This window comes from Arenibaculum pallidiluteum (assembly GCF_017355985.1).
GTDB lineage: Bacteria > Pseudomonadota > Alphaproteobacteria > Azospirillales > Azospirillaceae > Arenibaculum > Arenibaculum pallidiluteum.
This window is the reverse complement of the sequence record NZ_JAFIQU010000023.1, coordinates 1-54,416: the sequence shown is the minus strand read 5'-3', so window position 1 is coordinate 54,416 and position 54,416 is coordinate 1. Positions and strand designations below refer to the sequence as shown.

General features: G+C 69.4%; 59 protein-coding genes and 1 pseudogene (1 of these 60 running past the window's edge). 28 read left to right on the top strand and 32 right to left on the bottom strand.

Annotation, left to right across the window (positions count from 1 at the left end):
* A protein-coding gene (locus JUB13_RS28435) for a toxin-activating lysine-acyltransferase (RefSeq protein ID WP_207485435.1) crosses the window boundary here: on the bottom strand, positions 1-284 show its 5' portion. 271 nt of this gene lie to the left of the window's left edge; 284 of the gene's 555 nt are visible here — the first part of the coding sequence; the start codon lies at positions 282-284; its stop codon lies beyond the left edge, outside the window.
* Positions 285-354: 70 nt separating this feature from the next.
* Entirely contained in the window at positions 355-1,662 is a 1,308-nt protein-coding gene (locus tag JUB13_RS28430) for a glycosyltransferase family 4 protein (protein ID WP_207485434.1), read from the bottom strand.
* A 381-nt stretch (positions 1,663-2,043) separates the two neighbouring features.
* On the opposite strand from JUB13_RS28430, the gene JUB13_RS28425 reads away from it, so the two are divergent.
* Entirely contained in the window at positions 2,044-2,955 is a 912-nt protein-coding gene (locus JUB13_RS28425) for an SOS response-associated peptidase (protein WP_207485433.1), read from the top strand.
* A gap of 616 nt (positions 2,956-3,571) precedes the next feature.
* On the opposite strand, the gene JUB13_RS28420 is transcribed toward JUB13_RS28425, so the two are convergent.
* Positions 3,572-4,462, bottom strand: a complete 891-nt coding sequence (locus tag JUB13_RS28420; RefSeq protein ID WP_207485431.1) for a 3'-5' exonuclease — start codon at positions 4,460-4,462, stop codon at positions 3,572-3,574.
* Positions 4,463-4,664: 202 nt separating this feature from the next.
* Here JUB13_RS28420 and JUB13_RS28415 point away from each other — a divergent pair, with 202 nt between their 5' ends.
* Complete coding sequence (locus JUB13_RS28415) at positions 4,665-5,303, top strand: hypothetical protein (protein WP_207485429.1); 639 nt, start codon at positions 4,665-4,667, stop codon at positions 5,301-5,303.
* 76 nt (positions 5,304-5,379) lie between these two features.
* Here the strand turns inward: JUB13_RS28415 and JUB13_RS28410 are convergent, their stop codons facing one another.
* The 6 genes from JUB13_RS28410 to JUB13_RS28385 form a co-directional block, all read right to left on the bottom strand.
* Positions 5,380-5,652 carry a hypothetical protein gene (locus JUB13_RS28410; protein ID WP_207485427.1) on the bottom strand — a complete coding sequence of 91 codons (273 nt, stop codon included), beginning with the start codon at positions 5,650-5,652 and terminating at the stop codon, positions 5,380-5,382.
* Between the two features lie 12 nt (positions 5,653-5,664).
* On the bottom strand, positions 5,665-6,510 hold the full coding sequence (locus tag JUB13_RS28405) for a DNA/RNA non-specific endonuclease (RefSeq protein ID WP_207485425.1): 846 nt from the start codon (positions 6,508-6,510) through the stop codon (positions 5,665-5,667).
* 277 nt (positions 6,511-6,787) lie between these two features.
* Positions 6,788-8,545, bottom strand: a complete 1,758-nt coding sequence (locus JUB13_RS32165) for a methyltransferase domain-containing protein (protein ID WP_207485423.1) — start codon at positions 8,543-8,545, stop codon at positions 6,788-6,790.
* Positions 8,542-9,468, bottom strand: coding sequence for an HNH endonuclease (locus tag JUB13_RS28395; RefSeq protein ID WP_207485421.1), 927 nt, complete (start codon positions 9,466-9,468; stop codon positions 8,542-8,544). Before JUB13_RS28395 ends, JUB13_RS32165 begins: the two co-directional genes overlap by 4 nt.
* 251 nt (positions 9,469-9,719) lie before the next feature.
* Positions 9,720-10,091: a cold-shock protein gene (locus JUB13_RS28390; protein WP_207485419.1), complete on the bottom strand. Its 372-nt coding sequence runs from the start codon at positions 10,089-10,091 to the stop codon at positions 9,720-9,722.
* A gap of 195 nt (positions 10,092-10,286) precedes the next feature.
* Positions 10,287-10,547: a helix-turn-helix domain-containing protein gene (locus JUB13_RS28385; protein ID WP_207485417.1), complete on the bottom strand. Its 261-nt coding sequence runs from the start codon at positions 10,545-10,547 to the stop codon at positions 10,287-10,289.
* A gap of 789 nt (positions 10,548-11,336) precedes the next feature.
* Between JUB13_RS28385 and JUB13_RS28380 the strand changes: the two genes are divergently transcribed.
* The 5 genes and pseudogenes from JUB13_RS28380 (at position 11,337) to JUB13_RS28360 (ending at position 15,620) form a co-directional block, all read left to right on the top strand.
* Positions 11,337-11,642, top strand: coding sequence for a cyclic-phosphate processing receiver domain-containing protein (locus JUB13_RS28380; protein ID WP_207485415.1), 306 nt, complete (start codon positions 11,337-11,339; stop codon positions 11,640-11,642).
* A gap of 50 nt (positions 11,643-11,692) precedes the next feature.
* Positions 11,693-13,178: pseudogene (locus JUB13_RS28375) on the top strand (YifB family Mg chelatase-like AAA ATPase).
* Between the two features lie 145 nt (positions 13,179-13,323).
* Complete coding sequence (locus JUB13_RS28370; RefSeq protein WP_207485410.1) at positions 13,324-14,622, top strand: Nramp family divalent metal transporter; 1,299 nt, start codon at positions 13,324-13,326, stop codon at positions 14,620-14,622.
* A gap of 88 nt (positions 14,623-14,710) precedes the next feature.
* A complete protein-coding gene (locus tag JUB13_RS28365) occupies positions 14,711-15,148 on the top strand; it encodes an EamA family transporter (RefSeq protein ID WP_207485408.1) in 438 nt (145 codons plus the stop codon).
* Positions 15,149-15,275: 127 nt separating this feature from the next.
* Entirely contained in the window at positions 15,276-15,620 is a 345-nt protein-coding gene (locus JUB13_RS28360) for a hypothetical protein (protein WP_207485406.1), read from the top strand.
* 40 nt (positions 15,621-15,660) lie between these two features.
* Here JUB13_RS28360 and JUB13_RS28355 read toward each other — a convergent pair whose 3' ends face one another.
* The 7 genes from JUB13_RS28355 to hisB are packed head-to-tail and all read right to left on the bottom strand — an operon-like array spanning position 15,661 to position 19,729.
* Positions 15,661-16,029 carry a histidine triad nucleotide-binding protein gene (locus JUB13_RS28355; RefSeq protein WP_456237121.1) on the bottom strand — a complete coding sequence of 123 codons (369 nt, stop codon included), beginning with the start codon at positions 16,027-16,029 and terminating at the stop codon, positions 15,661-15,663.
* Complete coding sequence (locus JUB13_RS28350) at positions 16,026-16,394, bottom strand: phosphoribosyl-ATP diphosphatase (protein ID WP_207485402.1); 369 nt, start codon at positions 16,392-16,394, stop codon at positions 16,026-16,028. The genes JUB13_RS28355 and JUB13_RS28350 overlap by 4 nt, the downstream gene beginning before the upstream one ends.
* Positions 16,387-17,157: an imidazole glycerol phosphate synthase subunit HisF gene (gene hisF, locus JUB13_RS28345; protein WP_207485400.1), complete on the bottom strand. Its 771-nt coding sequence runs from the start codon at positions 17,155-17,157 to the stop codon at positions 16,387-16,389. Before hisF ends, JUB13_RS28350 begins: the two co-directional genes overlap by 8 nt.
* Positions 17,154-17,888, bottom strand: coding sequence for a 1-(5-phosphoribosyl)-5-[(5-phosphoribosylamino)methylideneamino]imidazole-4-carboxamide isomerase (gene hisA, locus JUB13_RS28340; protein WP_207485398.1), 735 nt, complete (start codon positions 17,886-17,888; stop codon positions 17,154-17,156). Before hisA ends, hisF begins: the two co-directional genes overlap by 4 nt.
* Positions 17,885-18,457 (bottom strand): GNAT family N-acetyltransferase, encoded by a 573-nt coding sequence (locus JUB13_RS28335; RefSeq protein ID WP_207485396.1) that lies wholly within the window; start codon positions 18,455-18,457, stop codon positions 17,885-17,887. The genes hisA and JUB13_RS28335 overlap by 4 nt, the downstream gene beginning before the upstream one ends.
* Positions 18,454-19,098, bottom strand: a complete 645-nt coding sequence (gene hisH, locus JUB13_RS28330; protein ID WP_207485394.1) for an imidazole glycerol phosphate synthase subunit HisH — start codon at positions 19,096-19,098, stop codon at positions 18,454-18,456. Before hisH ends, JUB13_RS28335 begins: the two co-directional genes overlap by 4 nt.
* A 7-nt stretch (positions 19,099-19,105) precedes the next feature.
* The gene (gene hisB / locus JUB13_RS28325; RefSeq protein WP_207485392.1) at positions 19,106-19,729 is read right to left on the bottom strand and encodes an imidazoleglycerol-phosphate dehydratase HisB; all 624 of its coding nucleotides are present in this window, start codon (positions 19,727-19,729) and stop codon (positions 19,106-19,108) included.
* A gap of 154 nt (positions 19,730-19,883) precedes the next feature.
* On the opposite strand from hisB, the gene hslV reads away from it, so the two are divergent.
* From hslV to JUB13_RS28310, 3 genes are read left to right on the top strand one after another with little or no spacing between them, the layout of a single operon-like run.
* Entirely contained in the window at positions 19,884-20,438 is a 555-nt protein-coding gene (hslV, locus tag JUB13_RS28320) for an ATP-dependent protease subunit HslV (RefSeq protein WP_207485390.1), read from the top strand.
* A 26-nt stretch (positions 20,439-20,464) separates the two neighbouring features.
* Positions 20,465-21,787, top strand: a complete 1,323-nt coding sequence (hslU, locus tag JUB13_RS28315; protein ID WP_207485388.1) for an ATP-dependent protease ATPase subunit HslU — start codon at positions 20,465-20,467, stop codon at positions 21,785-21,787.
* 33 nt (positions 21,788-21,820) lie between these two features.
* Positions 21,821-22,315, top strand: coding sequence for a hypothetical protein (locus JUB13_RS28310; protein WP_207485386.1), 495 nt, complete (start codon positions 21,821-21,823; stop codon positions 22,313-22,315).
* 24 nt (positions 22,316-22,339) lie between these two features.
* Here the strand turns inward: JUB13_RS28310 and dnaQ are convergent, their stop codons facing one another.
* The 5 genes from dnaQ to JUB13_RS28285 are packed head-to-tail and all read right to left on the bottom strand — an operon-like array spanning position 22,340 to position 25,961.
* A complete protein-coding gene (dnaQ, locus tag JUB13_RS28305) occupies positions 22,340-23,032 on the bottom strand; it encodes a DNA polymerase III subunit epsilon (protein WP_207485384.1) in 693 nt (230 codons plus the stop codon).
* On the bottom strand, positions 23,025-23,681 hold the full coding sequence (gene coaE / locus JUB13_RS28300; protein ID WP_207485382.1) for a dephospho-CoA kinase: 657 nt from the start codon (positions 23,679-23,681) through the stop codon (positions 23,025-23,027). The genes dnaQ and coaE overlap by 8 nt, the downstream gene beginning before the upstream one ends.
* A complete protein-coding gene (locus JUB13_RS28295; RefSeq protein WP_207485380.1) occupies positions 23,678-24,520 on the bottom strand; it encodes a shikimate dehydrogenase in 843 nt (280 codons plus the stop codon). The genes coaE and JUB13_RS28295 overlap by 4 nt, the downstream gene beginning before the upstream one ends.
* Positions 24,521-24,531: 11 nt before the next feature.
* Positions 24,532-25,134: a Maf family protein gene (locus JUB13_RS28290; RefSeq protein ID WP_207485377.1), complete on the bottom strand. Its 603-nt coding sequence runs from the start codon at positions 25,132-25,134 to the stop codon at positions 24,532-24,534.
* Positions 25,128-25,961: a pyruvate, water dikinase regulatory protein gene (locus JUB13_RS28285; RefSeq protein ID WP_207485451.1), complete on the bottom strand. Its 834-nt coding sequence runs from the start codon at positions 25,959-25,961 to the stop codon at positions 25,128-25,130. The genes JUB13_RS28290 and JUB13_RS28285 overlap by 7 nt, the downstream gene beginning before the upstream one ends.
* 359 nt (positions 25,962-26,320) lie before the next feature.
* Here JUB13_RS28285 and hemE point away from each other — a divergent pair, with 359 nt between their 5' ends.
* The 4 genes from hemE (at position 26,321) to rho (ending at position 30,478) form a co-directional block, all read left to right on the top strand.
* Positions 26,321-27,409, top strand: a complete 1,089-nt coding sequence (hemE, locus tag JUB13_RS28280) for a uroporphyrinogen decarboxylase (RefSeq protein ID WP_207485375.1) — start codon at positions 26,321-26,323, stop codon at positions 27,407-27,409.
* Positions 27,410-27,450: 41 nt separating this feature from the next.
* Positions 27,451-28,488 (top strand): ferrochelatase, encoded by a 1,038-nt coding sequence (hemH, locus tag JUB13_RS28275; RefSeq protein ID WP_207485373.1) that lies wholly within the window; start codon positions 27,451-27,453, stop codon positions 28,486-28,488.
* Positions 28,489-28,502: 14 nt separating this feature from the next.
* A complete protein-coding gene (hemJ, locus tag JUB13_RS28270) occupies positions 28,503-28,946 on the top strand; it encodes a protoporphyrinogen oxidase HemJ (RefSeq protein ID WP_328703042.1) in 444 nt (147 codons plus the stop codon).
* A 275-nt stretch (positions 28,947-29,221) separates the two neighbouring features.
* Positions 29,222-30,478, top strand: a complete 1,257-nt coding sequence (rho, locus tag JUB13_RS28265) for a transcription termination factor Rho (RefSeq protein ID WP_207485371.1) — start codon at positions 29,222-29,224, stop codon at positions 30,476-30,478.
* Between the two features lie 49 nt (positions 30,479-30,527).
* On the opposite strand, the gene JUB13_RS28260 is transcribed toward rho, so the two are convergent.
* From JUB13_RS28260 to JUB13_RS28245, 4 genes are all read right to left on the bottom strand, one after another.
* Entirely contained in the window at positions 30,528-32,825 is a 2,298-nt protein-coding gene (locus tag JUB13_RS28260) for a PAS domain-containing sensor histidine kinase (protein ID WP_207485369.1), read from the bottom strand.
* Positions 32,826-32,895: 70 nt separating this feature from the next.
* Complete coding sequence (secB, locus tag JUB13_RS28255) at positions 32,896-33,405, bottom strand: protein-export chaperone SecB (RefSeq protein ID WP_207485367.1); 510 nt, start codon at positions 33,403-33,405, stop codon at positions 32,896-32,898.
* Between the two features lie 40 nt (positions 33,406-33,445).
* Positions 33,446-33,994 (bottom strand): histidine phosphatase family protein, encoded by a 549-nt coding sequence (locus tag JUB13_RS28250; RefSeq protein ID WP_207485365.1) that lies wholly within the window; start codon positions 33,992-33,994, stop codon positions 33,446-33,448.
* The gene (locus JUB13_RS28245; protein ID WP_207485363.1) at positions 33,991-34,485 is read right to left on the bottom strand and encodes an FxsA family protein; all 495 of its coding nucleotides are present in this window, start codon (positions 34,483-34,485) and stop codon (positions 33,991-33,993) included. Before JUB13_RS28245 ends, JUB13_RS28250 begins: the two co-directional genes overlap by 4 nt.
* 151 nt (positions 34,486-34,636) lie before the next feature.
* On the opposite strand from JUB13_RS28245, the gene JUB13_RS28240 reads away from it, so the two are divergent.
* Genes JUB13_RS28240 through JUB13_RS32160 form a run of 7 tightly spaced genes read left to right on the top strand, consistent with a single transcriptional unit; the run spans position 34,637 to position 40,814 of the window.
* The gene (locus JUB13_RS28240; RefSeq protein ID WP_207485361.1) at positions 34,637-35,326 is read left to right on the top strand and encodes a Tim44/TimA family putative adaptor protein; all 690 of its coding nucleotides are present in this window, start codon (positions 34,637-34,639) and stop codon (positions 35,324-35,326) included.
* Entirely contained in the window at positions 35,323-36,552 is a 1,230-nt protein-coding gene (gene mltA, locus JUB13_RS28235; RefSeq protein WP_207485359.1) for a murein transglycosylase A, read from the top strand. The genes JUB13_RS28240 and mltA overlap by 4 nt, the downstream gene beginning before the upstream one ends.
* Positions 36,553-36,596: 44 nt before the next feature.
* On the top strand, positions 36,597-37,367 hold the full coding sequence (locus JUB13_RS28230) for a (Fe-S)-binding protein (RefSeq protein WP_207485357.1): 771 nt from the start codon (positions 36,597-36,599) through the stop codon (positions 37,365-37,367).
* A 17-nt stretch (positions 37,368-37,384) separates the two neighbouring features.
* A complete protein-coding gene (locus tag JUB13_RS28225) occupies positions 37,385-38,815 on the top strand; it encodes a LutB/LldF family L-lactate oxidation iron-sulfur protein (protein WP_207485355.1) in 1,431 nt (476 codons plus the stop codon).
* A gap of 3 nt (positions 38,816-38,818) precedes the next feature.
* Positions 38,819-39,496 (top strand): LutC/YkgG family protein, encoded by a 678-nt coding sequence (locus tag JUB13_RS28220; RefSeq protein WP_207485353.1) that lies wholly within the window; start codon positions 38,819-38,821, stop codon positions 39,494-39,496.
* A 35-nt stretch (positions 39,497-39,531) separates the two neighbouring features.
* Positions 39,532-40,098 carry a Smr/MutS family protein gene (locus JUB13_RS28215; RefSeq protein WP_207485351.1) on the top strand — a complete coding sequence of 189 codons (567 nt, stop codon included), beginning with the start codon at positions 39,532-39,534 and terminating at the stop codon, positions 40,096-40,098.
* Positions 40,095-40,814: a glyoxalase superfamily protein gene (locus JUB13_RS32160; RefSeq protein WP_207485349.1), complete on the top strand. Its 720-nt coding sequence runs from the start codon at positions 40,095-40,097 to the stop codon at positions 40,812-40,814. Before JUB13_RS28215 ends, JUB13_RS32160 begins: the two co-directional genes overlap by 4 nt.
* A 113-nt stretch (positions 40,815-40,927) precedes the next feature.
* Here the strand turns inward: JUB13_RS32160 and JUB13_RS28205 are convergent, their stop codons facing one another.
* The 5 genes from JUB13_RS28205 to JUB13_RS28185 all read right to left on the bottom strand — a co-directional run bounded on the left by JUB13_RS28205 (position 40,928) and on the right by JUB13_RS28185 (position 45,671).
* Positions 40,928-41,554, bottom strand: a complete 627-nt coding sequence (locus JUB13_RS28205; protein WP_207485347.1) for a LysE/ArgO family amino acid transporter — start codon at positions 41,552-41,554, stop codon at positions 40,928-40,930.
* 4 nt (positions 41,555-41,558) lie between these two features.
* A complete protein-coding gene (locus tag JUB13_RS28200; protein ID WP_207485345.1) occupies positions 41,559-42,008 on the bottom strand; it encodes an Lrp/AsnC family transcriptional regulator in 450 nt (149 codons plus the stop codon).
* Positions 42,009-42,123: 115 nt separating this feature from the next.
* A complete protein-coding gene (locus tag JUB13_RS28195; protein WP_207485343.1) occupies positions 42,124-43,098 on the bottom strand; it encodes a quinone oxidoreductase family protein in 975 nt (324 codons plus the stop codon).
* Between the two features lie 24 nt (positions 43,099-43,122).
* On the bottom strand, positions 43,123-43,578 hold the full coding sequence (locus JUB13_RS28190) for a methylated-DNA--[protein]-cysteine S-methyltransferase (protein ID WP_207485341.1): 456 nt from the start codon (positions 43,576-43,578) through the stop codon (positions 43,123-43,125).
* 26 nt (positions 43,579-43,604) lie between these two features.
* A complete protein-coding gene (locus JUB13_RS28185; protein ID WP_207485339.1) occupies positions 43,605-45,671 on the bottom strand; it encodes a thioredoxin domain-containing protein in 2,067 nt (688 codons plus the stop codon).
* Between the two features lie 109 nt (positions 45,672-45,780).
* Here JUB13_RS28185 and JUB13_RS28180 point away from each other — a divergent pair, with 109 nt between their 5' ends.
* The 7 genes from JUB13_RS28180 to JUB13_RS28150 all read left to right on the top strand — a co-directional run bounded on the left by JUB13_RS28180 (position 45,781) and on the right by JUB13_RS28150 (position 52,013).
* On the top strand, positions 45,781-46,041 hold the full coding sequence (locus JUB13_RS28180; protein WP_207485337.1) for a DUF6489 family protein: 261 nt from the start codon (positions 45,781-45,783) through the stop codon (positions 46,039-46,041).
* The gene (locus tag JUB13_RS28175) at positions 46,028-46,387 is read left to right on the top strand and encodes a (2Fe-2S) ferredoxin domain-containing protein (protein ID WP_207485335.1); all 360 of its coding nucleotides are present in this window, start codon (positions 46,028-46,030) and stop codon (positions 46,385-46,387) included. Before JUB13_RS28180 ends, JUB13_RS28175 begins: the two co-directional genes overlap by 14 nt.
* A complete protein-coding gene (gene mnmE, locus JUB13_RS28170; RefSeq protein WP_207485333.1) occupies positions 46,384-47,703 on the top strand; it encodes a tRNA uridine-5-carboxymethylaminomethyl(34) synthesis GTPase MnmE in 1,320 nt (439 codons plus the stop codon). Before JUB13_RS28175 ends, mnmE begins: the two co-directional genes overlap by 4 nt.
* Positions 47,704-47,819: 116 nt before the next feature.
* Positions 47,820-49,688, top strand: a complete 1,869-nt coding sequence (gene mnmG, locus JUB13_RS28165; RefSeq protein ID WP_207485331.1) for a tRNA uridine-5-carboxymethylaminomethyl(34) synthesis enzyme MnmG — start codon at positions 47,820-47,822, stop codon at positions 49,686-49,688.
* Complete coding sequence (rsmG, locus tag JUB13_RS28160; protein WP_407928185.1) at positions 49,678-50,298, top strand: 16S rRNA (guanine(527)-N(7))-methyltransferase RsmG; 621 nt, start codon at positions 49,678-49,680, stop codon at positions 50,296-50,298. The genes mnmG and rsmG overlap by 11 nt, the downstream gene beginning before the upstream one ends.
* A 30-nt stretch (positions 50,299-50,328) precedes the next feature.
* Positions 50,329-51,114, top strand: a complete 786-nt coding sequence (locus JUB13_RS28155; protein WP_207485329.1) for a ParA family protein — start codon at positions 50,329-50,331, stop codon at positions 51,112-51,114.
* Positions 51,114-52,013, top strand: a complete 900-nt coding sequence (locus JUB13_RS28150) for a ParB/RepB/Spo0J family partition protein (protein ID WP_207485327.1) — start codon at positions 51,114-51,116, stop codon at positions 52,011-52,013. Before JUB13_RS28155 ends, JUB13_RS28150 begins: the two co-directional genes overlap by 1 nt.
* Positions 52,014-52,148: 135 nt before the next feature.
* On the opposite strand, the gene JUB13_RS28145 is transcribed toward JUB13_RS28150, so the two are convergent.
* Together JUB13_RS28145 and JUB13_RS28140 are read right to left on the bottom strand one after the other, a co-directional pair.
* Positions 52,149-53,528: a sensor histidine kinase gene (locus tag JUB13_RS28145; RefSeq protein ID WP_207485325.1), complete on the bottom strand. Its 1,380-nt coding sequence runs from the start codon at positions 53,526-53,528 to the stop codon at positions 52,149-52,151.
* A 1-nt stretch (position 53,529) separates the two neighbouring features.
* Entirely contained in the window at positions 53,530-54,189 is a 660-nt protein-coding gene (locus tag JUB13_RS28140) for a response regulator transcription factor (protein WP_207485323.1), read from the bottom strand.
* Between the last annotated feature and the right edge of the window lie 227 nt (positions 54,190-54,416).

Genomic DNA, 54,416 nt, shown 5'->3' with positions numbered 1-54,416 from the left:
CGAAAGGTGCGGAACTGACCCAGCATCAGCGCCGGCATCAGGAACCATTCAAGGTCGGCGATGAACAGGAACTTGTGGCCGCTGGACTGCGACAGGAGCCAAACGATCTCGCCGAAGATACCAGCCAGCGTGGTCTGGCCACCAATGTGGCCTGCCTGTGGCGCGGGAGTTGGCTTAATGCCAGGACCCTGCACGCCTTCGGGCTTCTTTCCTGAGGTCATGCGCGGCACTCCCCATCGGCGGCCATCAGTGTTCTCTGCAGGGTATTGATCTTCAACACGCATGGATCTCCTTCTTAAGTTGCCTAGCGCCTGCACGTCCCCAGATAGGTCCCGGACGGCAGAATAGACGGGCTCATACCCGCGCGGCCGCAAGATCCGGGATCCGAGACCGCGGCGCATGCACGCCGGCACCGTGGTGGTTCCAAGACAATCCGTCCGGACGAGGTCGCCAGCCATCGATGAGTGCCGCGATGAGCCCGAGCTGAGCGGCGAGGCAACGACTGAGTTCGTAGCGGACCATCACGGTCTCGCGAGCGGCCAGGCTCAGGCTAGGTGGGCCAGTTCTGCTATCAAGAACCGCAATGACACGGTCTGCGATTGCACGGGAATCGAAGAAGTCGACCAGCCAGCCATTCACTCCGTCCTCGATCACCTCCTCGACCGGTGCCGTGCGCGAGCCTACCACGGTGCAACCGCATGCCATGGCCTCCAGCATCGACCAGGACAGGACAAAGGGATAGGTCAGGTACACGTGCGCCGATGAGACGCGGAGGGCTTCCAAGTATGTCGAATAGGGTACGCGGCCCAGGAAATGCACACGCTCCGGGTCGATTTCGACTTCAGCGAGCGCCAACTCACGGTACGTCTTGCCTGCTGGCGCCGGCTGTCCGTAGCTGACCGTGTCAGCGCCGATTACGACGAATTGCGCGTTTGATCGCTCGCGGCATAGGATATCCACCGCACGCATGAACTGCGGAAAACCTCGGTACGGTTCTAAGCTTCGCGACACATAGGTTACAACCTCGTCACGCTTCGTCAGCACTCGCCCGCTCGGCAGAATGAGGCACGTGTCATCATTCGGGAGGCAAACATTGGTATCGATCCCGTCGAATATCACTGAGAGCTTGTAACGATACTCCTTTGGGTACCGACTGGCCTGCCAGCCCGTGGGAGAAATTCCAGCATCCACTGCCTCCAGGCTCAGAAGGTTTGTGATGTTCTTTACGCGCACCCTACAGGAGTCGTTTAAACTCGCTGGCGATGCCGGGTCGAATCCCAGATCGGCGCCCATACTGGAATAATAGAACTCGAAGAACCCTAGCAGCGGAACCTGTGGGAAGACATCCTTGATGAACAATGCTTCACCCCAACCGGGGTGAGCGTAAATGATGTCCGGCAGAAATCCCTCCGCCTTCAACTCACCCAGCACCCGCGCGACCTGCTGCCCGTGCAGAACGGCTCTTTCGGTACCGACAAGATAGCGGTGCGTGCTGCGAGCGGGCTCACGCCGGGGCGCGTAGGTGATTCGCCGCACGCCAGGAATGTCCACGTCACGCCGTCGTGTCAGAAAGACGACTTCGTTGTCAGCGTCGGCCGCCAGATGACGCGCCAGGTGCTTGAACTGACCGGGCATATTCTGGTGGATGAAAACGATCCGCATCCTGGCTGTCCGTCTGCCCCAGCCTCGCCGAGCCCTAGGCTGGGCATTGCCTGCGCCAGTCCACCCCATAAGCCATAAATGAAGCCTTAATGCAAAATTATTCACTAACAGCCTCGTGCCATCACTTGTCGGGCTGAAGGCTGATCGGACGACCGCCGTGCTGCTCCGGCGCCACTGGTACAACGCCTCCACGGCCGATTATGGAGATCGCGGAGTTCCCCCAGCACAGCCGAAGATCACCAGCAGTTGAGCCCTTGTGGCGCCTAGCCCTCGACTCCCCGTCATGGCGTGTTCTAGGTTTGTTCGGTTGTTTGGGGGGTGGCGATGGAAGCGGATGGGCGAGAGGATCGAGATCGGTCCTTGGGATGGCGGGTGGACGTGGTGAGCAAGCTCACGGCCGAGCTCCTCAGGCGAAGTGGCGTGCCGGAAGAGAAGGTACGGGCCCTGCTGCAGGCCTTCGGCGGCAGCGCGATGATGCCGCTCTACAGCGCCGCGAACGAGATCATCCGCGACATGCGGGGCCAGCCCTTCGCCGAGTTCCGCATTGGCCCGCCGCGTAACTTCGGAGTGGAAGCGGCGCCGGCAAATCTGGGTTATGGTCCTGGCATGTGTGGCCGCTACACGATTCACAGCTCCCCGTCGCTGATTGCCGAGCGCTTCGGCGTCACCGGATCGCTACCAAACTTCGAGCCTCGATATAATGCGGCGCCCCTGCAGCAGCTCCCGGTCATCCGATTCAACTCGGAGACCAAGGAGCGGCGCCTCGACCTGCTGCGCTGGGGGTTGGTGCCGTCCTGGGCCAAGGACCCCACCATCGACAGCCGGATGATCAACGCCCGGCAGGAGACCGTCCGCACCTCGGGCGCCTTCAAGACCGCTTTCGCCAAGCGGCGCTGCCTGGTGCCAACGGACGCCTTCTACGAGTGGAAGAAGCTCGACGCCAAGACCAAGCAGCCCTACGCCATCGCCATGGCGGACCAGTCGCTCTTCGCGTTCGCGGGCCTCTGGGAAGGCTGGAAGAACCCGGCGACCCAGCTGTGGGAGCACACCTACACGATCATCACGGGTGAGCCGAACGCGGTTGCCGCGCCGATCCACGACCGCATGCCTGCGATCCTGCCACCAGACGCGTGGGGCCAGTGGCTCGGCGAGGAGGAGGCGAGCCCGGACGAGCTCGCCGCGCTGCTCAAACCCTATCCAGCCGAGGCAATGACTGCCTGGCCAGTGCACAGGGACGTCGGCAACGTGCGGAATGACCGGCCGGATCTGATCGAGCGGCTCAACTCGGCTTAGTTGCAACCCAGCCCGTAGCAGGGGCGCTGTGTTCCATAGGGGTTCATGTACGGAGTGCCGCGCGACGGCGCCTGGTATGCCGGGCTGCGAGTGCCCGGCTGACCGGTGTAGGGGTTCACGTTGCCCCGCGTTGTCCAATTATCGAGCGTCGTGCCGTTCGGCGAGGATCGCACGTGCGGCTGGACATAGGTGCCGTCGCGGCGCGTGTACCCCCTGACATAGGAATCCGCCAAGGCGGGCATAGCCGTGGCGACAAGCGCCAGGCAGAGCAACAGACGTTTCATGATCAACCCTCCCTGTTTTGTCCGATACGCTATCCTCACCACTTTTACGTGTCGAGTCATGAGAAGGATTCGCGACAGAACCACCGGCATGGCACGGGAAATGCCGGCCGAAAGTCGCCATGGTGGCCTCGATACCATGCGGTATGATCAGCCACCGCGCCGCGGCACTCCCGATTCGGCAGCACGGAGACGACGTTACCCAGCATGCGGCGATGCGCGCGGATGATCCGCTCGAGCAGGGCGACTGCGCGGGCGCAGCCACTTGGCGGCCGATCAGCGCGGCAATCGGCGAGTGCGGAACGCCAATCGACCGAGGATACGCCCTGCAATGATCAGAGCAGGAAGGCGCGCTCGCTGTGGCGGGTGAGCGCGGACATCGAGACGAAGCGGCCTAACTCGCAGTGTGCCTCGGTCGCCAGCCAATCCAGCTCGGCCTCGGCTTCCACCTCGGGAACGTCACGGTACCAGCTCTTGACCCGGCCACGCTGGCCATCGCACCAGCGATAGCCGCGGGCCTTCAGCATCTCGCGGTGCTCGAAGGCGCTGCCGATCGCCCAGACTCGTGCTGTTCGGCATCGTGCCTGCTCGAGCAGGGCGGAGAGCGCAAGGTGCCCGGTTTCCGGGAGCGGCTGGGCCAGCATGTGCAGGAGCGCGAGGCAGTCGTCCTCGGCCCGATGCGCCGCATAGAAGAAGCCGAGTCGGTAGGCGAGATAGTCCAGCTTCGTAGAGGCCACGCCCTCGTCCGCCCATGCGATCTCGGCATGCGAGCAGGCCCAGGGCTTGTTCGCGAAGCCCGGAATGCGCTCTTCAAGCCTCGGCCGGTCAAAGGCGGCGTTGTGGGCGCTGACCAGCGAGCTGTCGATCAGGATCGACTCGACTGCGCCATCATCAATGCGCTGCCCGTGGACGATGTCATCGGTGATGCCGGTCAGCTTCGTCACATCGGGCGGGATTGGCCGGCCTGGGTCCTCATACCATGACCAGCTGCCGAGGGCCTCGAACACCCGTCCGCATTCGACCCCGTACCGGAACTTGACCACTGCGAGCTGGATGATCGGATCGTCGGCGCTGAGGCCCGTCGTTTCGGTGTCGACGACCAGGCCGATGCGGGTCGCACAGCCGTCGTGCTCGTGATAGCGCGGCCGTGGCTCGAATTTGCGCAGGACGACATAGCGATCGCTCGCCTCGAGCAGAGCCGCCGCCGACTCGAGATCGACTCCCATGGTCAGCCCTGCCATACAACCGTCTGGATCGTGCCAGGCAACGCAGAGCGCGGAGGAACCTTGTGGTTCCACCTGCTGGCGGCGTGCGTTCCGATGACCATCGCCGGGATGCAGTCCTGCCCCGTCATACCGTTCGGCCCCACCGTGATCCGCAGCAAGAGCCTCTCCCATCCATGACCCCCAAGCCACAGGGCTATACCAGATGCCGTTGACGGTGCGGGTCTTCTCGCGGGCCGAGATCGAAACCGGCGCCGCCTGTGGCACAGACGCACTGATCTCGATCCGCAGCACCTCGTCGCGCGCGCCCTCGCGTGAGCTGGATGCTGCGGTCGCACAGGCCGTGCTTGGTGATGTGGAGGCAATCCTGGTCCTGCGCTTTGACGACATCGGCGTACCTGAGCTGGGACGCCAGACCGGGCCGCCGGACGAACAGGCCGCACAGGCGCTCGATTTCGTGCGGAGGCTGCGTGCCGACCAGCCCGACGCTTGCCTCGCCATCCACTGCGAGAAGGGCCGCAGCCGTTCGGCGGCGATCGCGCTGGGCGTGTTGGCGGATGAGCTCGGCCCAGCGGAAGAGGCTGAGGCCGTCTCCCGACTGCTCAGGACCGACCTGGACAGTCGAATGGCCCCGAACCCCAGCCTTGTCTCGCTCCTGGACGGGAGGCTCTGGCGGTACGGAGCTCTCGAGGCGGCCCTCGCAGCGGCCTCGCCTTCCTATGTCGCAGCAAGGGAGCACTGGCAGCGGATTGCCGCGGATCCCGAGGGGACGAAGGCCTGGACGGCCCAGAGGCAGCAACGCCGCCGCAACGAGTACAACCAGGATGGTCCTGGTGACTGGTAGGCGCGGACGCCCCTGGTGGTGCACAGCGGGCGCACGAACACCCGGACACGGAAGCCTGAACGGCCGCAGATGCGGCTCAACCGAAGGGGTTCACTGCAGTGCCGGGAGGCTTCGGCGGCGCGACGCCGTCAGGCAGCTCCGCATCCGCCTCAAGCGTTGTGACCACCGCGTCGATCACAGCCTTGAGAGCCCTGGCCTTCTCCAACCCTTTGCGGTCGCGAGTCAGGTCGACCGAGCCGAAGACCGCGACGCGGTCTTCTCGGTTCTCCACATTGAGGTCCCCCAGGGTCAGCGTCTGGTTCTCGTTCGCGAACGGTCTGAAGGCGGATCCGGACTTCTTCTTCGCCATGAGAGCTCCAGCTCAACGGGTCAGCTGCTCGATCAACCCCTTGAGGATCCCCTCGGGCCCATCCTGAGGGGTTTTGCCGCGCCGGCGCTCGCCCGGCAGCCGCGGGTCGGGAAGATCCACAACCCGAGTTCGGGCGCTGCCCTGGAGGGCAGGAAACGGGTTGATGCCAGCAATCGTGCTTAACTCCTTGATGGAAACCTCGCGCCACTCCTGCACGGGTCCGTTCTCAACGACGTAGGCCCCAGCCAATCCCGTCCTTGGCACATAAATGGCCTTCCACAGCCGCGTTGGTACGAAGACCCGCTCGTTGATGCGCCGCAGCGTCTCACCCTCGAAGAGGGCGCCGCTGACGACAAAGGCTTCGCCGCCGTCCCGAGCCAAATCGCGTGCGACGGCTTCGATGCCGGCCCATACCCCCCGGTTCGACTGCGGGTCCTGGGGAACCATGTTGGCGAGGGAAAAGCTCTCGGCCTGCGCAGGCTTGCTCGGCATGTCGGCCGCCGGCGCGAGATGCCCGCGATCGAACCCCGATCGGGCATAGTCGGCGAGTTCGGCTCGCTCGTCCGCAGGCAATCGGGCTTCCGGATGAAAGCTGTCCTCCCGCGGCGTATCGGCGGCCCGCTGCAGGCCGGAGTGGGTCAATCGCTCCGCCACCCAAAGCGGTGTCCGGGTCAGCCCGGAATGCAGGACCGCGAAGGCCCTGAAGCACAGCAAACGCGTCTTGGGAGCGAGTTTCGGATTAGCGATCTCGGGGGCCGAGGAGCCATGGAAATGTTGCGGACACGCGGCATCTGCGGCATTGGCCGGCTGGCCGACGAGGATCAGGGCAATCAGGCTCGCCGCAAGCAAGGTCTTCACGAGGGCGCCTCCCGCAGAAACTTCGAAACAGGTACAAGGCCAGCACGGGGCGCGCCTGGTGTCGGTCCGTGCCGTTCTCCCTCACCTGCTAACCGTATCCCATTGCGTGATCGCTTCCGATCGTGATGGTGCGACCTGCGCCGACGGCGGCATGTCACTGAGCAGGATCCAGTGTCTCCTGGTCCACACCAAGCACGGCCGTTGTGCCGATGACCGCGCAGGATTGAGGACTGGAGAGCTCCTCCCTACGGCGGGGAAGCGACGAGCAATGTGCCTTTCATGAAACGCTGTTCGGCGAATCAGCGCCGCCTCGAAGGCCGTTCCATTCCGGCACCTGCTGGTCCTGAGCCAGCCTGAGGCGCCGCCACTCGAGGCCCGAGAACACCTCCTCTGCCGTTGCCGCGCCGGCGAGTGGCAGCGCCGCCGAGGCCTCCCGTCGAAACCGCGCTTGGAGACCGGAATCCGCGAGCCATGCGTCCTGCCACCATGCGACGACTCGAGATCTCGCCTCGGCCAGCGCGCGAGCGGACGGCAATCGGTCCCGCTTCTGACGCTGGTTAACTCGACGGCTGGCAGGAAGCAGGTTCCACAGGTCGCCGCATGGCCAAGCGGACCAAGGAAGACAGTGGTCGATATCCAATGCGGACATTGGAACGACATCCCCGGACCAGACGCAGGCGAGGGGCCGGCCTGACCTGGTGATGCGCCGGGCTGCCAACTTGGCCAACCCTGTGTCACGCACCGGGTCTTGCCAGGTCAGCGCCGATTCGACTTCGCCTGGCGCAACAGGCCGTCCCATCCGTTCGCCGTAGCCGCGCACGAGGCGTGCCCACTCGGCCACAAGAACAGGCTCGACCCATGCCGATAGCCTCTGGAGCGAGCGCCAGAGATGACCCGGCACGCGCAAGCTGCCCATGCTGCCCAGCGTGGCCGCGTCCAGGACGAGCTCGCCCTTCGCGGGAGCGATCCGAGACAAGCGCGGTACGAACACCTGCCCGCCGCCATTCGGATAGCGGGTATGATGGGCCGGCATGCGCGCGATCGTGTCGCGCGCCTCGCGCAAGGCAGTCGCGACTGCGTCGGCGCGCTCGCCGGAGAATACGGCTCCGATCCGGATGTCCGAGGCCATGACACCAAGGGGGTGCAGCGAGCGGAATCCCGGGCCGCAGAACCCGAGCCGGTGGAGCCCGTCGTTGCCAGGCGCCTGCGGCAGCCGCGCTGTGAGGAGGGGGAGATAAGCCTGCAGCCAATGCAGCGCGACAGCTCCCAGCGGCACCTCGACCGCATCCTCGCCTGGCGCCTCCGACACGAGGCCGGAAGCTGTGTCGGCAACCCGTGCGACAGCGCGCAGCAAGGCAAGCTTGTAGGTCGAGGACTTGCTGTCGTTGAGAATGATGCCACGGAGCAGGGCGAGTGAGCCCGATCCATCATCGGGCATGCGTAGGCAGACGGAGGTCCAGCGTACATCCGACCTGCCGAGGCAGTCGGCCTCCTGGGACACCCTGACGACGGACAGCCCGTGGTCCTGTGCCAAGGCCTCGATCTCGCCAAGTGGAGCCGGCCACATCCTGCGCTCGGGATCGCCGGGGCCATTGCGCAAGGTCATGAGCAGCAGGCCGCCCGGCTTCAGGAGCGCGGCTATCTTCCTGAAGGCGCGAGGGCGCTCGTCTGGGGCAACATGCATCCATACGGCACTCAACAGCACGAGATCGAACGACAGTCCCAGCCGTTGGACGGCTCTCAGATCCGGCAGTGTATCGTCGACCCATCGCACCGGCACGTCTGGACGGAGACGGCAGGCCTCCGCTCTCATGCCGGCCGAGGGCTCGACGGCCACCGTGTCGTAGCCGCACGAGGCTAACCACGCGGCATCACGCCCGGTCCCCGCACCGATGTCGAGGGCGAGCCCCGGGCCGCGCCGGATAAAGGGAACGAACGGGGCGAGAACATCGTCGGCGGACACGGTCTCGTAGCTGCCGGCAAGGCGGCTAGCGAGGCGATCATAGGCGGCGACGATATCCTGGGCTGATGTCACGCGATGGCCTTGAAGCGCTCGAAACGCATAGCCAGCCTGTCGCGATCCGGCATGTCCTGCGCCCTGACCGGCGTCCGGAGCCGACCGCCATGCTGGCGCTTGAGGGCTTCGAGCATTGGGCCGTCGTTCTGGTCCATCAGTCTTGGCGAGACGTGGATCCCCAGGTCCGGATCGATGCCAATCAGGTGCGCGTCGAAGGCGGCATGGTGGATCTTCGACAGGGGTATGCCGTTGCGCACCACGGGTTGCCCCAACAGCTCGTGCGTGTCCGACACAATGTGGGCTGCGTCCAGCAGAAGCGGCTCCGGGAGGCCGGAGAGGGCGCACCTTCCCTGGTATGCCGTGATGACGGCTTCGCGAAATGAGGCTTGGTGGAGCCGTTGCTTCACCTGGCGCAAGGCGTAGCGGCGCTCTGCTACCGTCTCAGGGGGCGCCAAGGATCTCTGCTCCGGAGGACTGAAGGCCACGCGGGCCTTCAGCGATACTGCGTCCCAGCCCGTGATGAAGGTCGGCAGTAGCGCTTGGTAGCGTCCCGGCGCGATTCCGAGGAAGTAGATGAGCGGAACTTGGTTCTCATAGGCGTCGCGAAGCCACCGGTTATCCGCGGCTTCTGGATTCCGCCCCATGAAAGCGTACTCGACCGCCTCGTCACCGTCATAGATCTGACGGTGCACATCGCGCTGGTCGTCGTACCAGACTCGACCGCCGGGTTTCGGGAATACGGTCTTGATCGAAAGCAGGAAGCGCGCTTGCCGCGGCTTGAATATCCCGCGCTGCGGATTGATCAGCGGGACGCGTTCGCCGCGGTGGGTGAACCCCGGCGCAAGATCAGTATGCGTGAGATATGCATGCGACTCCGAGAGACGGCGGACATGCTCGAAAGCCGCCATCCTCAAAGCTGTGTCAGGCGCAGGCTCATCCATCGCGGGCAGGCATCCACATCCAGGTCCGGCGATGGTGCCACGAGACCGCGGTAGGTGGGAGAGCCCACGGAGGCATGATCATAAAATGTGTCCTTTCGGGCTTCAGGACCGCTCACTGTGCGTAACTGCAGCTAGTCGCCTCGCAAAAGATTGCGAAGAACTGCCGAGGTGCCGGAGGCGAGGCCCGATAAATTCACGACTTACGCCAGTCCGTTCGGATCGGCTACGGCGTGCCACACACCTTTTGGCGGTCACCGCGCCGGACGGACCCAGCGTCGCTGCGAGTCTTCAGTCCGCCTGACCTGAGCACCACCAGACCCACCCGGGAGGCCGGGCGTATAGCCCGCTGCCTTGCCGTACGGGTTCCTGTCGACGTAGTGGACGGCTACGACTTCCGGTGCCTTTGCCCCGACGGCGATGGAACAGAAGATCACGTCTCCGGCCTGCAGGTCATCCTGCCGGAGGTCGAGCACAGAGGCGGGAAGGAAGGCGTCCGGCGAGCCGTCGGACACCTGCACGAAGCCAAAGCCTTTCTGCGGATCGAAGAACCGAACCATGGCTTCGACGTCTGCATGAGTGACTGTGCCTATCGGAGTTCTGGATTGCTCGATGGGGTCGTTCATGAACCTGGCTTGCTGGCAAATGGATAACCGCGCCGCATGCTGGTGAACTGGAGCTGTGCAGCATGGAATGCGCGGCGATGCAGCGATCTGAGGGCAGATTGCGCCCTGACCTGTCGCAGAGGCCGAGATTAGCGAGACCGAGGGCTCCTGCCTATGCCGGCAAGGCCGGGCCCCATCAAAATCTGATGGGGGTCCTCAGTCCTTCGGCCGCTTTCGTCGTGGCAGCTCAGCGGTTCCCTCGATGACCAAGTCCGCCAGCATGTCGGCGGGGTGTGTCTCTAGGGCACGCGCCAAGTCGACCACCATCGCGAGCGAGGGGCTCGAGCGGCCACGTTCGAGGTCGCTGAGATACGGCGAGCTCATTCCGGCGCGGAACGCCAGCTCCTCCTGTGAGAGGCCTTTAGCCGTACGCAGATCACGAAGAATGGCGCCAAACTGAATGGCGATGCTGTCCATCCATGCGAATGCACGGCGTTGCAGCAGCATTCACCATAAGATATATCTTAAGTCCTGCAGGCAGACTTGATCGGCTGGTTGGTCACCCAGGCGGAAGCCGGAATGGTCCGCAGGCTGCCAAACGTTCGAAGGACACCCTCGGGTAGCAATTCATGTCGAACCCCATCGCTGAGCCCTCACCAGCGACGTCCCCGACGGACGGACGCTGTTGGTCGATCATGTCCGTTCTGTCCGAGAAATACGCGGAACTCGACGCGCGCCGGGCACAGCTTTCACAGCAAATGGCTGCACTCGACCAGGAACTGGTCTGTCTTGAAGGTGCCATGCGAGTTTTCCGCAGCGCTGACTTACGGGCATCGCAGTCACCCCCGAAACCATTTCCTTCCGTTCGGTACTGGGATTTGGCGCGTCACGAGATCAAAGAAGAAGTGATGCTAATTCTGCGCAGTGCCATCACGCCTCTGTCGACCCCCGAGCTTGCGAAAACTATCTGCACCAGACGACAAATAACCCTCTCAGGTCCTCACTTTCACAGACTTGGCCTAATGGTACTTTCCTTCCTTCGACGCTGCGAGGCGACAGGGATCGCGAGCGAGGTTGGACGCACAACCAATAACGCTGTTCTCTGGGAGTTGACATCAAAGAGTGAGAGTTGATAATTTGCGATTTTCAAGATATTTTCAGATATGTTTAAGTACATCAGGCAGCTACTTCGAGTTCTGCCTCTCGATGGATGTCCCTAGTCGCGCACAGATCGTTACGAACCATGAAGATCGTGGTCGGAACTCGATGAAGATGTTCCTGGACGATGAGCGCGATCCCGTCGGAACGGGCTGGGTCGTGGTCCGATCTGTGGCCGAGGCGATCGCCTGGGTCGAGATGCACGGGTGGCCGATCTACGTCAGCTTTGACAACGATCTAGGCGACGGTCAGGCCGAGGGCCGGAGATTCGCAGACTTCTTAATTGAGAGGGATCTCGATCACGGTGACATGCCCGAGAGTTTTGGGTTCTACGTTCATTCCCAGAATCTGGTGGCGAGGCAAGCGATTGAAGGAAAATTGCGGGCGTATTTGAGCATCAGAATGCAGCGTTGAAGGTCTCGACGCTCGCAGTGTCTCGGACCAGCTCGGTGCCAAGAATCGGAGTGGCTGGACCCGCCTGCCCCCGGGTGCCCACAGGTCCCCTCGCTTCCTGTCCCAGCCCGCCTGCGCGCTCGAAAGCGCGCGGGCTGGGCACAGTCCGCTCGGCGCTGCGCGCCTGTGGACTCCGGGTACAGGCTAGGTTCTATGCACTTGAATACGGTTTCGCTAAACGTGAAAAGCAGCCATTTCGACCTGCCCATCGCCCTGGGGCTGCTGACGGCCATGGGCGTGCTGCCGCTGGACGAGATGACAAGCTACACCGCCCTGGGCGAGCTGGCGCTGGACGGCTCGATCCTGCCGGTGGCAGGGGTGCTGCCGGCTGCGATCGGCGCGTTGGCGCGCGGCCGGGGGCTTATCTGCCCCTCGGCCTGCGGGGCCGAGGCCGCCTGGGCGGGCGAGGGGCTGGAGGTGCTGGCGCCGGCCTCGCTGATCGCGCTGGTGAACCATTTCAAGGGAACGCAGGTCCTGTCCCCGCCGAAGGCCGAGCTGGCCGAGACGCCCGGCCGGATTCCGGACCTGCGCGACGTGCGGGGGCAGGAGACCGCGAAGCGCGCGCTCGAGGTCGCGGCGGCAGGTGCCCATAATCTGCTGATGACCGGCCCGCCGGGCAGCGGCAAGTCCATGCTCGCCCAACGCCTGCCGGGCCTTCTGCCGCCGATGGAGCCCGCCGAGGCGCTGGAGGTCTCCATGATCCACAGCGTGGCCGGCCGGCTGGAGGGCGGGCGGCTGCTGCGCCGCCGGCCCTTCCGCGACCCCCATCACGGGGCCTCGCTGCCCGCCCTGGTCGGCGGCGGCGCGAGGGCCAGGCCCGGCGAGATCAGCCTCGCCCATGGCGGGGTGCTGTTCCTGGACGAGCTTCCGGAATTCCCGCGCCAGACGCTGGAAGCGCTGCGCCAGCCGCTGGAAACCGGCACGGTCACCATCGCCCGGGCCGCCGCCCATGTGACCTATCCCGCCCGCTTCCAGCTCGTCGCGGCCATGAATCCCTGCCGGTGCGGGCATCTGGACGACCCGGCCCACGCCTGCGCGCGGGCGCCGAAATGCGCGGTCGACTACCAGGCCAAGATCAGCGGCCCGCTGCTGGACCGCATCGACCTGCATGTGGACGTGCCGGCGGTCGCCGTCGCCGACCTGTCGCTGCCCGCGGCCGGGGAGGGCACGGCCGAGGTGGCCGCCCGGGTCGCGGCGGCCCGCGAGATCCAGCACGGCCGCGCCCGCGAGCTGGCCCGGGATGCCGGCGAGGGCGCCACGGCCCCGCGCAGCAATGCCGAGCTGTCGGGCGCGCTGCTGGAGGCCGCGGCCACGCCGGACGAGCCCGGCAGGCACCTGCTGGTCGAGGCGGCCGAACGCTTCGGCCTCTCGGCCCGGGGCTACCATCGCGTGCTGAAGGTCGCGCGCACCCTGGCCGACCTCGACGGCGGGGGCGGCGTGCGCCGCGCCCATGTCGCCGAGGCGCTGTCCTACCGGCGCATGGAGCCCACGGCCTGAGGCTCCGCGAGTCCTCCGGGCATGCCGTCGCCCCCTTTCGCCGACGCCCCGCCACCGCGCCGTGCATGCGATCTGGGTCCTTCTGCTGTTCACACTCCGTCGGAGCATGGAAGACACGTCATCGGCACGGCGAGGGGACCCGCAGATGAGTCAGGACAACCAGGGGCGCAAACTCGGTCACGAGACGCGGATCGACGACGACAGGGGCGTTCAGCCGCGGTGGAAGATCATCGGGCCCGGCCTCGTCGTGGCGGCCACCGGTGTCGGCGCGGCCGACATGGTGGCCACGCTGACGGCCGGTTCGCGGTACGGCTACGGCCTGCTATGGGCCATCGTCGTCGGCGTGATCCTCAAGATCGTCCTGGTGGAGGGCGCGGGCCGCTACACGCTGGCGACGGGCTACACGATCTTCGAAGGCTGGCGCTCGCTGGGCCGCTGGACCACCTGGTACTTCGGGCCCTACATCATCATCTGGGGTTTGGTCTACGGCGCTTCCGCCATGTCGTCGACGGCGCTGCCCCTGGCCGCGCTGTTCCCGGCAATCGACCTGAAGGTCTGGGCGATCCTGATGGGCCTGGCCGGCTTCGTCATGGTCTGGTTCAACAGATACGCGACCTTCGAGAAGATCACGGCCGTCCTCGTGGGGGTGATGTTCGTCACCATCATCCTCCTGGCGGCGATCGCCCTGCCCAATCTTCCCGAGATGCTCGGCGGCCTCGTGCCCATCATCCCGGAGGGCGGTCTGCTGTACACGCTGGCCCTGGCCGGCGGCGTCGGCGGCACGATCACGCTGGCCGCCTACGGCTACTGGCTTCGTGAGAAGGGCTGGTACACGCCGAAGTGGATGCGGGTCATGCGCATCGACAACACCATGGCCTATGTCCTGACCGGCGTCTTCGTGATCTCGATGCTGATCGTCGGCGTCGAGGTCGTGCAGGCCGCGGGCGTCGCCCTGAGCGCCGGTGACGAGGGCCTCCTGGACCTGGCCGAGGTGCTGAAGGACCGCTACGGCACCGTGATCGGCAATGCCTTCCTGGTCGGCTTTTGGGCCGCCGCCTTCTCCTCCGTGATCGGCGTGTGGAACGGCGTCTCGCTGATGTTCGCCGACTTCTGGGGCAACATGCGCGGCATCGGCTCGGACCACCCGGACACCCGGGTCGGGGGCAAGTATTTCAAGTTCTACCTGATATGGCTGACCTTCCCGCCGATGCTCCTGCTGTTCCTGGACCGGCCGATCGGCCTGATCCTCGCCTATGGGGCGCTCGGAGCGCTGTTCATGCCGTTCCTGGCAATCACCCTGCTGGGGCTGCTCAACGGCCGGCGCATTCCTAAGGAGTGGTCGAACAGGCTGCACACCAACATCGCGCTGGGGATCACCGCCCTGCTGTTCCTGGTGCTGGGCATCCAGCAGCTCTGGAGCGCCATCGCCCCCGCCTTCGGCTGACACGCCGCGAGTGGCCCTGGCCCCGGCGGGCGTCGACCGCCATGATGGCGGCCCGAGAAAGCCGCCCGCCGGAGAACCCCGAGACGCCATGAAGACGAGCCTTCTGTCCTGGCAGGCCTGGGCGCTGCTGTCCGCAGCCTTCGCCGCCCTGACCGCGATCCTCGCCAAGCTCGGCGTCGCCGGCGTGAACCCGGACTATGCGACCTTCCTGCGCACGGTCGTGGTGGTGCTGGTCCTGGGCGCGATCGTCGCCGGCACGGGGCAGTGGCAGCCGCCCGCAACCGTCCCGCCGCGCACGCTCCTTTTCCTGGCGCTGTCCGGGCTCGCCACGGGCGCGTCCTGGCTCTGCTACTTCCGGGCGCTGAGCCTGGGCGACGCCGCGCGGGTCGCGCCGATCGACAAGCTCAGCGTGGTGCTCGTCGCGGTCTTCGGCGCGACGCTGCTGGGCGAGCGGCTGTCCCTGGTCAACTGGATCGGCGTCGGCGCCGTGGCGCTGGGCACGATGCTGGTTGCGCATCGGGGCTGAGGGAGACCGACCGGGGCCGACCCGGGAGACCGGTCGGACGGGGCAGGGGCCGCCGGGACCGGTGCATTGGGGTGAGGCTCGTCGTCGGGGATCCCGGCGGGCGGGCGGGCCGTGCTAGACCCCCGGCATGTCCATCCCCGCCCGGCTGCACATTCTGTCGATCGTCGTGGCGACCGCGCTGCCTGCGCTGCTGGCAGGCCCGGCGCCGGTGGCCGCGCCCGCCGCGGACGGAGGCAGGCCGCGGGAGTTTGTGATGCCGCCGGCCGGGCCCGCCGGCGAGCCGCCGCCCCGGGCGGCGCCACGGGCGCGGGTCGAGACCTCCATGCCGGGGGCCGACGCAGCGGCGGACCAGCCCTTCGCGATCGCCTGCACGGCCGAGGAGGCGGCCTTGATCGAGCCGCGCGGGAACGCGCCGCGCGCGGCGCCCCGCTGCCCCGAAGGCGCCTTCACCGTCCTGGCCGAGGAGCCCTGAGCCCCGGAGGGCGTTCGTCCGGACGCCCAGGCGCCCCGTGTCAGTCGCGGGGCCGTTGCAGCATGGGGCCGAGCGGCCGGCCGCCGAGCACGTGCAGGTGCAGGTGCGGTACGTCCTGGTGGCCGTCGCGCCCGGTGTTGGCGAGCACCCGATAGCCGGTCTCGGCAAGGCCGGCTTCGCGCGCGACGCGGCCGACCATGCGGGTCAGCGCCGCTTGCTCGGCGTCGGTCGCCCGGGCCGAGAAGTCGTCCCAGGACAGGTAGGCGCCTTTCGGGATCACCAGCACATGGACCGGCGCCTGCGGGTTGATGTCGTGGAAGGCCAGGGTGTGCTCGTCCTCGGCGACCTTCTTGCAGGGGATCTCCCCGCGCAGGATCCGGGCGAACACGTTGTTCGGGTCGTACATCAGCTCGCTCCCCCGTGCTTGCGCGCCTTCTTCTCGTCGATGCCGCTGGTGCCCTCGCGCCGGGCCAGGATCGCCCAGACATCCCCGGGCACGACCCCGCACTGCGCCCAGAGCACCATCAGGTGATAGAGAAGATCCGCGGATTCCTCGGCCAGCTTCGCGGGATCGCCGCGCATGGCCTCGATCACCGCCTCGACCGCCTCCTCGCCGAGCTTCTGGGCGATCTTGGGCGTGCCCTTGTGGAACAGCTTGGCGGTGTAGGACGTCTCGGGATCGGCGCCGCGCCGCGAGGCGACGGTGGCGAACAGCCGCTCCAGCACTTCGGCCCGGGGGACCTCGGCCCGGGGGCCGGCGGGGTTCTCAGCCATGCTCGCTCATCCGCATCGGTATGCCCGCCGCGGCCATGTGGGCCTTGGCCTGGCGGATCGAGAAGATCCCGAAATGGAAGATCGAGGCGGCGAGCACCGCCGTGGCCCCGCCGTCGCGGACGCCCTCGACCAGGTGCTCCAGCGTGCCGACGCCGCCCGAGGCGATCACCGGCAACCGCACGGCGTCAGAAACCGCCCGGGTCAGCCCGATGTCGAAGCCGCTGCGCGTACCGTCCCGGTCCATGGAGGTCAGGAGGATCTCGCCGGCGCCGAGCTCGGCCATGCGGCGCGCCCAGTCGATGGCGTCCAGCCCCGTGGGCTTGCGCCCGCCATGGGTGAAGATCTCCCACTTGCCGGGGCCGGTGGCCTTGGCGTCGACCGCAACCACCACGCATTGGCTGCCGAACTTCTCGGCGGCCTCGCGCACGAAGTCCGGGCGGTTCACCGCCGCCGTGTTGATGGAGACCTTGTCGGCGCCGGCCAGCAGCAGCCGGCGGATGTCCTCGACCGTCCGGACGCCGCCGCCCACGGTGAGCGGCATGAAGACCTGCTCGGCGGTCCGGCGAACCACGTCGTACAGCGTGTCGCGCCCCTCGTGCGAGGCGGCGATGTCCAGAAAGGTCAGCTCGTCCGCGCCCTCGCGGTCGTAGAGCCGGGCCTGCTCGACAGGGTCGCCGGCATCCACGAGGTCGACGAAGTTCACGCCCTTCACCACCCGGCCGTCCTTGACGTCCAGGCAGGGGATCAGCCGCATCTTCATCATGGCGCCGGGCTCCCAAGGATCTGGAGCGCGGCGGCGGGATCGATGCGCCCGTCATAGAGCGCGCGCCCGCAGATCACGCCCTCGATGCCCGCGGATTCCTGCGCCTTGAGAAGCCGCAGGTCGTCCAGGCTGGACACCCCGCCCGAGGCGATCACCGGCGTCGTCAGCGCGAAGGCGAGGTCGGTGGTCGCCTCGACATTGACGCCGCGCAACGCGCCGTCGCGGTCGATGTCGGTGTAGACGATGGCCGCGACGCCCGCGTCCTCGAAGCGCATGGCGAGGTCCAGCGCCCGGATCTCCGAGGTCTCGGCCCAGCCCTCGACCGCCACGAAGCCGTTGCGCGCATCGATGCCCACCACGATCCTGCCCGGGAACCGGCGGCAGGCTTCCCTGACCAGGGCGGGATCGCGCAGCGCCACCGTGCCGAGGATCACGCGCCGCACGCCGTGGCCGAGCCAGGCCTCGATGGTCGCCATGTCGCGGATGCCGCCGCCGAGCTGTACCGGCAGGTCCGTGGCGGCAAGGATCGCCTCGACCGCCGCGGCGTTCTTCGGCCGGCCCGCGAAGGCCCCGTCCAGGTCGACCAGATGCAGCCAGCGGAAGCCCTGCGCCTGGAACGAGCGGGCCTGGTCTGCGGGATCGGTGTTGAAGACCGTGGCCTGGTCCATCTCGCCCCTCAGCAGGCGAACGCAGGCGCCCTCCTTCAGGTCGATGGCGGGGTAGAGGATCATGGGATCTGTCCGGACGGGTGGCTTTCGGGCGGCTCGGTGGCCGTCAGGTCCTTGTAGTAGAAATGACCGGTGACGTACCGGCCTTCCACCAGGGCGTAGTGGGGGTGCGTTCCGAAGCGGATGAAGCCCAGTCGCTCGTAGAGCGCCAGCGCCGCCGTCTGGGTCTCGCGGACATCGAGGTTCAGCACCTTGAAGCCGGCCTCGCGGGCCGCGGTCTCCACCGCGACGGTCAGCGCGCGCGCGATGCCGTGGCCGCGCGCCCAGGGGGCGACGAAGCTGGTGGTGAGCTGCGCCGTGTGGGCCTGCGCCTCGTTGTTGCGCGGCGGCCGGACGAGCTGGGCCGAGCCGCAGATCATCCCGTCGAGCCGGGCCACGAACAGCGTGCGCTCGGGCACCAGCAGCACCCCGCGCCAGTAGCGCTCCATCACCTCGCGCGGGGGCGGGACCAGCCAGCCGAAGCCGCCGCCATGGCGGATCGCCTCCTCGGCGGCGTCGCACAGCGCCTCCAGGTCCGAGGGCCGGAGCTTCTCCGCCTTCTGGACCAGGACGCCGCGCCGCAGCTCGCTCACGGCCGCCACCGCAGGAAGTTGGCGATCAGCGTCAGGCCGGTCGACTGGCTCTTCTCGGGGTGGAACTGGGCGCCGACCATGTTGTCGCGCCCGATCACGGCGGTGACGAGGCCGCCATAATCGACATGGGCCAGCAGGTGCCCGGGATCGGCCACGGCATAGCGGTAGCTGTGCACGAAATAGGCGTGGGCCCCCGGGGGGAGACCCGCGAGGACGGGGTGGTCCGGCCGGTCCAGGACCAAGTCGTTCCAGCCCATCTGCGGGATCTTCAGGGAAGGGTCGGCGGGCTCCAGCGGCACCACCTCGCCGGGGATCCAGCCGAGCCCGTCATGGGTCCCGTGCTCGAGCCCGCGCGAGGCCATGAGCTGCATCCCCACGCAGATCCCGAAGAACGGCACGCCGCGGCGGAGCACGGCTTCGCCGATCGCCTCGACCATGCCGGGGACGGCCGCGAGGCCGCGCATGCAGTCGGCGAAGGCGCCCTGGCCGGGGAGCACGATGCGGTCGGCGCGCCGGACGCGCTCGGCGTCGGCGGTGACCTCGACGGGGCCGCCGGCGCCGGTCTCGGCGACGGCGCGCTCGAAGGCTTTGGCGGCGGAGCGGAGATTGCCCGATCCGTAGTCGACGACGGCGATGGTCATGGCGCCCTCAGAGCGAGCCGCCGAGGACGCCCTTGGTCGAGGGCACGGCATCGGCCTTCCGCGGATCGATCTCGACTGCCGCGCGCAGCGCACGCGCAAGCGCTTTGAAGCAGCTCTCGACGATGTGGTGGTTGTTCTCGCCGTAGAGCGTCTCGACGTGCAGCGTGGCGCCGGCGGCGACCGCGAAGGCCTGGAACCACTCGCGGAACAGCTCGGTGTCCATCTCGCCGATCTTGTCGCGCGTGAAGGCGACCTTCCAGACGAGATAGGGCCGGTTCGACAGGTCGATGGCGACGCGGGTCAGCGTCTCGTCCATGGGGATCAGCGCGTCGCCGTAGCGGCGGATCCCGCGGCGGTCGCCCAGCGCCTGCGAGATGGCGGTGCCGATCGCGATGCCGCTGTCCTCGGTCGTGTGGTGGAAGTCGATGTGCAGGTCGCCCTCGGCCCGCACGCGCAGGTCGATCAGCCCGTGCCGCGAGAGCTGCTCGAGCATGTGGTCGAGGAAGCCGACGCCGGTCTTGACGTCGTAGGCGCCCGCGCCGTCGAGGTCGAGTTCGACCGCGATGCGCGTCTCGGTCGTCGCGCGCTCGAGCTTGGCGCGGCGCGCTGGGGTCTTCGGGGCTGCGTCCATGCGCGCTTTCTAGCAGAACATCCGGGCGAGGCGCCAGCGGAAGGGTTCCGGTGCCGCCGGGGCGGACGCGCATGGACCGCCGTCCTTGACCCGCCACCTCCGCCGGCCAACATGTCGGGGATCCCAGAAGGCGGCGAGGTCCCGTTCCCCCACCATGAGTTCCAACGATCCCATCCAATGGCACGGCACCACGATCCTTTCGGTCCGCAAGGACGGCAAGGTCGTGATCGCGGGCGACGGCCAGGTCTCCATGGGCCAGACCGTGATGAAGTCCAATGCGCGCAAGGTGCGCCGCCTGGCCGGCGGTGGCGTGATGGCCGGCTTCGCCGGCGCCACGGCCGACGCGCTGACCCTTTTCGAGCGGCTCGAGGCCAAGCTCGAGCAGTACCCGAACCAGCTGACCCGCGCCTGTGTCGAGATGGCGAAGGACTGGCGCACCGACCGCTACCTGCGCCGGCTGGAAGCCATGATGGCCGTCTCCGACGCCCAGGTCAGCCTAGTGCTGACCGGCAATGGCGACGTGCTGGAGCCCGAGGACGGGCTGATCGGCATCGGGTCCGGCGGCGCCTTCGCGCTGGCGGCCGCCCGCGCGCTGATCGACCGGCCCGACATGGACGCCGAGGCGATCGCCCGGCGCGCGCTGAAGATCGCCGCCGGAATCTGCGTCTACACCAACGAGAACCTGACCGTGGAGGTGCTGGAGGCGTGAGCCCCGGCGCCATTGAGAGAAGAGCCATGATCGCCACCGCCGCCTTCAGCCCGCGCGAGATCGTCTCGGAGCTGGACCGCCACATCGTCGGCCAGCACGAGGCCAAGCGCGCGGTCGCCATCGCGCTGCGCAACCGCTGGCGCCGCCAGCAGCTCCCCGAGGCCCTGCGCGAGGAGGTGCTGCCCAAGAACATCCTGATGATCGGCCCGACCGGCGTCGGCAAGACCGAGATCGCGCGCCGCCTGGCCAAGCTGGCCCAGGCGCCGTTCCTGAAGGTCGAGGCGACCAAGTTCACCGAGGTCGGCTATGTCGGCCGCGACGTCGAGCAGATCGTGCGCGATCTCCTGGACATCGCCATCGGCCTGACCCGCGAGCGCATGCGCAAGGAGGTCGAGGCCAAGGCCGAGCTGCGCGCCGAGGAGCGGGTCCTGGACGCGCTGGTGGGCGAGGGCGCCTCGGCCGAGACGCGCCAGAAGTTCCGCAAGATGCTGCGCGAGGGCTCGCTGAACGACCGCGAGATCGAGATCCAGGTTCAGGACAGTGGCGCGGGCGCGCTGCCGACCTTCGAGATCCCCGGCATGCCCGGTGCGCAGATGGGCATGGTCAACCTGCAGGAGATGCTGGGCAAGGCCTTTGGCGGCCGAACCAAGCCGCGCCGCCTGACCGTGGCCGAGAGCCACAAGGTCCTGATCGCCGAGGAGAGCGACAAGCTCCTGGACCAGGAAAAGGTCATCGCTGCCGCCATCGAGGCGACCGAGCAGAACGGCATCGTCTTCCTGGACGAGATCGACAAGATCACCGCCCGGTCCGAGCAGCGCGGCGGGGGAGACGTCAGCCGCGAGGGCGTGCAGCGCGACCTGCTGCCGCTGATCGAGGGCACGACCGTGAACACCCGCCACGGGCCCGTGAAGACCGACCACATCCTGTTCATCGCCTCGGGCGCCTTCCACCTGGCCAAGCCGTCGGACCTGCTGCCCGAGCTGCAGGGCCGCCTGCCTATCCGGGTCGAGCTGAAGGCGCTGACGCGCGAGGACTTCCGCCGGATCCTCACCGAGCCGGAGGCGAGCCTGCTGCGCCAGTACAAGGCGCTGATGGCAACCGAGCAGGTGACGCTGGACTTCACCGAGGAGGCGATCGACGAGCTCGCGCGGCTTGCCGCCGAGATCAACGGCACGGTGGAGAACATCGGCGCGCGGCGCCTGCACACCGTGCTGGAGCGCCTGCTGGAGGAGATCAGCTTCACGGCCTCGGACAATTCCGGACAGACCGTGGTGATCGACGGCGAGCTGGTGCGCCGCCGGGTGGCCGAGCTCGCCCGGAACAGCGACCTCAGCCGCTTCATCCTGTAGCGCGGGCCCGGGCAGGGCGACGGGACGGCCGCCATGGTCGCCGAGGTCATCGTCGCCGAGGTCATGGACGCGCTGGCCTGGATCGAGGCGGCGGGTCCCGTCGCCGCCCTGCGCCGCTCGCAATACGTCTATGCCCTGGTCAGCGCGGTGCACATCCTCGGGCTCGGCCTTCTGGTGGGCTCCATCGCCGTCGTCGACCTGCGCGTCGCCGGGATCCTTCGTCCTGCCCTCTGGCGCGAGGGGATCGCCGAGCTCGTCCCGCTCGCGCGGGCGGGATTCGGCCTGGCCGCGGTCACCGGCATCGTCCTGTTCTCGACCCAGGCGACGGAGTACGCGAGGAACCCTGCCTTCCTCACGAAGCTCGGTCTGATCGCGCTGGCGCTGGCCAATGTCGCGGCCTTCCATGCCGCGCTGCGCCGCCATCCCGCGGCCGGGCGGCCTGATGCCCGCCTCAGGGCCGGGGCCTGGGGATCGCTGACGCTCTGGACCGGCACGGTCCTGGCCGGCCGGCTGATCGGCTTCCTGTAGGAAAGCGGCAGGGCTGGCGGCGCGTCAGGCCGGCTTGGCCTCGGCTGTCCAGATGGGGTTCTTCAGCTTGCCCAGCAGCTCGGCATGGGCGGCAAGCTCCGCCTCGGTGGGAGCGTGAGGCCGCGGCGGCCGGGCGATGCGGGTGATCGTGACGGCGGCGGCGCTCTCGCCGTCGCTGCGCGCGGCGCCCAGCACCAGATCGGGCTGGCGGCCTCCGCGCAGCTCCAGATAGACCTCGCCCAGCAGCTGGGCGTCGAGCAGCGCGCCGTGCAGCACGCGGTTCGAGTTGTCGATGCCGTAGCGCCGGCACAGCGCGTCCAGGCTGGCCGGTGCGCCCGGGAACATGCGCCGGGCCATGCCGACGGTGTCGAGCGCGCGCGCCATGGGCATGGCCGGCAGGCCGAGCCGCACGAGCTCCGCGTTCAGGAAGTTCATGTCGAAGGCGGCGTTGTGGATCACCAGCGGATCGCCGCCGATGAACTCCAGGAAATCGCCCACGACCTCGGAGAAGACCGGCTCCTTCATCAGGCGCTCGGTGGTCAGCCCGTGCACCGCCACCGCCTCGGCCGGAACGTCCCGCTCGGGATTGATGTAGCGGTGGAAATGCACGCCGGTGGGAATGTGGTTGATCAGCTCGACGCAGCCGATCTCCACGATCCGGTGGCCCTGCAGCGGGTCGAAGCCCGTGGTCTCGGTGTCGAGCGCGATCTCACGCATGAATCGGACGCCATCCCGGCCGGCGGGGTAGGAAGGAAGGGGGCGGCCAGGCCCGGCCGCGCCGCCGCGCCAGCAGTGTGACGATCCGCTTCAGCGCCTTCAAGGTCGCAGAGCGCCCGAGCCCCGTCTGCACGACGAAATCCGCGCGCCGGCGCTTTTCCGCATCGGGCATCTGGCGCGCCAGGATGGCTCGGAACTTCGCTTCGGTCATGCCGGGGCGCGCCAGCACCCGCGCGCGCTGCACCGCGAAGGGGGCCGAGACCACGGCGACGACGTCGACCCGGCCTTCGGAGCCGCTCTCGAAGAGCAGCGGGATGTCCAGCACCGCGATGCGCACGCCCCGGCGCGCGCTGCGCGCGAGAAAGCGGATCTGGGAGGCGCGGACCCGCGGGTGCAGGATCGCCTCGAGGCGCTTCAGCGCGGCCGCATCGCCGAAGACGCTGGCGCCCAGCGCCGCGCGGTCCACCGCGCCGTCGCGCACGGATCCCGGAAAAGCCGCGCCGACGGCAGCGACGGCAGCGCCGCCGCGCGCCATGAGGGCATGCACCACCGCGTCGGAGTCGTGCACGGGGCAGCCCAGGCGGCGCAGCATGCGTGCCGCCGTGGTCTTTCCCATGCCGATCGAGCCCGTGAGGCCCAGGACGATCACGTCGTCTCCAGAACGAAGGCGCGCAGCGCCGGCGTCACCTCGGGCCGGCGGCCGAACCAGGCCTCGAAGCCGGGCCGGGCCTGGTGCAGCAGCATGCCGAGCCCGTCCACGACGGGATTGCCCCGGGCGCGGGCTGCCGCCAGAAGCGGCGTCTCCAGCGGGGTGTAGACGATGTCGGTGACGACGGCATCCGGGGGCAGGGCGCCCAGCCCGATGTCCAGCGGCGGGTGGCCCGCCATGCCCTGGCTCGTGGTGTTGACCACGAGCGCCGCGCCGTCGAGCGCGGCAGGCCGCGCCTCCCACGGCAGGACGCGGACCGGACCGCCGAGCTCGTCCGCGAGGCGGTCCGCCCGGTCGGCGGTGCGGTTCAGCAGCCGGATCTCCGGCGCGCCGGCATCGGCGAGCGCCACCAGGATCGCGCGGGCGGCGCCGCCCGCGCCGAGCACGACCGCCGGGCCCGCAACGGCCCGCCATCCCGGCGCGCCGGCCCGCAGGTTCTCGATGAAGCCGAAGCCGTCCGTGTTGCGCCCCTCCAGCGTGCCGTCGGGCAGCACGACGATCGTGTTCACCGCCCCGATGCGCCGGGCCGCGGGCTCGACCCGGTCGAGCGCAGCCACCACCGCCTCCTTGTGGGGGATCGTCACGTTCGCCCCGCGCAGACCCAGCGCCGGCAGGGCGCGGACGGCCTGTTCGATCCGGTCGGGCGGCACAGCCAGCGGGACGTACGCCCCATCGATGCCGTACTCGCGCAGCCAGAAGCCGTGCAGGCGGGGCGACCGGCTGTGGCCCACGGGCCACCCCATCACGCCGGCCACCAGCGCCTTTCCGGAGGGGAGCATGCCGTACGGGCTCATGACGGCAGCGCCCCGCGGATCCGCAGGAAGTCCAGGAGCGGCAGCAGCGGCAGACCCAAGATCGTGAAGTGGTCGCCCTGGATGCGCGCGAAGAGCTGGGCGCCCAGCCCCTCGACCTGGTAGGCGCCGACGGAGCCCAGCACCGCCTCGCCAGCCCGGTCCAGATAGGTTTCCAGGAACTCCGGCGAGAACCGGCGCATGGTCATCTGCGCGGCCTCGGAATGGTGCCAGAGCCGCTGCCCGTCCTGGACGACGACCACGCAGGAGACCAGGCGGTGCCGGCGGCCCGCCAGCGCCAGGAGCTGCTGGCGCGCGGCCTCGCGGTCGACGGGCTTGTCGAACCAGGCGCCCTCGCATTCCAGCATCTGGTCGGCGCCGATCACCAGCGCGCCGGGATGGCGGGGCGAGATGCGCTGGGCCTTGAGCTCGGCCAGGGCTTCCGCGACCTCGCCGGCCTCCATCCCCGCGGCCTTGCAGGAGAGCTTCACCTCCTCCTCGTCGACGGCGGGAACGGCGCGCTCGGCCGCGACGCCGGCCCGCTCCAGCATGGCGGCGCGCGTGGCCGAGCCCGAGGCCAGGACGATGCGAGGAGTCACCACGACACCTCGACGCTTGAGGCGGGATTGCGGCGCGCCAGCAGCATCAGGATCTCGGCCGCCGTCTCCTCGATCGAGCGGCGGGACACGTCGATCACCGGCCAGCCCTTGCGGCTGTACAGACGCCGCGCCTCGGTCACTTCGGCGCGCACGACCTCGGGGTCGACGTAGCTCGTGTCCTCGGTCTGGTTCAGGAGGCGCAGGCGATTGCGCCGGATCTGGATCAGCCGGTCCGGGTCCTTGGTCAGGCCCACGAAGAGCGGCTTGGTCATCTGGTCGATCTCGGGCGGCAGGGGGCAGCCCGGCACGAAGGGGATGTTGGCGGCCTTCACCCCGCGGTTCGCGAGATAGATGCAGGTCGGCGTCTTGGAGGTGCGCGAGACGCCGACCAGGATCACGTCGGCCTCGTGAAGATCCCAGGTCGCCTGTCCGTCGTCGTGGGACAGCGCGAAGTCCATCGCGTCCATGCGCCCGAAATACTCGGCGTCGAGGATGTGCTGGCGGCCGGGCTGGCCATGGCTCTCCAGCCCGAGATAGGCCGCAAGCGCGTTGATCAGCGGGTCGAGCACGGGGATGCAGGGGACCTGCAGTTCCCGGCAGATCTCCTGAAGGCGGCGCCGCAGGGACTCGTCCACCAGGGTGAACATCACCAGGCCCGGATTGTCCTTGATTCCCTCGATGACCATCTCGAGCTGCCGCGGCGTTCGGACCAGGTTCCAGAAGTGCTCGATGGGCTTCACCTCGTCGAACTGGGCGACGCAGGCTCGGGCCACGCTGTTGATGGTCTCGCCCGTGGCATCGGACACGAGATGCAGGTGGAACTGCTTCAGGATCGCGCTCATTCCCCAGCCCCTTGTGGATCAATGGGATTCGCCGGTGGACGAATCGCCCTGGCGCGGCGCGGTCCCGGATGCGTCCCCAGTCGCTCCCGGATTCCGCGCAGCGCCGGAAAAGAATCTGCCGCCGCTTCGGAAACCGCGGAAGGGCGTCGGCCGGGCCGGGGTTATCCACATTTTCCCCGAAACCGGATTCCTCATAGCATCGCGGGCCCCCGGCCGTTAAGCGCGTCGTCGGTCCACACCCCGGCGACGACGGTCCCCGTGCCTGTGGATCGAATCCGCGTCAGCGGGGATTCCCGATATCCACAGGCACCCACACCTCCTACAACCCTTTTCAAGATCATTTACCTATGTGTAGAAGCAGGGCGTTCCCGCCCGAGGAGACCGGCTTGTCGACCCAAGGAAAGCTCTTCCTGCGCGCCCTTTCCGGCGAGACCTGCGAGCGGCCGCCGTTCTGGCTGATGCGCCAGGCGGGCCGGTACTTGCCGGAGTACCGGGCGACGCGGGCGCAGGCCGGAAGCTTCCTGGACCTCTGCTACAATCCCGAGCTCGCGGTCGAGGTGACGCTGCAGCCGCTGCGCCGGTACGGCATGGATGCGGCAATCCTGTTCAGCGACATCCTCGTCGTGCCGCACGCTCTGGGCCAGAAGCTCGATTACCTCGAGGGGGAAGGGCCCAAGCTCGACCCCGTGCGCAGCGCGGGCGAGCTGAACAGGCTGTCGGGGGCGCATCTGCGCGAGCGTCTGGCGCCGGTCTACGAGACGGTGCGGCGCCTTTCCTCCGCGATTCCGGAGACGACGGCGCTGATCGGCTTTGCGGGGTCGCCGTGGACCGTCGCCGCCTACATGGTCGAAGGCGGCGGGTCGAAGGAGTTCGCGCAGGTCAAGTCCTGGGCCTATCGCGACCCCGCCGGGTTCGGGGCGCTGATCGATCTCGTCGTCGATGCGACGGCCGAGCATCTCGGTGCCCAGATCGAAGCCGGCGCCGAGGCGGTCCAGCTCTTCGACAGCTGGGCGGGCGTGCTGCCGGCGCCGGAGTTCCGGCGCTGGGTGATTGAGCCGACCCGGCGCATCGTGGCGCGGCTGAAGGAGCGGCATCCGGGAGTGCCGGTGATCGGCTTCCCGCGGCAGGCGGGCGTGCTCTACGCGGACTACGCCGTGGAGGCCGGGGTCGACGCGCTGGGCCTCGACACCGCGGTGCCGGTCGACTGGGCGGCGCTGGCCCTGCAGACGAAGCTTCCCGTGCAGGGGAATCTGGACCCGCTGATGCTCGTCGCCGGGGGCGAGGCGCTGGCGAGCGCCGCACGCGAGATCCTGACCAAGCTCTCGGGCGGGCCCTTCGTGTTCAATCTCGGCCACGGCGTCGTCCAGCACACACCGCCCGAGCATGTGGGGCAACTGGCTGCGCTGATCCGGGCCTGGCCCACCTTGTCCGCCTGACCTGTTGTCGACCTGACCCGACCCCGCAGCCGGAACCGTCGATGGACAAGCCCAGGATCGCCGTCGTGCTCTTCAACCTCGGCGGCCCCGACCGGCTGGATGCCGTACGCCCGTTCCTGTTCAACCTCTTCGCCGATCCCGCCATCATCCGGACCCCGGCCATCCTGCGGATTCCGCTGGCCTACGCGCTGTCGCGCCGGCGCGCCAGGCAGGCGGTGCCGATCTACCGGCAGCTCGGCGGGGGCTCGCCGCTTCTCGCGAACACCGAGGCGCAGGCCCGGGCGCTGGAGGCGGCGCTGGCGGACCGCTACGACGCGCGCTGCTTCGTCGCCATGCGCTACTGGCACCCCATGAGCGACGAGACGGCCCATGCGGTGAAGGCCTTCGATCCCAAGCGGATCATCCTGCTGCCGCTGTACCCGCAGTTCTCGACGACGACGACCGCGTCGAGCATCCGGGTCTGGGACCTCGCGACGCGGGCGGCCGGGGTCGATGTGCCGACCTCGACGATCTGCTGCTATCCCACGGAGCAGGGCTTCATCGAGGCCTCGGCGAAGCTCGTGCGGGAGGCCTACGATCGCGCCAGCGCCCATGGCAGGCCCCGGGTGCTGTTCTCGGCGCACGGGCTGCCCAGGCGCGTCGTGAGGGGCGGCGATCCCTACCAGTGGCAGTGCGAGCGCACGACCGAGGCGCTGGTGGCCCGGCTCGGCATTCCGGGGCTCGACTGGACGAACTGCTACCAGAGCCGCGTCGGCCCGCTGGAATGGATCGGTCCCTCGACCGACCAGGAGATCGAGCGCGCCGGCCGCGACGGCGCGCCCGTGGTGGTGGTCCCCATCACCTTCGTCTCCGAGCACTCCGAAACGCTGGTGGAGATCGAGATCGAGTACCGGCACCTTGCGCAGACGCATGGCGTGCCATGGTTCGAGCGGGTGCCCGCCGTCGGGGCGGAGCCCGCCTTCATCCAGGGACTGGCGGCCCTGGTCGGGCGCACGGCCGAGACGGCCTGTGGCGTGTGCAGCGAGCGCGGGGGCCAGCTGTGCCCGGCCGGCTGGCGCGGCTGTCCGCAGGCGGCATAACCAAGGGGGCAAGCGTGCTGGACAATCCCGATCTCTACAACTGGATCAAGGCGCTGCACGTGATCAGCATCATCGCCTGGATGGCGGGGCTGCTGTACCTGCCGCGGCTGTACGTCTATCATTCCGTGGCCGCCAAGGGATCCGAGGCGTCCGAGACGTTCAAGGTGATGGAGCGGCGCCTGCTGCGGGCGATCATGACGCCGGCCATGGGCGCGACCTACGGCTTCGGGATCGTGCTACTGGTCCTGGAGCCGGCATGGCTCACCATGGGCTGGTTGCACGCGAAGATCCTGCTGGTCCTGCTGCTGACGGGCGCTCACCACTTCATGGGGCGCTGGCGGCGCGAGTTCGCCGAGGACCGCAGCACCCGCAGCCAGCGCTTCTTCCGGATCGTGAACGAGGTCCCGACGCTGCTGATGATCGGGATCGTGGTGCTGGTGATCGTGAAGCCCTTCTGACGGGGTGCCGAGGCCCGGGGCCCTGCGCCCAAGCGTTCGGTCACTGCGGTGGGGCGCCTTCGCGCCCCCTTCATCCTGCCGCGGCGATCTGGCCCCGCGATTTGTTTGACTTGAACGCCACCATCGGGTAACCATCTGGCGTCCGAAAGGTCACTCCCTGAGAATCAGCATTCCTGCTCCGGCACCCTTCCCCAGGGTGCCGTCGGTGGCCCGGACCCGATCCCACGACATTGCGCCGGCCCGCCGCGCGGCCCGCACCGCCCCCACAGGGACCCATGAACCTCAACGAACTGAAGTGCAAGACCCCCGCTGAACTCCTGGCCTTCGCCGAGGAGCTGCAGATCGAGAATGCCAGCAGCCTGCGCAAGCAGGACATGATGTTTGCGATCCTGAAGCAGCTCGCAGAGAACGAGGTTCCGATCTTCGGCGACGGCGTGCTCGAGATCCTTCAGGACGGGTTCGGCTTCCTGCGCTCTCCCGAGGCCAACTACCTGCCGGGGCCTGACGACATCTACGTGAGCCCCAGCCAGGTCCGCCGCTTCGGCCTGCGCACGGGCGACACGGTCGAGGGGCAGATCCGCGCCCCCAAGGACGGCGAGCGGTACTTCGCCCTTCTCAAGGTCAACACGATCAACTTCGATGCGCCGGACAAGGTCCGCCACCGCATCAACTTCGACAACCTGACGCCGCTCTATCCCGAAGAGAAGCTGCGCATGGAGGTCGAGGACCCCACCAAGAAGAACTTCACCGGCCGCATCATCGACCTGGTCTCCCCGCTGGGCAAAGGGCAGCGCGCCCTGATCGTGGCGCCGCCGCGCACCGGCAAGACGGTGATGCTGCAGAACATCGCGCACTCCATCGCGACCAACCACCCCGAGTGCTACCTGATCGTGCTGCTGATCGACGAGCGGCCCGAGGAGGTCACCGACATGGCGCGCAGCGTGCGCGGCGAGGTGATCAGCTCGACCTTCGACGAGCCTGCCGCACGCCACGTCCAGGTCGCCGAGATGGTGATCGAGAAGGCCAAGCGCCTGGTCGAGCACAAGCGCGACGTGGTTATCCTGCTGGACTCGATCACGCGCCTCGCGCGTGCCTACAACACGGTCGTGCCGAGTTCGGGCAAGGTGCTGACCGGCGGTGTCGACGCGAACGCGCTGCAGCGCCCGAAGCGCTTCTTCGGCGCCGCGCGCAACATCGAGGAGGGCGGCTCGCTGACGATCATCGCGACCGCGCTGATCGATACCGGCTCGCGCATGGACGAGGTGATCTTCGAGGAGTTCAAGGGCACCGGCAACTCCGAGATCATCCTGGACCGCAAGCTTTCGGACCGCAGGACCTTCCCCGCGATCGACATCACGAAGTCCGGCACCCGCAAGGAGGAGCTGCTGGTCGACCGCGGCACGATCTCGAAGATGTGGGTCCTGCGGCGCATCCTGATGCCCATGGGTCCGACGGACGCGGTCGACTTCCTGCTGGACAAGCTCAAGCACACGAAGACGAACGCCGACTTCTTCGACAGTATGAACCAGTAGTCCCGCGGGGTGCCCGGGCCCGCGGAACGGCGCGGGCCCGCCTGCCCTGCTAGCTCGCCGCGACCAGGCGCGAGGCCGGCAGCGCCACCGTGACGGTCGTGCCGCGTCCGGGTTCGCTGGCGATCGAGAGCCTGCCGCCGTGGAGCTGCACGAGGGAGCGCACGATGGCGAGGCCCAGCCCGGTGCCGGAATCGGCCAGGCGGCGGGTGTGGCTCGCCTGGGTGAAGGGCTCCAGGATGCGCGGCAGGTCCTGAGCCGGGATCCCTATGCCGGTGTCCTCGACCTCGATCACGGGGCCGGCCTCCGCCAGGTGGAGCCGCAATGCGATGCGGCCGCCCTCCGGCGTGAACTTCACGGCGTTGGACAGCAGGTTCACGACGATCTGGCGCAGTGCGCGCTCGTCGCCGATGAAGGCGGGCACGGGCCCGGCCTCCACGTCGATGTGCACGTTCTTGCGGGTCGCCGTCTCCGAGACGAAGCGGAGCGACCGGGACAGGATCCGGGCGAGATCGAGCGCATGCTCGTCGAGTTCGAAGCGCTCGGCCTCGATCTTGGCGAGATCCAGAAGGTCGTTGATGAGCTCCAGCAGGTGCCCGGCGCTGGCCCGGATGTCGCCGGCATAGGCGAGGTAGCGGTCCGATCCCAGCGGCCCGTTGAGCTGGAGCTGGAGCAGCTCCGAGAAGCCCAGGATCGCGTTCAGCGGCGTGCGCAGCTCGTGGCTCATATGGGCCAGGAACTTCGACTTCGCGCGGTTGGAGCGCTCGGCCTCCTCGCGGGCTAGTTCCAGCTCCTGCTCGCGCAGCTTCTGGTCCGTGATGTCCTGCAGGATCCCCAGCGAGCGGATCGTGCGGCCGGCCGCGTCGACGACGTATTCCGACTTCTCGCGGACGTAGCGCAGCGTCCCCGAGGGCAGGACCAGGCGCAGCTCGATGTCGTAGGTCTCCCCCGTGGCCAGCCCGCGCCGGACGGCGACGCGATAGCGCTCGCGGTCCTCGGGGTGCATGCGCTCCATCAGCGCGGGCGTCGTGCCGAGCCGCGCGATGTAGTCCTCGGGCGTTGTCTCGTGGATCGCTGCCAGCTCGTCCGAGCAGTGCAGGCATCGGTCCTCGGTCTCGTCCCAGACCCAGTAGCCGAGCTTCGCCATGGCGGCCGCATGGCGAAGCAGCGTCTCGCGCTCGACCAGCTCGGCCTCGCGCCGCTTGAGGTCCGTGACGTCGGAGCGCACGAGGGCGGTGTAGCCTTCGGAGGTCCGGGCCTCGCGGATCAGGAACCAGTGGTCGCCGCTGGCTTCGACCAGGACCGGCGTTCCATCGGCTTGGCGGTGGCGTTCCATGCGCTGGGACAGCCAGGCCTCGACGCCGTCCGGCATCTTGGCGGGGCCCCGGGCGCCGCCGAGGATGCGGCGCTGGAGGGATTCGAAGCTGCTGCCCACCAACGCGTCGGGAGGCGTGTCGTAGACGCTCGCGAAGGCGCGATTGCACAGCGCCAGCCGGTCTTCCGGGTCGAACAGGGCGAAGGCCTCGGTGCTGACGTCCAGCGCCTCGCGCAGGCGACGCTGCATCAGCCGCGCCGCCGGCAGCTCCTGGATCATGGTGATCCAGAGAATGCGTCCGGTACCGGGTTCGGTATGGAAGAAGACCGAGACCTCGGCCATGAAGGTGCTGCCGTCACCGCGCACGAAGCACCGCTCGGAGCGGTAGGGTTTCCGCCTGCCGGACAGCGCCTCGGCGCGCTTCGCGAGAACGGCCTCGGCATCCTCCTCGGTCACCAGGTCGCGGTACCGGGTTCCCGCCAGCGGCCCGGGCCGGGCGAACAGCGCCTCGGCATGAGCGTTCGCATGCAGGATCAGGTCGCCGTCCTCGTCGACCGTCAGGATGCCGATGGAAGCGCCCTGGAGCAGGGCGGCGAGGTGGGGCCGCGTGGTCAGCTGGGGCGCGGGCGCCTGGGCGGGCGGCTCGATATCCATGCCGGTCCCGAACAGGCGCGCGACGCGCCCCTCGCGGTCCTGCACGGGAACCAGGACGACGCGCCACCGACGCCCGCCCGTCGGGAAATCGATCCGCGCCTCGAACTCGACCCGCCGCGCCGAGGCGGCGCAGCGTGCGGCCTGCTCGTCGAGCAGCGCCGCATCGTCCACGGGAAGCAGGTCGCCCCAGCGCCGGCCGGGACCCGCGGCGCGGTCCAGCCCGGCCAGCATCCCGAGCCGGGCGTTCCATCCCGCCAGGACCGTCCCGCCTTCCGGTAGCACGTCGAGCGCGAAGGCCGCGGAGCCGTTCGCCTCGAGGAGCTCGTGCAGCTCGTCTGTCGTGCAGTTGGCGAGCATGCCGCGCCGGACGATCCCGTTCATGACCCGGCCGTCACGCTAGCACGGCCAGGAAACCGGCGGCAGGGGCTCTCGGCCTCGGCCGCCGCGCGGGTCAGGCCTGGGCGATGCCGTTCGTGCCGCCCGCGCCCGCCTGGGCGATCTGGCGCCGGTAGAGCTCGGCGAAGTCGATCGGGTTCAGCATCAGGGGCGGGAAGCCGCCGTCGCGCGTGGTCTCCGACACGATCGCGCGCGCGAAGGGGAAGAGCAGACGCGGGCCCTCGATCATCAGGACCGGACGCAGGTGCTCCTGCGGGATGCCCTTGAGGGTGAAGATGCCGCCGTAGGAGAGCTCGACGATGAAGACCGTCTTGTCGGCGGCCTTGGCCTCGGCCCGGATCGCGAGGGTGACCTCGAAGACGTCCTCGCCGAGCTGCTGCGGGCGGACGTCGACCCCGATGTCGACCTGGGGCTGCGGCTGGTTCGGCAGCAGGCTGTGCGGCGCGTTCGGGCTCTCGAAGGAGAGGTCCTTCACGTACTGCGCGTTGATCATGATCGGCAGAGCGGCCGGGCCGCCGTTCTCGTCGTTGCCGTTGCCGCTGCCGGCGCTGGTCTGGTCGGTCATGGCGTGCTCCTGGGCATCCAATCCGGGTCGGGCGCCGTGCCTAGCACGGATCCGGTGCCGCGGACAATGTTCGCCAGTCGAACCGGACGATTTGACAGTTGTGGACCTCGCGGCCGGTCAGGGCGCGGATGAAGCCCCAGTGCGAGACCACCAGCATGTGTTCCCGGTTCGCGCGTGCGCGGGCTAGCTCCAGGAACTCGGACGCGCGGCGGGCGATGCCGCTCTCGGGCTCCCCGAAATCCGGCCACCAGGTCTCGGCCAGGTGGGAGAGATCGAGATGCGGCCAGCGGATCGCCAGCTCGCCCGTCGGCGTCCCGATGTCGCAGGACATGGCCGCCCGCTCGCCGACCAGCGGATCGACCTCGACCGGAACCCCGAGCACCTCGGCGATGATCGAAGCCGTCTGCAGCGCGCGGGTGTAGGGGCTCGCGACGATTGACTCGATCCGCTCGCCCGAAAGGGCCGTGGCGGCGGCCATCGCCTGGGCCTGCCCGGTCTCGGTCAGCTCGGGGTCGTGGATGCCCGGGTCGACCCGGCTCCGCGAGAACAGCCTGTTGAAGTGGCTCTCGCCGTGGCGGAGCAGGATCATGCGCGCCGGCCCGGCGGCGGTTCATGGCTGTCGGAGCGCGGCAGGCGCGCGGGATCGGCGCCGAGCTCGCGGAACTCTCCGTCGATCACCACCGGCCCGGTCCTGCGGGTCTCGGCCGTGGCCCAGACCTGCACGCGCCCGTTGCGCAGCAGCCAGGCCATGGCGCGCCGCCCGACCCAGCGGCGCAGCGGAGGGATCAGCAGCAGGATGCCGAGGACGTCCGTGAAGAAGCCCGGCAGCAGCAGCAGCAGCCCGCCCAGGAGGACGCAGGCGCCGTCGAAGACCTCGCCCACCGGCAGGTCGCCGCGGCCCATCGCCGCCTGGGCGCGCGCCAGCACGGCGAAGCCCTGGGTGCGCATCAGGACCGTCCCGAGCACCGCCGTCGCGACGATGATCCCCAGGGTCGGCCACAGGCCGATCAGCCCGCCGACCTGGATGAACAGGGCGATCTCGACGATGGGAACCAGGAGGATGGCGAGCAGAAGATACATGGGCGTCCTTGCTCTTCGGGCCTCGACGGCCTATGTCTGAACGACGGTTGGGCGATGCCGCGATTCCGCTCGATCACATCACAGGTAATGTGCCCGAGGCTTCCGATCCAGGGCGCATTCCTCTTGGCGAAGGACGCGACGGGAACCGCGCATGGGTGAGGGCTCCTTACTGATCGACGTCGTCATCTTCGGGATGATCGCGGTTTTTCTGGTGTATCGCCTGCGCAGCGTGCTGGGGCGCCGGCATGGCGAGGAACGGCAGCGGCCGAATCCCTTCGCCGCGCCGCCGAAGACTGCCGTGCCCGAGAGCCGCGACAACGTCGTCCCGCTGCCCGGTCGGCCGCGACCCGCCTCTGCCGAGCCCGGCGCCGCGGCGGACGAGCCGCAGTCCCTGGCAGCGTCCATCGCCGCGGTGCGGGCGGCCGATCCGACCTTCGATGAAAAGACCTTCCTGGAAGGCGCCCGGGCAGCCTTCGGCATGATCGTCGGCGCCTTCGCCGAGGGCGATACCGCGACGCTGCGGCCGCTGCTGTCGGACGAGGTCTACGGGAACTTCGCCGCTGCGATCCGCGAGCGCCAGGCCCGGCGCGAGACGCTGGAGACCCGGATCGTCGCCATCGACGACACCGACCTGGCCGAGGCGGCGCTGGACGGCCGCACGGCGCTGATCACGGTGAGGTTCGTCAGCCACCAGATCAACGTCACGCGCGATGCCCAGGGGGCGGTCGTCGATGGCGATGCCGAGCGTCCCGTCGAGGTCGTGGACATCTGGACCTTCGCGCGCGACACCCGTTCGCGCGATCCCAACTGGACCCTGGTCGAGACGCGCGTCCCGCAGTGAGGGCATTCCGCGCCGCGCTGCCGGCCCTGTCCCTGGCCCTGCTGGCAGCCGCCTGCGCGCCGCGCGAGGCGGAAAAGCCGCCCGCCCCGGAACCGCGCCTGGCCCTTGCGCCCGCCGCCTTCTCAGACCTGCCGGGCTGGGACGCCGACGCCCTGGACGAGGCCCTTCCGGCCCTGGCGCGATCCTGTGCGAAGCTGATGGCGCTGCCGCCCGACCGCGGCCTTGGGGTCGCGGGCAAGGCCGGTGACTGGGCGGGTCCCTGCGGCGCGCTGCCTTCGGTGCCGCCCGGCGACAGGGCAGCGGCGCGCGGCTTCATCGAGGCGTGGTTCCGGCCGTGGTCCGCCGGCGATGGGTCCGCCGGCGACGGAAGCGCCTCCGACGGCAATGGCCGCGAAGGGCTCTTCACGGGCTATTACGAACCCGAGCTCCGCGGTTCCACCAGGCCCGACGCCCGCTACCGAACGGCGCTGCTGCGCCGCCCCCCCGACCTGGTGATGGTGGATCTCGGCGAGTTCCGGCCGGCGCTGCGGGGCGAGCGGATCGCGGGACGCGTGGTCGGCGGGCGGCTGAGGCCCTTCGAGGACCGTGGCGCCATCGCCTCTGGCGCCCTGGACGGCAAGGGGCTGGAGCTCGTCTGGGTCGACGATGCCGTTGACGCCTTCTTCCTTCATATCCAGGGATCCGGCCGTGTCGTGCTCGAGGACGGCAGCGTTCTGCGCGTGGGCTATGACGGCCAGAACGGACATCCCTATGTGGCGGTCGGGCGGGAGCTGGTGGCCCGCGGGGTGCTGACGCGCGAGCAGGTGTCGCTTCAATCGATCCGGGCGTGGATGCGCGCCAATCCGGGGCAGGCGCAGAGCCTGATGGACCTGAACCCGTCCTACGTCTTCTTCCGCAAACTCGCCGGCGAGGGGCCCGAGGGCGCGCAGGGCGTCGAACTGACCCCGCGGCGCAGCATCGCCGTCGATCCCCGCTTCATTCCCTACGGCGTGCCCGTCTGGCTGGAGGCCGAGGACCCGCTGGGCGCCCCTGCCCCGCTGCGCCGGCTGATGGTGGCGCAGGATACCGGCGGGGCGATCCGCGGCCCGGTGCGCGGCGATGTCTTCTGGGGGCACGGGGCAGACGCCGAGGAGCGCGCCGGCCGCATGCGCAGCCGCGGTGTCTGGTGGCTGTTGCTGCCCCGGGGGGTGGCTCCGGATTTGGGAGCTTCCGCCCCTGCGCGGTGAGTGGTATTACCACTTGACTTAGGACAAGCCCCGGATCCCGCCTGATGGCCCAGCCGAGCCATAAGCCCCGCGTCGCCCTCTTCGTCACCTGCCTCGTCGACATCTATCGTCCCAGCGTCGGCTTCTCGGCCATCGAGCTGCTGGAACGCGCCGGCTGCACCGTCGAGGTGCCGCGCGCCCAGACCTGCTGCGGCCAGCCTGCCTATAACTCGGGTGACCGCGCCGATGCCAAGGCGCTTGCGCGCCAGGTGATCGAGGCCTTCGAGGGTTTCGACTACGTCGTCGCGCCCTCGGGCTCCTGCGCCGGCATGATCAAGGAGCATTACGTCGAACTGTTCGCCGACGATCCCGCCTGGTTCCAGAGGGCGCAGCATCTGCGGCACCGCACCTACGAGCTCCTCAGCTTCCTGGTGGACGTGCGCGGCCTGGAGCGGGTCGAGGCGCGCTTCGAGGGGACGGTCACCTACCACGATTCCTGCTCCGGCCTGCGCGAGCTCGGGGTCAAGCAGCAACCGCGCCGCCTGCTCGCCAGCGTCGGGGGGCTTGAGCTGCGCGAGCTGCCGGGGGCGGAGGTCTGCTGCGGCTTCGGCGGGACCTTCTGCATCAAGTATCCCGACATCTCCAACAAGATGGTCGAGGACAAGGCCGTGGAGATCGAGGCGACCGGCGCCGGCACCGTCCTGGCCGGCGACATGGGCTGCCTGCTGAACATCGCGGGAAAGCTCAAGCGGCGCGGCTCGGCGGTGCAGGTCCGCCACGTTGCCGAGGTCCTGGCCGGGCAGGCTGCCTCGGTGCCGCCCATCGGCGAAGCCTGAGCGCAGGGAGCGCAGCCATGCAGAGCACCAGCCACGCCTTCAAGGACAACGCCCGCCAGGCAGTCGGCGATCCGCGCATCCGCAAGGCCATGGGGCTGATGAAGCCGGGCTTCCAGGACCGGCGCGCCCGCGCCCTGTCGCGGCTGCCGGAGTTCGAGCGCCTGCGCGAGGAAGGCAAGGCGATCAAGGACCACGTCCTCGCCAATCTCGACGTCTATCTCGAGCGCTTCGAGAGCAAGGTCGTGGAGGCCGGCGGCCAGGTGCACTGGTGCCGCAACGCCGCCGAGGCGCGCGAGGCGATCCTGGGCATCTGCCGGAGCATCGGCGCACGCACCGTGACCAAGGGCAAGTCGATGGTCGCCGAGGAGATCGCGATCAACGACTACCTCGAGGAGCAGGGGCTGACCCCGATCGAGACGGATCTCGGCGAGTACATCATCCAGCTCCGGAACGAGCCGCCGTCGCACATCATCGCCCCGGCGGTCCATCTCTCGAAGGAGGACGTGGAGCAGTCCTTCCGCGAGATCCACACATGGATGGATCCGGCGCGGGTCCTGGCCGAGCCGCGCGCCCTGGTGAACGAGGCGCGCGAGGTCCTGAGGCGCAAGTTCCAGGAGGCCGATGTCGGCATCACCGGGGCGAACTTCCTGATCGCCGAGACCGGCTCGACCGTGATCGTGACCAACGAGGGCAACGGGGACCTGACGCAGACCCTGCCCAAGGTCCACATCGTCCTGGCCAGCCTGGAGAAGGTGGTGCCGACGCTGGAGGACGCCAGCACGATCCTGCGCCTCTTGGCGCGCTCGGCGACCGGGCAGGAGTTCTCGGCCTACACGACCTTCTCGACAGGGCCGCGCCGCCCCGGCGACCTGGATGGGCCCGAGCAGTTCCACGTGGTCCTGGTCGACAACGGCCGCACCGCCATGCTGGGCACGGAGTTCCAGGAGATGCTCCGCTGCATCCGCTGCGGCGCCTGCATGAACCACTGCCCGGTCTACGCGGCCGTGGGCGGCCATGCCTATGGCTGGGTCTATCCAGGCCCGATGGGATCGGTCCTGACGCCGTCGCTGATTGGCGTGCAGGAGGCCGGGCACCTGCCCAACGCATCGACCTTCTGCGGGCGCTGCGAGAGCGTCTGCCCCATGAAGATCCCGCTGCCGAAGATGATGCGCCATTGGCGCGAGCGCGAGTACGAGAGCAAGCTGCAGCCCGCGGCCTACCGCTACGGGCTCGGCATTTGGGCGTGGTTCGCTCGGCGCCCCGCGCTCTATCACCTGGGCACCAGGCTGGCCGCGGGCTTGCTCGGCCGGCTCGGTCGGGGACGCGGGCGCATCGCCTCGCTGCCGCTGGCCGGCGGCTGGACGGGTGGCCGCGACATGCCGGCGCCCCAGGGAAAGACGTTCCAGCAGCTCTGGGCCGAGCGCGCCCGCGGCCGGGAGGCGGCCTGAGCCATGACGAGCGCGCGCGACCAGATCCTTGCCGGGATCCGCCGGTCCCTCCGGCGTGACGCCCCTGCCCCGTCCGACGCCCAGGCCTGCGCCGAGCGCATCGAGCGGCATCCCAGGAACCTGATCCCGGCGCGGGCCCAGCTGCCCCACCCCGAGCAGGTCGAGCTGTTCGTTTCCATGCTGGGCGAGGTCGCGGCGACGGTGCAGCGCCTGCCAGGGCTCGAAGCGGTGCCGGACGCGGTGGCGGACTACCTGGCGAGCCAGAACCTGCCTGCCGAGCTGCGCATGGCCCCCGATCCCGACCTGGAAGGGATCCCGTGGGAACGGCGGCCGACCCTGACCATCACCACTGGTCGGGCCGAGGACCGCGATCCCACCAGCCTGACCGGGGCCGCGGCGGGCGTCGCCGAGACCGGAACGCTGGTGATGACCTCGGGCGCCGAGCATCCGACGACCTTGAACCTGATGCCCGACACCCACATTGTCGTGCTGCGCGCGGACCGGATCGTCGGCACCTACGAGGACGCCTGGGACGTGCTGCGGGCGCGCGGCCCCGTGCCGCGCACCGTGAACTTCATCACCGGACCGTCCCGAACCGGCGACATCGAGCAGACGATCCAGCTCGGTGCCCACGGGCCCCGGCGCCTTCACGTCCTGCTGGTGGAGCAGGCCGGCGCCTGAGGGCCGCCGGGCGGAGCAGTCGCGCAAGGACGAGCATGACCCGACGCCGACTGCCCTCTGCCGAGGAGATCCGTCTCTGGCGGCTCGCCATGCGCGATGCGGAGCCGCTGCCCGGACGGGCGGCCCATCCCCCTGAGCCGGAGCCCCCTGCTCCGCCTGCGGGCCAGGCGCCCGCCGACGGCGCGAAGCCGGCCGGCGGCCCTCTGTCCAGTGTGGCCTCGCGGCCGGCTCCGCCTCCGGCCCTTCCAGAGCTGGACCCGCAGCGGCCGGCCGGCATCGACCGCCGCACGGACGAGCGGCTGAGACGCGGCCGGCTCGACATCGACGCGCGAATCGACCTGCACGGCATGAGCCAGGACGAGGCGCATGGGGCGCTGGTCGGGTTCCTGCTGCGGTGCTGGAGCGACCAGCGGCGGACCGTTCTCGTGATCACGGGAAAGGGGCAGCGCGGCGGCGGCATTCTACGCAGCGCCGTGCCCCGCTGGTTGAACGAGGCGCCGCTCCGTCCGCTCGTCCTGACGGTCAAGCACGCGCAGCCGCGCCATGGCGGCGAAGGCGCGCTCTACGTTCTCCTGAAGCGGCGCAGGGGCAGTCCTTCATGACGCCCTTCGGCGCGCGGATCCGCGAGCTCAGGGCGCAGCGCGGGCTAAACCTCAAGGACATGGCCGAGGCGCTGGAGATCTCCTCGGCCTATCTCTCGGCCCTGGAGCACGGGCGCCGGGGCCAGCCCTCACCCCAGCTCGTCCGACAGATCTGCGCCTATTTCGGCCTGTTCTGGGACGAGGCCGAGGCGCTGGAGCGCCTGGCCCAGGTCAGCCATCCGCGGGTCACCGTAGACACCTCCGGCCTGAGCCCGCGCGCGACGGAGCTCGCGAACCAACTCTCGGAGCGCATCCGCCGGCTGGATGCGGCCACGGTCGACGAAATGCTGGCGCTGCTGGCGGAGGGGCCCCGGCGCGCGGCCGTCCGGTTCCGGCGGGCGGTGCCGGTGGTGCCGTCGCTGGATCTCGGCAGGAGCCTGGCATTCTACCAGGAGCAGCTCGGCTTCACCGTCCTGTTCAGGACCGAAGACTATGCGGCGCTGGTCCGTGGTGCGGCCGAGTTCCATCTGTGGCGCTGCCACGACCCCGCGATCCCTCGCGCGACGGGCTTCCGGATCGAGGCGGCAGCGATCGATTCCCTGCACACGGCCTGTTCTGCCGCGGGGATCGTGCATCCCGACGCCTCCCTGGGAGAACGGCCCTGGGGAGTGCGGGAGTTCGCGATCGTCGATCCCGACGGCAACCTGCTGACCTTCTTCGAGCGCCTGCGACGCTGACGCCGCCGGATCGTCCCAGGGGTCCGCCCTCGCCCTTCGGGTGAAGACAGGCGTTTCACGTGAAACAACGCCCTACCCCGGTAAACCCGGAGCCGCCTGCCGATGCCCGTCGGTCAGGCTCCGACGACCACTCCAGCCAGGGCATAGAGCGCAAAGGCGCCGAGCACCAGGCCCGAGCCGCGGTTTATCCAGCGCAGCGTTTCCGGACCAATGCGGTCCCGGGCCAGCGCGACGCCCCCTGCCAGCAGCAGCCACCAGGCGGCCGAGCCGAGGAAGACGCCTGCGACCATTGCGCTGGCTCCCCCCGCATCGCTTCCGATCCCGACGCCCAGCGCACCGAACACCGCGACGAAGCTCAGGATCGTGGCCGGGTTCGCGACCGTCAGCGCCGCGGTCGACAGGAAGGCCGCCAGCACGCCGCGCCCGTTTCCGGCGGGCGCCGCCTCGGAGGCGGGCTTCGCTCGGAAGGTGCCGATGGCGAGCCAGAGCAGCACGGCCCCGCCCACGACCCGCAGGGCGACCTGCTGGCCCATCAGGACCTGAGACACGGCGGTCAGGCCGAAGGCCGCGACGGCACCATAGAAGGCATCCGCGGCCGCGGCGCCAAGCCCGCTGGCGAAGCCCAGGACCATGCCACCGGACAGCGTGCGGCGGATGCACAGAAGCCCGATCGGCCCGACAGGGGCTGCGATCGAGAATCCCAGCAGCAGGCCCTTCGCCAGGAAGGAAACGGCGTCCAAGGGATCATTCCTCCGGCAGCACCGCGCTTTCCTTGGGCGAGGAGAGCACGATTACGGTTTCCGTCCGCAGCACGCCGGGTACCGTCTTCAGCACCTCCGACAGGAGCCGCTCCAGGTCCGGGATGCCGCGGGCGCGGATCTTGAGGAGGTAGGACCACGCGCCGGTGACGTGGTGGACCTCCAGCACCTCGGGGACGGCGCAGGCCCGCGCGAGGAAAGCCTCGTTGTGCTCGGGCCGGTCGATCAGCACATGCACGAAGGCGAGCACGCCGAGGCCGAGGCTCGGGGCCGAGACACGCGCGCCCCAGCCCTGGATCACCCCGCGGTCCTGCAGCTTGCGCAGACGTTCGTTCGCCGCCGAGACCGACAATCCGGCCGCGGCCGCGATCTCGGCGTAGCCAGCGCGTCCGTTCGCCTGAACGAAGGCGATGATCTTCCTGTCTGCTTCATCCATGGCCGCAAAAATAACGGCATGGTGGCGAGCATGGAAGAAAAAATACGTGAACGGGGGAGAACGTCGGGTTGGGACGGCGCAGGGGCGCCGTCCTGCCGTTCCGGACTCGCCCGGCTCAGGGGATCAGGACCGTCGACCCCGTGGTGCTGCGTGCCTCCAGCGCCCGGTGGGCCGCGGCGGCGTCCTTCAGGGCAAAAGTCTGGTTAACCGCCAACCTCACGGCGCCGCTGCCGACGACGTCGAAGAGCTCCTGCGCGCTGCGGACGAGGTTCTCGCGCTGGGCGATGTAGACGAACAGCGTGGGCCGGGTGACGTAGAGCGAACCCTTGGCGGCCAGGATGTTGAGGTCGAAGGGTGCGACTGCCCCGGAGCTTTGCCCGAAGAGGACGGCCAGCCCGCGCGGGCGCAGGCAGTCCAGGCTCTTCATGAAGGTCGCCTGCCCGACGGAGTCGTAGACAACGGGAAGGCCGGCGCCGCCGGTGATCTCCTTCACACGGGCGACGAAATCCTCGCGCGTGTAGACGATGGTGTGGTGGCAGCCATTGGCCCGTGCCTGCTCGGCCTTCTCGTCAGAGCCGACGGTGCCGATCACGGTGGCCCCGAGACGCCGCGCCCATTGCGTCAGGATGGTGCCGACGCCGCCGGCCGCGGCGTGGACCAGGATCGTGTCGCCGGGCTGCACGGCATAGGTCGCGCGCAGCAGGATCTGCGCCGTCATGCCCTGAAGCATCATGGAGGCGGCCTGCGCGTCCGCGATCCCGTCCGGGATCCTCACGAGCCGGTCGGCCGGCATCAGGCGTGCCTCGGCATAGGCCCCCATTGGCGGAGCCGCGTAGGCGACCCGGTCGCCGACGGACAGCCCCTCCACCCCGCTCCCGACCGCCTCGACCACGCCTGCGCCTTCCATGCCGGGGACCGCCGGCGTTGCGACGGGATAGAGGCCGGTCCGGTGGTAGACGTCGATGTAGTTGAGGCCGATCGCCGTCTGGCGCAGGCGGACCTGCCCGGGCCCGGGCTCGCCGACCTCGACCTCCTCCCATTGCAGCACCTCGGGACCGCCGGTCCGGTGGATCCGGATCGCATGCACCATGCTCTTCCTCCCTTTCGTCGCGCGCTACAGCAGGGTCCGGACCCCGGCCTCGAAGCGCATCAGCCATTCCTTGGTCGACAGGCCGCCCTGGCCCGAGTAGCCGCCTGCCCCGCCGGTCCCGACCACGCGGTGGCAGGGGATCACGATGGGCAGCGGATTGGCACCGCAGGCGCCGCCGACCGCACGGGCGGAGGATCCCACCCGGCGCGCAACTTCGCCATAGGTCGCGACGCACCCGCAAGGAATGCCAGCCAGGACGTCCCAGACGCGCCGCTGGAAGTCGGTGCCTGCCGGCCGCAGGGGCAGGTCGAAGGCGCGGCGCCGCTCGGCGAAGTAGTCGGCGAGCTGCGCCGCCGCCCTCATGAGCACGGGGTCATCCCCCTCGGCGCCGAGATCGCCCCAATCCAGGGCCGTCAGCGCGCCGGACGAGGCCGTCAGCGTCAGGGGGCCGAGCGGGCTGGGGACTGGCAATCGGGCCATGCGTGTCGAGCGATGGGTGGCGGGGCTCAGCGTGCGGTCAGGTTCGCCTTCAGGTCCGCCGCATCGGTGACGGGCGCGAGGCAGACCATCTCGGCGCAAAGATACGCCGCTGCCCTGCCCCCGACCATGCCCTTCCCATGCGCGGGATGGCCCGTCGGCAGGGCCGAGCCGGGACCCAGCACGCTCAGGACCCGGTCCGGCATGGAGGTGGTGCGCACGGCGTCGAGCAGCGCCGCGGTGTCGGGTGAGCCGGGCTCCCCCACGATCACGATCTGCCGGGCGGAGCCCAGCAGCTCGGCCCCGTTCATCAGCGTCGCCAGCGGGAAGAAGTTGCGTGCAAGCTCGCCGGAGAATGCGGCGACTAGCGCCTCGGCGCGCTCGCGGTAGCGCGGCTCTCCGGTAAGGCACCAAAGCCGGGCCAGCACCTCGACCATGACGCCGTTGCCGGAGGGCGTGGCGCTATCTGCCGCGCTCTTGGTGCGCACGATCAGCCTTTCGCCGTCATCGGCGGTCAGGAAGTAGCCGCCCAATGCCGTGTCCCAGTGGTGCTGGTCCAGGATTCCGACCCAGGCGGCGGCCTGGTCGAGATGGGCCTGCCGGCCGGTCACCTCGAAGAGGGCCAGGCCCGCGCGTGCCATGGCGGCGAGGTCGTCCAGCGTGCCCAGCGGCTTCGCGATCCCGTTCCGCCAGCTGTGGCGCAGCCGGCCGTCCTCGGCCATGGTGCCCGAGACGAAGGCGAAGGCGCGCTCGGCGGCGGCGATCCACTCCGCCTCGGAGAAGGCGAAGCCGGCCTCGGCCAGGGCCGTGATCATCAGGCCATTCCAGTCGGCGAGAACCTTGTCGTCCCAGCCGGGCCGCACCCGGCGCGACCGCGCGGCCAGCAGCCGCTCGCGCGCCTCGGCCAGACGCGCCTCCTCCTCGCCGGTGCCGAGCTCCATGCGGCCGAGGCGGTTCAGGATGGTGGCGCCTTCCCGGTTGCCCTCGGCCCAGTTGCCCTGCGGCGTGACGTCATAGGCCTGCTTGAAGGCGGTGGCGTCGGGGCCGAGCACGGCGTCGATCTCCGCCTCGGTCCAGACGTAGAAGCGCCCCTCCTCGCCCTCGCTGTCGGCGTCCAGCGTGCTCGCGAAGCCGCCACCCTCGCCCGCCGTCATCTCGCGCAGGCTCCAGGCCACGGTCTCGCGGACCCGGGCCGCGAGCACGGGATCCCGTGTGTCCTGCCAAACCAGCGTCATCAGCTGGATCAGCAGCGCGTTGTCGTAGAGCATCTTCTCGAAGTGCGGCACGAGCCAGCGCTCGTCCGTCGAATAGCGCGCGAAGCCGCCACCGAGATGATCGTAGATGCCGCCCTGGGCCATGTGGCGCAGCGTGGTCTCAACGGCCATGCGGAACTCGATGCGCTCGGTGCGCTTCCAGGCGCGCCAGAGCAGCCCGAGGATCGAGGTCTGCGGGAATTTCGGGGCGGAGCCGATCCCGCCATGGACGGGATCGATCTCGACGACCAGGCGCTCGGCGACCTGATCCAGGATCGCGGGGTCGATCGGGCCGCCGGCCTGGCTCCGCGACAGGCGCTCGAGCGCCTCGCGCAGGGCGGTCACGTTCTGGGTGACCTTGGCGGGATCCGCTCGATAGGCCTCGGCCACGCCGCGTAGCACGTCGCGGAAGCCTGGACGGCCCCAGCGTGTCTCGGGCGGGAAGTAGGTCCCGCCCCAGAAGGGCTCGCCCTTCGGCGTCAGGAACATGGTCAGCGGCCAGCCGCCGGGCTGGCCGAGCATGGCCAGGGCGGACTGGTAGATCTGGTCGATGTCGGGCCGCTCCTCGCGGTCGACCTTCACGGGGACGAACAGCGCGTTCATCACCTCCGCCGTCTCGGGATCTTCGAAGCTCTCATGGGCCATCACGTGGCACCAGTGGCAGGCCGCATAGCCCACGGAAAGCAGGATTGGCCTGTCCTCGGCCTGGGCGCGCGCCAGCGCGGCCTCGCCCCACGGCATCCAGTGCACGGGGTTGTCCCGGTGCTGGAGGAGATAGGGGCTGGTCTCGGCGCCGAGCAGGTTCGCGGATTGCTGCGGGGCGGTCTGTTCTGCGGAGGTCATGGCGAGCGCTCCTTCCCGCGGCCGGGCCGCTTTGCGCGGGACGACCGGCACCTATATGATGGGCCCCGCCCCTGCGCGGGCTCAACCCGAATGCGCCGAGGGTCAGGCGATGAAAATCACGGTCGACGTCGATTGCACGCCGGAGGAGGCGCGCCAGTTCCTGGGGCTCCCCGATGTGCGCCCTATGCAGGACGCCCTGATGCAACAGCTTCAGGAGCGGTTGAGCGCCAACCTGCAGGCGATGGATCCCGAAACCATGCTGAAGACCTGGCTGCCCGCGAGCATCCAGGGTATCGAGCAGATTCAGAAGGCCTTCTGGTCGCAGATGACCGCGGCCATGGGAAGGACTGGTGGAAGTGAGCGATCCTGAGCCCTATTTCGACGCCCACGTCTTCTGCTGCACGAACCAGCGCCCGGCCGGTCATCCGCGGGGGTCCTGCGCCGCCCGGGGGTCCGAGCGGCTGCGCGATTACATGAAAGCGCGGGCCAAGGAGCTCGGCCTCGAGGGGCGGATCCGCGGGCGGATGCGGGTGAACTCCGCGGGCTGCCTGGATCGCTGCGAGCTCGGCCCGATCATGGTGATCTATCCCGAGGGTGTCTGGTACACCTACCGGTCCGAGGAAGACGTGGACGAGATCCTGCTGACCCATCTCGCAGGGGGCGGTCGGGTGGAGCGGCTGATGCTGCGTCCGGACCAGGTCGAGCCCGCGGCGTGACCGATACGGTCTTCGCGCTGGCCTCGGCGCCGGGCCGGGGCGGCGTGGCCGTGATGCGCGTCTCCGGCCCCGCGGCCGGCGGTGCGCTGTCCGCCCTGACGGGCCGCTCCCTGCCCCCCGCCAGGCGTGCGAGCCTGGCGCGGCTGCGCGACCCCGGGACTGGGGACCCCATCGATACGGGCATCGTCCTGTGGTTCCCCGGCCCGGCGAGCTTCACCGGCGAGGACGTGGCCGAGATCCAGGTCCATGGTGGCCGGGCCGTCGTCGCCGCGCTGGCCGAGGCGCTGGCGGCCCGACCAGGGCTCCGGCCTGCGGAACCCGGCGAGTTCAGCCGGCGTGCCTTCGAGAACGGGCGGCTCGACCTGACCGAGGCCGAGGCGATTGCGGATCTCGTGGATGCCGAGACATCGGCCCAGCGCCGGCAGGCGCTGCGGCAGATGGACGGCGCGCTGGGCCGGCTCTACGAGGACTGGCGCGGGCGGCTGATGCGGGCGCTCGCCCATCTCGAGGCCGAGATCGATTTTCCGGACGAGGATCTGCCCGGCGGCGTCGGCGCAGCCGTGCGGCCGGTGCTGGAGGCGCTGGCCGGCGAGATCGCGGATCACCTGGACGACGGGCATCGCGGCGAGCGGTTGCGGGACGGGATCTCCGTCGCGATCCTGGGTGCGCCCAATGCCGGGAAGTCGAGCCTGCTGAACGCGCTGGCCCGGCGCGACGCGGCGATCGTGTCCGAGACCGCCGGCACGACGCGCGACGTGATCGAGGTGCACCTTGACCTCGGCGGCTATCCCGTCGTGCTGGCCGACACCGCCGGCCTCCGCGAGGCGACGGATGCCGTCGAGACCGAGGGCATCCGGCGCGCGCTGGCGCGCGCCGAGGCCGCGGACCTGCGCATCGCCGTCTTCGACGCGGCCGCCCTGCCCGCGCTGGACGCGCGCACGGCGGCGCTGCTGGGCGGGTCGACCCTCGCCGTCGTGAACAAGATCGATGCGCATCCCGGGGCGGTGGTGCCGAACGGGATGATGGCCCTGTCGGCCAAGACCGGGGCGGGCGTGGCCGCGGTGATGGGCCGCCTGGAAGCGCTGGTGGCCGAGCGCTTCGGCGTCGGCCAGGCGCCGGCGCTGACGCGGGCGCGGCACAGGGCCGCGCTGGAGGACTGCCGCCGCGCGCTTGCAGGCGCGCTCGAGGCGCCGCTGCCCGAGCTGGCCGCGGAGGACGTGCGCCTGGCCGTTCGGGCGCTGGGCCGGATCACGGGCCGGGTCGATGTCGAGGATCTGCTGGACGTGATCTTCCGGGACTTCTGCATCGGGAAGTGAGGAGTGGTCCGGTTGGACCGCCTCGGCGGCTCAGTGCGGCCGGGCCTTCCGTTGTTTCACGTGAAACGCCGCACGCAGCTTTGACGGGGATGGGCCGACCCCCTACATTCGCCGCCATGCAGAGCTTCGACGTCATCGTGGTGGGCGGCGGTCACGCCGGGTGCGAGGCTGCGGCCGCCTCGGCGCGGCTGGGTGCGCGGACGCTGCTGCTGACCCACCGGATCGAGACCATCGGCGAGATGTCCTGCAACCCCGCAATCGGGGGCCTGGGCAAGGGGCATCTGGTGCGCGAGATCGACGCGCTGGATGGGCTGATGGCCCGCGTGATCGACCGGGCCGGCATCCAGTTCCGCATCCTGAACCGCAGCAAGGGTCCTGCCGTGCGGGGGCCGCGCGCGCAGGCGGACCGCAAGCTCTACCGCCAGGCCATGCAATCGGCGCTGGCCGAGCAGCCCGATCTGACGTTGCTGGCCGATGCCTGCGAGGACCTGGTCACGGATGCCGACGGGCGCGTGACCGGCGTTCGCGGCGCATCGGGCACACTCTATTCCGCCGGTGCCGTGGTGCTGACCACCGGCACCTTCCTGCGCGGTCTGATCCATATCGGGGAGGAGCGGGCCCCGGCCGGCCGCGTGGGCGAGGCGCCCGCGCTGGGCCTGTCCGCTGCGCTGGCGCGCCTCGGCTTCCCGCTGGGCCGGCTGAAGACCGGGACGCCGCCGCGCATCGATGGGCGGACCATCGATTGGGCCGGGCTGGAGTCTCAGCCCGGCGACGAGCCGCCCCCGCCCTTCTCGACCCTGACCGAGCGCATCACGACGCCCCAGGTCGCCTGCGCCGTCACCTGGACGAGCGCCGAGGCCCATTCGCTGATCCGCGCCAACTTGCATCGCGCCCCGATGTACAGCGGCCAGATCGAGAGCATTGGCCCGCGCTACTGCCCCTCCATCGAGGACAAGGTGGTTCGTTTCTCGGACAAGGAGCGCCATCAGATCTTCCTGGAGCCCGAGGGGCTGGACGACGACACGGTCTATCCCAACGGCATCTCGACCTCCCTACCCCGCGACGTCCAGGCGGAGCTGCTGAAGACGATCCCCGGGCTCGAGCGTGCCGTCATGGTCCGGCCGGGCTATGCCATCGAGTACGACTTCGTCGACCCTCGGGAGCTGCGTCCGACGCTGGAGACGCGCCGGGCGCCAGGCCTCTTCCTGGCGGGGCAGATCAACGGCACCACGGGATACGAGGAGGCCGCGGCCCAGGGGCTGATGGCGGGGATCAACGCCGCGCTCTCCGCCGGCGGCGGGCGCGAAGGCTTCGTCCTCGACCGGGCCGAGGCCTATATCGGCGTGCTGGTCGACGACCTGGTGACCCGTGGGACCAACGAGCCCTACCGGATGTTCACCTCCCGGGCGGAGTACCGGCTGCTGCTGCGGGCCGACAATGCCGACCAGCGCCTGACGCCGCGGGGCCTCGCCGTCGGCTGCGTCGGCAGCGCGCGCGCCGCCGCCTTCGGGAACAAGGCCGCAGGGCTGGCGGAGGCGCGCCGCCTTGCGGCCTCGCTCCAGGCGACGCCCAACGAGCTGCAGCGCCATGGCCTCTCTGTGAACCAGGACGGCGTCCGGCGCAGCGTCGCCGACCTGCTGCGCTATCCCGACATCGACCTGGCGCGTCTGGCGCGGGTCTGGCCCGAACTCGAGTCCCTGCGACCCGATGTCGCCGAGCAGCTCGAGATCGATGGGCGCTATGCCGGCTATGTGGACCGGCAGGAGGCGGACATCCGGGCCTTCCGCCGGGACGAGGCTCTGGCCCTGCCGGACGATCTGGATTTCGACGGGATCGGCAGCCTGTCTGCCGAGATCCGGCAGAAGCTGAACCAAGCCCGGCCGGCGACGCTGGGAGCGGCGGCCCGAATCCCGGGCGTCACGCCGGCGGCGCTGACAGCCCTGCTCCGCCACGTGAAACGCCGGGGTGAGCGTCTTGGCGCCTGAGACCGGCGCCGCGCTGCTGCGGCGCGCCCTGCCCGACGTTTCACGTGAAACATGCGATCGCCTGGCAGCCTATGCCGCCGTGCTCGCGAAGTGGCAGAAGTCCATCAACCTCGTGGGACCGCGCACCCTGGAGGAGGTCTGGACGCGGCATTTCCTCGATTCCGCCCAGCTCCGGGCGCTGATCCCGGCCGAGGCGCGGGTGCTCGTGGATCTCGGCAGCGGGGCCGGCTTTCCCGGCCTCGTGCTGGCGATCCTCGGGATTGCCGAGGTTCACTTGATCGAGAGCGACACCCGCAAGGCCGCCTTCCTGCGCGAGGCGGCGCGCGCGACCGGCACGAGCGTCACCGTGCATGCGAGACGGATCGAGGAGGTCGCGCCGTTCGAGGTCGACATCGTTACGGCACGAGCGCTCGCCCCTCTGGTCGAGCTGCTTCCCCTGGCCGAACGGTTCGTCGGCCCCCGAACACTTTGTCTGTTCCCTAAGGGACAAAATGTGGATGCCGAATTGACCGAAGCCACCAAAGCTTGGAAAATGCAGGTCGAGAGGCTGGCAAGCCTATCGGATCCCAGGGCGAGTGTTCTGCGCCTGTCCGGGATCGTTCGTGCCTGAACACCTGACGCAGCCGCCTTCCGAGGCCCCATGACACGCGCCCGCATCATCTCCATAGCGAACCAGAAGGGCGGCGTCGGCAAGACCACCACCGCCGTGAACCTTGCGACTGCCCTTGCCGCGGTGGGCAAGCGTGTGCTGCTGATCGACATGGATCCGCAGGGCAACGCCTCGACCGGCCTGGGCATCGACCGTCAGGCGCGCGAGTACGGCACTTACCAGCTCCTGTTCGACGAGATCACCATCGAGCAGGCTGCGACGGCGACCACCGTGCCCAACCTGTCGATCGTGACGGCCTCGGTCGACCTTTCGGGAGCCGAGATCGAGCTGGTGAGCTCGGAGCGCCGTGAGTACCGCCTGCGACAGGCGCTCGCCAACAGCGCGCTGGCCTTCGACTATGTCCTGATCGACTGCCCGCCCGCGCTCGGCCTGCTGACGCTGAACGCTCTGGTCGCCTCGGATGCGGTGATGGTCCCGCTCCAGTGCGAATTCTACGCCCTCGAGGGCCTGTCACACCTGATCCGCACCATCGAGCGGGTGAAGCGGGCCTTCAATCCCGGCCTCGACATCCATGGCGTCGTGCTGACGATGTTCGACAAGCGCAACAACCTCTCGGAAATGGTCGCGGCCGATGTGCGCGGCTTCTTCGGGGACAAGGTCTACGAGACCGTGATCCCGCGGAACGTGAAGGTTTCCGAGGCGCCGTCCCACGGCAAGCCGGTTCTGATCTACGACCTCCGCTGCCCAGGCGCCCAGGCCTACGTCCACCTGGCCGGCGAGGTCCTCAAGCGCGAGAAGAGAAGGCTGATCGCCTGATGGAAGAGAACAAGCGTCGCCCGAGCCTCGGCCGGGGCCTTTCCGCCCTGTTCGGGGAAGCCGCCGAGGATGTGGTCGAGTCGGCAGGGCGTCCGCCGCGGACAGTGCCGATAGAGTTCGTTCACCCCGGCCGCTTCCAGCCGCGCAAGCGCTTCGACCAGGAGGCGATCCAGGCGCTGGTGGAATCCGTGCGCGAGCGCGGGATCCTGCAGCCGCTCCTGGTGCGCCGGCATCCGGAATCGCCGAGCGAGTACGAGCTGATCGCGGGCGAGCGCCGCTGGCGCGCCGCGCAGATCGCAGGGCTCCACGAGGTTCCCGTGGTCCTGCGCGAGCTGAGCGACCGCGAGGCGCTCGAGATCGCGCTGATCGAGAACATCCAGCGCCAGGACCTGACGCCGCTCGAGGAGGCCGAGGGCTACCGCCGCCTGATGGACGAGTTCGCGCATACGCAGGAGAACCTGGCCAAGGCCCTGGGCAAGAGCCGCAGCCACATCGCGAACATGCTGCGCCTGCTGTCCCTGCCCGACCCCATCAAGGAGATGGTCGGCGACGGGCGGCTGACCGCCGGCCACGCCCGCGCGCTGCTCGGCGTGCCGGAGCCGGTGGCGGTGGCGCGCCAGGTCGTCGAGAAGGGGCTGAACGTTCGCCAGGTCGAACAGCTCGCCCGCGAGGCCCAGGCCACCAAGGCCGACCCCGTCTCCGCCGCCGGGCGGGCGGTCGCCCGCGCGGCGGCCCAGGCGAAGGACCCCGATACCCTGGCCCTGGAGCGCGAACTGACGGAACGGCTCGGGCTCAAGGTCACCATCGGGCCCCAGGGGCCCGGCGGCACCGTGACCATCCAATACCAGAACCTCGACCAGCTCGACGAGGTGATCCGGCGGCTCTCCGGTGGTGCCTGAGGGCCCGCTGGATCCATGACCACGGATCCGACGGCGGGCCGTCGATCCCCATCCTGTAGGCCGAGGCCCGGCTGCAGGTCCCATTCAGACAGCGGGACCTGAAGGGTCGGTTCGGGGTGCCCGAGCCCGGGGCCCTCAGCCGTAGAAGGACGTCCGGTGGTCGGGCAGCTCCGGCGCCGGCGCGCAAGGCAACCGCAGGCGGACGCGCAGCCCGCCGAGCACGCCCGGCTCCAGTCGCTCCATGGAGACACCCATGCGCCGGCACAGCTCGGCGACGATCGAGAGGCCGAGGCCGACCCCGTCGCCGCCGGAGCGCCCGAGCCGCTGGAAGCGTTCGAAGGCGCGCTCGAACGCGTCCGCCGACAACCCGGGTCCGTCGTCCTCCACCAGCAGGTCCATTGCGCCTCGCCGGTCGCCCGCGACCGCCACGGTGACCCGACCCGGCGAGGCAGCATACTTCACGGCGTTCTCGACGAGGTTGCGCAGCACGATCGCCAGCAGTTCCGGATGAGCCGTGACCGCGGCCGAGCGCGGCGCCTCCAGCGTGATCTCCACATTGCGCTCGTTGGCCGAGGGCACCAGCTCGGCCACGCCGGACTGCACGAGCTGGACAAGGTCGAACCGGCTCCCGGGGCTCCGCGTCAGATCCAGGGACTGCGACCGGGCGACGTCGAGCAGCTGCGCGACCATCCGGCCGGCCCGGTCGGTGGCCTCCAGGATCTTGGCGAAGCGCGGCCGGATGCTCGCGGGCAGCTCGCCTTCGAGGGTTTCCACCTGTGCCCGGATCGCGGTCAGCGGCGTGCGCAGCTCGTGCGCCGCGTTCGAGACGAAGTCGCGCTCGCGTTCCAGCACCAGTTGCAGCCGTGCCATCAGGCCGTTCAGCGCGTGAGCGACCCCACGCAGCTCGCTCGGCACCTCCGCCTCGTCCAGCGGCGCGAGGTTGTCCTCGCTGCGGTCTCGGACCTGCCCGGCGAAGGCACCGAGCGGCGTCAGGCCGGAGCGGATGCCCACGGCCAGGGCGATGGCCACCAGTGCCGTCGTGCACAGGACATAGGTCGCCACCAGGCCGGCGACCTGCGCCGAGGAGAACAGGTCCTCGTAAGCGTCGAAGCCGATCACGACCTGCGTGCCGGTCCGCTCGTCCTCGAAGGTGTCGACGATCCACGCAGTGTCATCGATGTGGGCCTTGCCCTTCCTGGGCAGGGCCAGCAGCTGACCCGGCGACAGAGCCTCCGAGGCATAGAGCAGCTGCCCGTCCCGGCTGATCACGACCAGGTAGTCGTTGAGGTCGAAGGCAGAGCTTCGCTGCTGCTCGAAGACCGGCAGCACCGTCGGCGAAGCCGGCTGTGCCGAGGCGAAGGCCAGCATCACCTGCGCCGTGTGGGCGGTTCGGCTGTGGAATGACTCGTTGTACTCCACGGCGACCGCGACCCAGATCAGGGCGGATGCCGGGATCCAGACAGCCGCGATGAGCCAGGCCAGCCTGCGCTGCAGGCGCGTGCGGATCGACGGCATGCTATTCCCTCGGCAGCATGTAGCCGACCCCGCGGATCGTCTGGATCAGGTCGGGGCCGAGCTTGCGGCGGATCTGCGAGACGAACACCTCCAGCGTGTTGCTCTCGGCCTCCCCGCCCCAGCCATAGAGGTGGTCCTCGAGGGCATGCCGGGTCAGGACCCGGCCCTGGTTCTCGACGAGCAGGCGCAGCAGCGCGAAGACCTTCGGCGTCAGCGTGATGCTCTCGCCGCCGCGCCGCACGGTGAAGGACCCGGGATCGATCCGCAGGTCCCTGTACTGCAGCAGATCCGGCCGGCGGTCGCCGCGGCGCCGGGCGAGCGCGCGGCAGCGGGCCATCAGCTCCTCCATGGCGAAGGGCTTGACCAGGTAGTCGTCGGCGCCGAGGTCGAGGCCGCGGACCCGGGTATCCATCTCGTAGCGTGCGCTGAGGATCAGGATCGGCAGGCTGTGGCCGCCCGCCCGCTGCTCCCGCAGGATCTCGAGGCCATCGCGGTCCGGCAGGCCCAGGTCCAGGACCATCAGGTCGAAGGCATCCAGCTCCGTGATTCCTTCGAGGCTCGCGCCGTCCGGGAGCCAGTCGACGGTCATGCCGGACCGGGTCAGGCGGGCGCGAATGGCGTCGCCGATCAGCGGGTCGTCCTCGACGAGCAGGATTCGCATGTCTCACTCCCTGTCAGCACGGCGACAAGGTCTCATGGGAACCTGAAGCGAAGCTGAGTTGCCGTGCGGCCGCGTTCAGGTCCGGTTCAGGCACGGATGGCAGGGTCCGCGCCATTCCCGACCCAAGCATAAGGCGCAATCAACGTGACAAGCACATCCTTAGGCCGAGGGCCGCTCCTGGCGGCGGCCCTCTGCGCGGCCGCGGCCGTCCAGATGGTGGCGGGCAG

Bases quoted from the DNA above. Each gene is read 5' to 3' on its own strand.
- JUB13_RS28430 (WP_207485434.1), bottom strand. From the start codon at position 1,662: ATGCGGATCGTTTTCATCCACCAGAATATGCCCGGTCAGTTCAAGCAC.
- JUB13_RS28420 (WP_207485431.1), bottom strand. From the start codon at position 4,462: ATGGGAGTCGATCTCGAGTCGGCGGCGGCTCTGCTCGAGGCGAGCGAT.
- JUB13_RS28415 (WP_207485429.1), top strand. From the start codon at position 4,665: ATGCCGTTGACGGTGCGGGTCTTCTCGCGGGCCGAGATCGAAACCGGC.
- JUB13_RS28410 (WP_207485427.1), bottom strand. From the start codon at position 5,652: ATGGCGAAGAAGAAGTCCGGATCCGCCTTCAGACCGTTCGCGAACGAG.
- JUB13_RS28395 (WP_207485421.1), bottom strand. From the start codon at position 9,468: ATGGATGAGCCTGCGCCTGACACAGCTTTGAGGATGGCGGCTTTCGAG.
- JUB13_RS28390 (WP_207485419.1), bottom strand. From the start codon at position 10,091: ATGAACGACCCCATCGAGCAATCCAGAACTCCGATAGGCACAGTCACT.
- JUB13_RS28385 (WP_207485417.1), bottom strand. From the start codon at position 10,547: ATGGACAGCATCGCCATTCAGTTTGGCGCCATTCTTCGTGATCTGCGT.
- JUB13_RS28380 (WP_207485415.1), top strand. From the start codon at position 11,337: ATGAAGATGTTCCTGGACGATGAGCGCGATCCCGTCGGAACGGGCTGG.
- JUB13_RS28370 (WP_207485410.1), top strand. From the start codon at position 13,324: ATGAGTCAGGACAACCAGGGGCGCAAACTCGGTCACGAGACGCGGATC.
- JUB13_RS28365 (WP_207485408.1), top strand. From the start codon at position 14,711: ATGAAGACGAGCCTTCTGTCCTGGCAGGCCTGGGCGCTGCTGTCCGCA.
- JUB13_RS28360 (WP_207485406.1), top strand. From the start codon at position 15,276: ATGTCCATCCCCGCCCGGCTGCACATTCTGTCGATCGTCGTGGCGACC.
- JUB13_RS28350 (WP_207485402.1), bottom strand. From the start codon at position 16,394: ATGGCTGAGAACCCCGCCGGCCCCCGGGCCGAGGTCCCCCGGGCCGAA.
- hisF (WP_207485400.1), bottom strand. From the start codon at position 17,157: ATGATGAAGATGCGGCTGATCCCCTGCCTGGACGTCAAGGACGGCCGG.
- hisA (WP_207485398.1), bottom strand. From the start codon at position 17,888: ATGATCCTCTACCCCGCCATCGACCTGAAGGAGGGCGCCTGCGTTCGC.
- hisH (WP_207485394.1), bottom strand. From the start codon at position 19,098: ATGACCATCGCCGTCGTCGACTACGGATCGGGCAATCTCCGCTCCGCC.
- hisB (WP_207485392.1), bottom strand. From the start codon at position 19,729: ATGGACGCAGCCCCGAAGACCCCAGCGCGCCGCGCCAAGCTCGAGCGC.
- hslV (WP_207485390.1), top strand. From the start codon at position 19,884: ATGAGTTCCAACGATCCCATCCAATGGCACGGCACCACGATCCTTTCG.
- hslU (WP_207485388.1), top strand. From the start codon at position 20,465: ATGATCGCCACCGCCGCCTTCAGCCCGCGCGAGATCGTCTCGGAGCTG.
- JUB13_RS28310 (WP_207485386.1), top strand. From the start codon at position 21,821: ATGGTCGCCGAGGTCATCGTCGCCGAGGTCATGGACGCGCTGGCCTGG.
- dnaQ (WP_207485384.1), bottom strand. From the start codon at position 23,032: ATGCGTGAGATCGCGCTCGACACCGAGACCACGGGCTTCGACCCGCTG.
- JUB13_RS28295 (WP_207485380.1), bottom strand. From the start codon at position 24,520: ATGCTCCCCTCCGGAAAGGCGCTGGTGGCCGGCGTGATGGGGTGGCCC.
- hemE (WP_207485375.1), top strand. From the start codon at position 26,321: ATGTGTAGAAGCAGGGCGTTCCCGCCCGAGGAGACCGGCTTGTCGACC.
- hemH (WP_207485373.1), top strand. From the start codon at position 27,451: ATGGACAAGCCCAGGATCGCCGTCGTGCTCTTCAACCTCGGCGGCCCC.
- rho (WP_207485371.1), top strand. From the start codon at position 29,222: ATGAACCTCAACGAACTGAAGTGCAAGACCCCCGCTGAACTCCTGGCC.
- JUB13_RS28260 (WP_207485369.1), bottom strand. From the start codon at position 32,825: ATGAACGGGATCGTCCGGCGCGGCATGCTCGCCAACTGCACGACAGAC.
- secB (WP_207485367.1), bottom strand. From the start codon at position 33,405: ATGACCGACCAGACCAGCGCCGGCAGCGGCAACGGCAACGACGAGAAC.
- JUB13_RS28250 (WP_207485365.1), bottom strand. From the start codon at position 33,994: ATGATCCTGCTCCGCCACGGCGAGAGCCACTTCAACAGGCTGTTCTCG.
- JUB13_RS28245 (WP_207485363.1), bottom strand. From the start codon at position 34,485: ATGTATCTTCTGCTCGCCATCCTCCTGGTTCCCATCGTCGAGATCGCC.
- JUB13_RS28240 (WP_207485361.1), top strand. From the start codon at position 34,637: ATGGGTGAGGGCTCCTTACTGATCGACGTCGTCATCTTCGGGATGATC.
- JUB13_RS28230 (WP_207485357.1), top strand. From the start codon at position 36,597: ATGGCCCAGCCGAGCCATAAGCCCCGCGTCGCCCTCTTCGTCACCTGC.
- JUB13_RS28225 (WP_207485355.1), top strand. From the start codon at position 37,385: ATGCAGAGCACCAGCCACGCCTTCAAGGACAACGCCCGCCAGGCAGTC.
- JUB13_RS28220 (WP_207485353.1), top strand. From the start codon at position 38,819: ATGACGAGCGCGCGCGACCAGATCCTTGCCGGGATCCGCCGGTCCCTC.
- JUB13_RS28215 (WP_207485351.1), top strand. From the start codon at position 39,532: ATGACCCGACGCCGACTGCCCTCTGCCGAGGAGATCCGTCTCTGGCGG.
- JUB13_RS32160 (WP_207485349.1), top strand. From the start codon at position 40,095: ATGACGCCCTTCGGCGCGCGGATCCGCGAGCTCAGGGCGCAGCGCGGG.
- JUB13_RS28200 (WP_207485345.1), bottom strand. From the start codon at position 42,008: ATGGATGAAGCAGACAGGAAGATCATCGCCTTCGTTCAGGCGAACGGA.
- JUB13_RS28195 (WP_207485343.1), bottom strand. From the start codon at position 43,098: ATGGTGCATGCGATCCGGATCCACCGGACCGGCGGTCCCGAGGTGCTG.
- JUB13_RS28190 (WP_207485341.1), bottom strand. From the start codon at position 43,578: ATGGCCCGATTGCCAGTCCCCAGCCCGCTCGGCCCCCTGACGCTGACG.
- JUB13_RS28185 (WP_207485339.1), bottom strand. From the start codon at position 45,671: ATGACCTCCGCAGAACAGACCGCCCCGCAGCAATCCGCGAACCTGCTC.
- JUB13_RS28180 (WP_207485337.1), top strand. From the start codon at position 45,781: ATGAAAATCACGGTCGACGTCGATTGCACGCCGGAGGAGGCGCGCCAG.
- mnmG (WP_207485331.1), top strand. From the start codon at position 47,820: ATGCAGAGCTTCGACGTCATCGTGGTGGGCGGCGGTCACGCCGGGTGC.
- JUB13_RS28155 (WP_207485329.1), top strand. From the start codon at position 50,329: ATGACACGCGCCCGCATCATCTCCATAGCGAACCAGAAGGGCGGCGTC.
- JUB13_RS28150 (WP_207485327.1), top strand. From the start codon at position 51,114: ATGGAAGAGAACAAGCGTCGCCCGAGCCTCGGCCGGGGCCTTTCCGCC.
- JUB13_RS28145 (WP_207485325.1), bottom strand. From the start codon at position 53,528: ATGCCGTCGATCCGCACGCGCCTGCAGCGCAGGCTGGCCTGGCTCATC.
- JUB13_RS28140 (WP_207485323.1), bottom strand. From the start codon at position 54,189: ATGCGAATCCTGCTCGTCGAGGACGACCCGCTGATCGGCGACGCCATT.